The organism is Frigoribacterium sp. CFBP9029 (assembly GCF_034045305.1).
Taxonomy (GTDB): domain Bacteria; phylum Actinomycetota; class Actinomycetes; order Actinomycetales; family Microbacteriaceae; genus Frigoribacterium.
Genome location: NZ_JAXCWB010000008.1, coordinates 1 through 55607, shown reverse-complemented (window position 1 = coordinate 55607; position 55607 = coordinate 1). Strand labels below are relative to the sequence as shown.

At 72.5% G+C, this 55607-nt stretch carries 57 protein-coding genes (1 of these 57 running past the window's edge); 28 read left to right on the top strand and 29 right to left on the bottom strand.

Annotated features, from left to right (window positions below; translation table 11 throughout):
- Positions 1-2215 carry the 5' portion of a S8 family serine peptidase gene (locus SOM11_RS11505; RefSeq protein ID WP_320478083.1) on the bottom strand. It extends 398 nt beyond the left edge of the window, so only the first 2215 of its 2613 coding nucleotides appear in the window; its start codon is at positions 2213-2215; the stop codon falls past the left edge of the window.
- Between the two features lie 175 nt (positions 2216-2390).
- On the opposite strand from SOM11_RS11505, the gene acs reads away from it, so the two are divergent.
- Positions 2391-4448, top strand: a complete 2058-nt coding sequence (gene acs / locus SOM11_RS11500; protein ID WP_320478082.1) for an acetate--CoA ligase — start codon at positions 2391-2393, stop codon at positions 4446-4448.
- A 166-nt stretch (positions 4449-4614) separates the two neighbouring features.
- On the opposite strand, the gene SOM11_RS11495 is transcribed toward acs, so the two are convergent.
- Together SOM11_RS11495 and SOM11_RS11490 are read right to left on the bottom strand one after the other, a co-directional pair.
- Positions 4615-5898, bottom strand: coding sequence for a HAMP domain-containing sensor histidine kinase (locus SOM11_RS11495; RefSeq protein ID WP_320478081.1), 1284 nt, complete (start codon positions 5896-5898; stop codon positions 4615-4617).
- On the bottom strand, positions 5895-6548 hold the full coding sequence (locus SOM11_RS11490) for a response regulator transcription factor (protein ID WP_192061616.1): 654 nt from the start codon (positions 6546-6548) through the stop codon (positions 5895-5897). Before SOM11_RS11490 ends, SOM11_RS11495 begins: the two co-directional genes overlap by 4 nt.
- Positions 6549-6742: 194 nt before the next feature.
- On the opposite strand from SOM11_RS11490, the gene SOM11_RS11485 reads away from it, so the two are divergent.
- The 5 genes from SOM11_RS11485 to SOM11_RS11465 all read left to right on the top strand — a co-directional run bounded on the left by SOM11_RS11485 (position 6743) and on the right by SOM11_RS11465 (position 11368).
- A complete protein-coding gene (locus SOM11_RS11485; RefSeq protein WP_243215974.1) occupies positions 6743-7312 on the top strand; it encodes a hypothetical protein in 570 nt (189 codons plus the stop codon).
- Positions 7309-8409 (top strand): peptidoglycan-binding protein, encoded by a 1101-nt coding sequence (locus SOM11_RS11480; protein WP_320478080.1) that lies wholly within the window; start codon positions 7309-7311, stop codon positions 8407-8409. Before SOM11_RS11485 ends, SOM11_RS11480 begins: the two co-directional genes overlap by 4 nt.
- Positions 8410-8492: 83 nt before the next feature.
- Positions 8493-9155 (top strand): ABC transporter ATP-binding protein, encoded by a 663-nt coding sequence (locus tag SOM11_RS11475; RefSeq protein ID WP_320478149.1) that lies wholly within the window; start codon positions 8493-8495, stop codon positions 9153-9155.
- Entirely contained in the window at positions 9152-10351 is a 1200-nt protein-coding gene (locus SOM11_RS11470) for an ABC transporter permease (RefSeq protein WP_320478079.1), read from the top strand. The genes SOM11_RS11475 and SOM11_RS11470 overlap by 4 nt, the downstream gene beginning before the upstream one ends.
- A 219-nt stretch (positions 10352-10570) precedes the next feature.
- Positions 10571-11368 carry an isocitrate lyase/phosphoenolpyruvate mutase family protein gene (locus SOM11_RS11465; RefSeq protein ID WP_320478078.1) on the top strand — a complete coding sequence of 266 codons (798 nt, stop codon included), beginning with the start codon at positions 10571-10573 and terminating at the stop codon, positions 11366-11368.
- A 164-nt stretch (positions 11369-11532) separates the two neighbouring features.
- Here the strand turns inward: SOM11_RS11465 and SOM11_RS11460 are convergent, their stop codons facing one another.
- From SOM11_RS11460 to SOM11_RS11410, 11 genes are all read right to left on the bottom strand, one after another.
- On the bottom strand, positions 11533-12690 hold the full coding sequence (locus SOM11_RS11460; protein ID WP_320478077.1) for a YihY/virulence factor BrkB family protein: 1158 nt from the start codon (positions 12688-12690) through the stop codon (positions 11533-11535).
- 125 nt (positions 12691-12815) lie between these two features.
- Entirely contained in the window at positions 12816-13205 is a 390-nt protein-coding gene (locus SOM11_RS11455) for a DUF3618 domain-containing protein (RefSeq protein ID WP_320478076.1), read from the bottom strand.
- Positions 13186-13614, bottom strand: coding sequence for a phage holin family protein (locus tag SOM11_RS11450; protein WP_192061622.1), 429 nt, complete (start codon positions 13612-13614; stop codon positions 13186-13188). The genes SOM11_RS11455 and SOM11_RS11450 overlap by 20 nt, the downstream gene beginning before the upstream one ends.
- Positions 13607-14011 carry a YtxH domain-containing protein gene (locus SOM11_RS11445; protein ID WP_192061623.1) on the bottom strand — a complete coding sequence of 135 codons (405 nt, stop codon included), beginning with the start codon at positions 14009-14011 and terminating at the stop codon, positions 13607-13609. Before SOM11_RS11445 ends, SOM11_RS11450 begins: the two co-directional genes overlap by 8 nt.
- Positions 14012-14090: 79 nt before the next feature.
- Positions 14091-15464 (bottom strand): glycosyltransferase 87 family protein, encoded by a 1374-nt coding sequence (locus SOM11_RS11440; protein WP_192061624.1) that lies wholly within the window; start codon positions 15462-15464, stop codon positions 14091-14093.
- 117 nt (positions 15465-15581) lie between these two features.
- The gene (locus SOM11_RS11435; protein ID WP_320478075.1) at positions 15582-16562 is read right to left on the bottom strand and encodes a prenyltransferase; all 981 of its coding nucleotides are present in this window, start codon (positions 16560-16562) and stop codon (positions 15582-15584) included.
- Entirely contained in the window at positions 16559-16915 is a 357-nt protein-coding gene (locus SOM11_RS11430; RefSeq protein ID WP_192061626.1) for a lycopene cyclase domain-containing protein, read from the bottom strand. The genes SOM11_RS11435 and SOM11_RS11430 overlap by 4 nt, the downstream gene beginning before the upstream one ends.
- Positions 16912-17253 (bottom strand): lycopene cyclase domain-containing protein, encoded by a 342-nt coding sequence (locus SOM11_RS11425; protein WP_243215270.1) that lies wholly within the window; start codon positions 17251-17253, stop codon positions 16912-16914. The genes SOM11_RS11430 and SOM11_RS11425 overlap by 4 nt, the downstream gene beginning before the upstream one ends.
- On the bottom strand, positions 17253-18953 hold the full coding sequence (gene crtI / locus SOM11_RS11420; RefSeq protein WP_320478074.1) for a phytoene desaturase family protein: 1701 nt from the start codon (positions 18951-18953) through the stop codon (positions 17253-17255). Before crtI ends, SOM11_RS11425 begins: the two co-directional genes overlap by 1 nt.
- Positions 18950-19843 (bottom strand): phytoene/squalene synthase family protein, encoded by an 894-nt coding sequence (locus SOM11_RS11415; RefSeq protein WP_192061629.1) that lies wholly within the window; start codon positions 19841-19843, stop codon positions 18950-18952. The genes crtI and SOM11_RS11415 overlap by 4 nt, the downstream gene beginning before the upstream one ends.
- Positions 19840-20910, bottom strand: coding sequence for a polyprenyl synthetase family protein (locus SOM11_RS11410; protein WP_243215272.1), 1071 nt, complete (start codon positions 20908-20910; stop codon positions 19840-19842). The genes SOM11_RS11415 and SOM11_RS11410 overlap by 4 nt, the downstream gene beginning before the upstream one ends.
- Positions 20911-20929: 19 nt before the next feature.
- On the opposite strand from SOM11_RS11410, the gene idi reads away from it, so the two are divergent.
- Both idi and SOM11_RS11400 read left to right on the top strand, forming a co-directional pair.
- A complete protein-coding gene (idi, locus tag SOM11_RS11405) occupies positions 20930-21505 on the top strand; it encodes an isopentenyl-diphosphate Delta-isomerase (protein ID WP_243215273.1) in 576 nt (191 codons plus the stop codon).
- A 156-nt stretch (positions 21506-21661) separates the two neighbouring features.
- Positions 21662-21862, top strand: coding sequence for a hypothetical protein (locus SOM11_RS11400; protein ID WP_320478073.1), 201 nt, complete (start codon positions 21662-21664; stop codon positions 21860-21862).
- Positions 21863-21965: 103 nt separating this feature from the next.
- Here the strand turns inward: SOM11_RS11400 and SOM11_RS11395 are convergent, their stop codons facing one another.
- Complete coding sequence (locus SOM11_RS11395) at positions 21966-23078, bottom strand: fatty acid desaturase family protein (protein WP_192061633.1); 1113 nt, start codon at positions 23076-23078, stop codon at positions 21966-21968.
- A gap of 187 nt (positions 23079-23265) precedes the next feature.
- On the opposite strand from SOM11_RS11395, the gene SOM11_RS11390 reads away from it, so the two are divergent.
- A complete protein-coding gene (locus SOM11_RS11390) occupies positions 23266-23943 on the top strand; it encodes an HdeD family acid-resistance protein (RefSeq protein WP_320478072.1) in 678 nt (225 codons plus the stop codon).
- Complete coding sequence (locus tag SOM11_RS11385; protein WP_192061634.1) at positions 23940-24185, top strand: hypothetical protein; 246 nt, start codon at positions 23940-23942, stop codon at positions 24183-24185. Before SOM11_RS11390 ends, SOM11_RS11385 begins: the two co-directional genes overlap by 4 nt.
- 220 nt (positions 24186-24405) lie before the next feature.
- On the opposite strand, the gene purB is transcribed toward SOM11_RS11385, so the two are convergent.
- The 3 genes from purB to SOM11_RS11370 are packed head-to-tail and all read right to left on the bottom strand — an operon-like array spanning position 24406 to position 26701.
- Positions 24406-25788 (bottom strand): adenylosuccinate lyase, encoded by a 1383-nt coding sequence (gene purB / locus SOM11_RS11380; RefSeq protein ID WP_320478071.1) that lies wholly within the window; start codon positions 25786-25788, stop codon positions 24406-24408.
- Complete coding sequence (locus tag SOM11_RS11375) at positions 25785-26243, bottom strand: low molecular weight protein-tyrosine-phosphatase (RefSeq protein ID WP_192061668.1); 459 nt, start codon at positions 26241-26243, stop codon at positions 25785-25787. Before SOM11_RS11375 ends, purB begins: the two co-directional genes overlap by 4 nt.
- A 50-nt stretch (positions 26244-26293) precedes the next feature.
- Positions 26294-26701, bottom strand: a complete 408-nt coding sequence (locus tag SOM11_RS11370) for a phage holin family protein (RefSeq protein ID WP_192061636.1) — start codon at positions 26699-26701, stop codon at positions 26294-26296.
- A gap of 106 nt (positions 26702-26807) precedes the next feature.
- Here SOM11_RS11370 and SOM11_RS11365 point away from each other — a divergent pair, with 106 nt between their 5' ends.
- The 5 genes from SOM11_RS11365 to SOM11_RS11345 all read left to right on the top strand — a co-directional run bounded on the left by SOM11_RS11365 (position 26808) and on the right by SOM11_RS11345 (position 32588).
- Entirely contained in the window at positions 26808-27875 is a 1068-nt protein-coding gene (locus SOM11_RS11365; RefSeq protein WP_192061669.1) for a histidinol-phosphate transaminase, read from the top strand.
- A 30-nt stretch (positions 27876-27905) separates the two neighbouring features.
- Complete coding sequence (locus SOM11_RS11360) at positions 27906-29072, top strand: thiamine pyrophosphate-dependent dehydrogenase E1 component subunit alpha (RefSeq protein ID WP_192061637.1); 1167 nt, start codon at positions 27906-27908, stop codon at positions 29070-29072.
- The gene (locus SOM11_RS11355) at positions 29069-30115 is read left to right on the top strand and encodes an alpha-ketoacid dehydrogenase subunit beta (protein ID WP_192061638.1); all 1047 of its coding nucleotides are present in this window, start codon (positions 29069-29071) and stop codon (positions 30113-30115) included. The genes SOM11_RS11360 and SOM11_RS11355 overlap by 4 nt, the downstream gene beginning before the upstream one ends.
- Before the next feature lie 11 nt (positions 30116-30126).
- Positions 30127-31713, top strand: coding sequence for a dihydrolipoamide acetyltransferase family protein (locus tag SOM11_RS11350; RefSeq protein WP_320478070.1), 1587 nt, complete (start codon positions 30127-30129; stop codon positions 31711-31713).
- Positions 31714-31853: 140 nt separating this feature from the next.
- Positions 31854-32588, top strand: coding sequence for a GntR family transcriptional regulator (locus SOM11_RS11345; protein WP_192061640.1), 735 nt, complete (start codon positions 31854-31856; stop codon positions 32586-32588).
- A gap of 19 nt (positions 32589-32607) precedes the next feature.
- Here SOM11_RS11345 and SOM11_RS11340 read toward each other — a convergent pair whose 3' ends face one another.
- Together SOM11_RS11340 and SOM11_RS11335 are read right to left on the bottom strand one after the other, a co-directional pair.
- On the bottom strand, positions 32608-33081 hold the full coding sequence (locus SOM11_RS11340) for a PTS glucose transporter subunit IIA (RefSeq protein WP_320478069.1): 474 nt from the start codon (positions 33079-33081) through the stop codon (positions 32608-32610).
- Positions 33078-33314, bottom strand: a complete 237-nt coding sequence (locus tag SOM11_RS11335; protein ID WP_320478068.1) for a glucose PTS transporter subunit EIIB — start codon at positions 33312-33314, stop codon at positions 33078-33080. The genes SOM11_RS11340 and SOM11_RS11335 overlap by 4 nt, the downstream gene beginning before the upstream one ends.
- Before the next feature lie 201 nt (positions 33315-33515).
- On the opposite strand from SOM11_RS11335, the gene SOM11_RS11330 reads away from it, so the two are divergent.
- From SOM11_RS11330 to SOM11_RS11280, 11 genes are all read left to right on the top strand, one after another.
- A complete protein-coding gene (locus SOM11_RS11330; protein WP_320478067.1) occupies positions 33516-34781 on the top strand; it encodes a PTS transporter subunit EIIC in 1266 nt (421 codons plus the stop codon).
- Positions 34782-34959: 178 nt separating this feature from the next.
- Positions 34960-35994, top strand: coding sequence for a metal ABC transporter solute-binding protein, Zn/Mn family (locus SOM11_RS11325; RefSeq protein ID WP_320478066.1), 1035 nt, complete (start codon positions 34960-34962; stop codon positions 35992-35994).
- Positions 35995-36065: 71 nt separating this feature from the next.
- Entirely contained in the window at positions 36066-36869 is an 804-nt protein-coding gene (locus tag SOM11_RS11320) for a metal ABC transporter ATP-binding protein (protein WP_192061670.1), read from the top strand.
- Complete coding sequence (locus SOM11_RS11315) at positions 36866-37759, top strand: metal ABC transporter permease (RefSeq protein WP_320478065.1); 894 nt, start codon at positions 36866-36868, stop codon at positions 37757-37759. The genes SOM11_RS11320 and SOM11_RS11315 overlap by 4 nt, the downstream gene beginning before the upstream one ends.
- A 4-nt stretch (positions 37760-37763) precedes the next feature.
- Complete coding sequence (locus SOM11_RS11310; protein ID WP_320478148.1) at positions 37764-38198, top strand: transcriptional repressor; 435 nt, start codon at positions 37764-37766, stop codon at positions 38196-38198.
- A 241-nt stretch (positions 38199-38439) separates the two neighbouring features.
- A complete protein-coding gene (gene rpmB / locus SOM11_RS11305) occupies positions 38440-38676 on the top strand; it encodes a 50S ribosomal protein L28 (protein ID WP_022885355.1) in 237 nt (78 codons plus the stop codon).
- Positions 38676-38843: a 50S ribosomal protein L33 gene (rpmG, locus tag SOM11_RS11300; protein ID WP_043595944.1), complete on the top strand. Its 168-nt coding sequence runs from the start codon at positions 38676-38678 to the stop codon at positions 38841-38843. The genes rpmB and rpmG overlap by 1 nt, the downstream gene beginning before the upstream one ends.
- 2 nt (positions 38844-38845) lie before the next feature.
- Positions 38846-39151, top strand: a complete 306-nt coding sequence (gene rpsN / locus SOM11_RS11295; protein ID WP_192061646.1) for a 30S ribosomal protein S14 — start codon at positions 38846-38848, stop codon at positions 39149-39151.
- 98 nt (positions 39152-39249) lie between these two features.
- Positions 39250-39537 (top strand): HU family DNA-binding protein, encoded by a 288-nt coding sequence (locus SOM11_RS11290; RefSeq protein ID WP_043595940.1) that lies wholly within the window; start codon positions 39250-39252, stop codon positions 39535-39537.
- A gap of 188 nt (positions 39538-39725) precedes the next feature.
- On the top strand, positions 39726-41708 hold the full coding sequence (locus tag SOM11_RS11285) for a cytochrome c oxidase assembly protein (RefSeq protein WP_243215536.1): 1983 nt from the start codon (positions 39726-39728) through the stop codon (positions 41706-41708).
- Between the two features lie 117 nt (positions 41709-41825).
- A complete protein-coding gene (locus SOM11_RS11280) occupies positions 41826-42152 on the top strand; it encodes an excalibur calcium-binding domain-containing protein (RefSeq protein ID WP_320478064.1) in 327 nt (108 codons plus the stop codon).
- Positions 42153-42231: 79 nt separating this feature from the next.
- On the opposite strand, the gene SOM11_RS11275 is transcribed toward SOM11_RS11280, so the two are convergent.
- Positions 42232-43281: an LLM class flavin-dependent oxidoreductase gene (locus SOM11_RS11275; RefSeq protein WP_243215534.1), complete on the bottom strand. Its 1050-nt coding sequence runs from the start codon at positions 43279-43281 to the stop codon at positions 42232-42234.
- Between the two features lie 252 nt (positions 43282-43533).
- Between SOM11_RS11275 and SOM11_RS11270 the strand changes: the two genes are divergently transcribed.
- Together SOM11_RS11270 and SOM11_RS11265 are read left to right on the top strand one after the other, a co-directional pair.
- On the top strand, positions 43534-44010 hold the full coding sequence (locus SOM11_RS11270; protein WP_192061649.1) for a MarR family winged helix-turn-helix transcriptional regulator: 477 nt from the start codon (positions 43534-43536) through the stop codon (positions 44008-44010).
- A 458-nt stretch (positions 44011-44468) separates the two neighbouring features.
- Entirely contained in the window at positions 44469-45218 is a 750-nt protein-coding gene (locus SOM11_RS11265) for a GntR family transcriptional regulator (protein WP_192061650.1), read from the top strand.
- A gap of 98 nt (positions 45219-45316) precedes the next feature.
- Here SOM11_RS11265 and SOM11_RS11260 read toward each other — a convergent pair whose 3' ends face one another.
- The 8 genes from SOM11_RS11260 to SOM11_RS11225 form a co-directional block, all read right to left on the bottom strand.
- Positions 45317-46624, bottom strand: a complete 1308-nt coding sequence (locus SOM11_RS11260) for an alcohol dehydrogenase catalytic domain-containing protein (RefSeq protein ID WP_320478063.1) — start codon at positions 46622-46624, stop codon at positions 45317-45319.
- The gene (locus tag SOM11_RS11255; RefSeq protein ID WP_320478062.1) at positions 46621-47616 is read right to left on the bottom strand and encodes a phosphonatase-like hydrolase; all 996 of its coding nucleotides are present in this window, start codon (positions 47614-47616) and stop codon (positions 46621-46623) included. The genes SOM11_RS11260 and SOM11_RS11255 overlap by 4 nt, the downstream gene beginning before the upstream one ends.
- On the bottom strand, positions 47613-48827 hold the full coding sequence (locus SOM11_RS11250; protein WP_320478061.1) for a TIGR03364 family FAD-dependent oxidoreductase: 1215 nt from the start codon (positions 48825-48827) through the stop codon (positions 47613-47615). The genes SOM11_RS11255 and SOM11_RS11250 overlap by 4 nt, the downstream gene beginning before the upstream one ends.
- Positions 48824-50623 (bottom strand): phosphonate ABC transporter, permease protein PhnE, encoded by a 1800-nt coding sequence (gene phnE, locus SOM11_RS11245; protein ID WP_320478060.1) that lies wholly within the window; start codon positions 50621-50623, stop codon positions 48824-48826. Before phnE ends, SOM11_RS11250 begins: the two co-directional genes overlap by 4 nt.
- Complete coding sequence (phnC, locus tag SOM11_RS11240; RefSeq protein ID WP_320478059.1) at positions 50620-51651, bottom strand: phosphonate ABC transporter ATP-binding protein; 1032 nt, start codon at positions 51649-51651, stop codon at positions 50620-50622. Before phnC ends, phnE begins: the two co-directional genes overlap by 4 nt.
- 100 nt (positions 51652-51751) lie before the next feature.
- Positions 51752-52687, bottom strand: a complete 936-nt coding sequence (locus SOM11_RS11235; protein WP_320478058.1) for a phosphate/phosphite/phosphonate ABC transporter substrate-binding protein — start codon at positions 52685-52687, stop codon at positions 51752-51754.
- A 350-nt stretch (positions 52688-53037) separates the two neighbouring features.
- Positions 53038-54114, bottom strand: a complete 1077-nt coding sequence (locus SOM11_RS11230) for an EamA family transporter (RefSeq protein WP_320478057.1) — start codon at positions 54112-54114, stop codon at positions 53038-53040.
- Between the two features lie 402 nt (positions 54115-54516).
- Positions 54517-55140, bottom strand: a complete 624-nt coding sequence (locus SOM11_RS11225; RefSeq protein WP_320478056.1) for an HD domain-containing protein — start codon at positions 55138-55140, stop codon at positions 54517-54519.
- Between the last annotated feature and the right edge of the window lie 467 nt (positions 55141-55607).

Here is a 55607-nt window from a genome sequence, read left to right as displayed (position 1 = left end):
TCCCGCTGAGGAGCACCTGCACCAGCCCCAGCGCGACGTGGTCGCCCTCGGGGACGCCGGTGAACTCGACGCGCCAGGCTCCCGTGGAGTCGGCGGTGACGGCCGTGGCGGTCACCGCGGAACCGGTGTCGAACGGCTCGGGAGGCGCGGGGTCGCCGCCGGCCTCGGCACGATCGGCCGCGGCGGCCAGGGCCGCGGCCGCAGCGGCGGACGCCTCCGCCCCCGCGACGCCGCCGGGCGGGACCAGGGCGACGGCGACGGCGGCACCCGGTGCCGCGAGACCCGTCACCACGACGCGGGAGCCGACGACGACCTGGCCCGCGGAGGGCGAGTCGATGCGCGGACCGGCCAGAGGGGCGCCGATCTCGACGTCCACCCGGTCGCTGCTGCCCGAGCTCCCGGTCAGCACGATCGTGCCCGGCCCCACCGGGGTGCCCGGGTCGAGTCGGCCGATCGATCCGAGGCGGCCGTCGGCGTCGGCGTCGAAGGCGGTGAGGTCCGCGGCCGGGCTATCGACCCCGCCGACCTCGAGCGTCGGCGTCACCGTCTCGCCGGGCGCGAACCCGGCCCCGAGCAGCCGGAACGGCACACCGGCCTGCACCCGGCCGTCCGCGACGGCAGCGGTCGGGCCGAGGTCGAGGTCGTCGGTCACCGCCGCGAAGGCGTCGACCAGGCCGGCGCCGTAGAGCGCGGTGTCGCCGAGGTCGGTCGCCTGCGAGATCAGCAGCGCCCGCAGTTCTGCGGGCCCCGCGTCGGGGTGGACCGATGCCAGCAGCGCGGCCACGCCGGCCACGTGCGGCGACGCCATCGACGTGCCGCTGTACACGTCGAAGCCGCCCCCGAAGACCGTGCTGACGATGCCCGAACCCGGGGCGGCGATGTCGATCTCGCCCTCGCCGTAGTTCGAGAACGACGACTTCGCGACGCTGCCGTCGGGCTGCTGCGCGACCGAGGCCACGGTGACGACGCCGTCGACGCCGGCGGGCAGGTCGACGCAGCCCTGCGAGACGTCGCGGTCCTCGATGATCCGCGGCCCGGACACGTAGGCGCCCGCGGTGTCGTAGACGCCGTCGTCGGGGCTCGTCGACTCGGTGGTCTTGTTCGCGAGGTCGTAGTCCTCGTTGCCGGCGGCGGCGATGTTCAGCACGCCCTGCTGCTGCGACCAGGCGACGGCCTTCTCGACGGCGTCGAGCGCCGGCTGCTGCTCGGGCTGCCCCTCGCACCAGAACGCCCAGGGGTCGACGTAGTAGCTGCTGTTCGTGACGTCCATACCCTCGGCGGCGGCCCACATGAAGCCGCAGAGCGCGTACTCGGGGTAGATGAAGCCGTCGTGGTTCACCACCTTGACGCTCGCCAGCGTGACGCCCGGCGCGACGCCGGTGATGCCGTCGCCGTCGGCGTCCGCGCCGATCGTGCCGGCGACGTGCGTGCCGTGCGATTCGCTGTCGTCGACGGGCACCCAGGCCGCCTGGTCGCCGTCGGGGATGCCATTGACCGAGCAGCCGACCGATGCCGCGGGGTCGACCTGCGACGCGAGGTCGGGGTGGTCGACGGCGATGCCGCTGTCGAGCACGCCGACCAGCACGTCGGCGTCGCCGGGTTCGATCGAGCGGGCCTCGGGGGCTCCGATCGCGTCCATGTCCCACTGCTGCGAGTCGAGCGGCGCCGCGGTGACGGCGGCCTCGGCGCGGGGCCGGTCGATGGACAGCGTGCCACCCTCCCAGTCGGCCGCGACGGCGCCCTCGGTGACGGCCGCCTGACGCGTGGGCCCGGCCGACCGCACCACCGAGGAGGCGCGGATCGCGTCGAGGAACCCGGTGGCGGTCGACTGCGCGGTCACCACCCCGATCTCGGGGTAGCTCATCAGCACGATTCCGCCGGCTGCCACGACGGCCGCCCGAGCCCCGGTCGTCGCGGCCTCGGTGGGGGCGACGTTGACGACGTAGTTCATGAGCTCGCCGGGGGCGAGCGCCTCCGGGGCGAGCGCCTCCGCAGCAGGCGCCTCCGCAGCAGCCTCCGCAGCAGGCGCCTCAGCGGCAGGCGCCGATGCGTCCGCGGCGGGGGCCGTGTCGACGGCGGGGCCCGGCTCGACGACCGGAGAAGGCGCCGGTGCCGGCTCCGCGGCGGACGCCGCCACCGGGGCGAGCACGAGCGCGCCGGCGAGCGCGAGGGCGGTGCCGAGGCGAACGCGCCCACGACCGGTCGGGTTGGTCACGTCTGCTCCTGTCGTCGCGCCAGGAGTCGTCGCGATCCGGCGCGGGCGCCGACCGACGTCCGGAACGGAGTCCTGCTCAGAGTAAGGCGCGACGCGCGATTCCGCACGACCCGCCGTGTTACGCCGGGTTGCCCGCCGCCCGATGCCGCGCCGGGGCGACTCGTAGCATCGACGGATGGCGACGACCGACACCATCTCGAATCTGCTCGACGAGCGACGGACGTTCCCCGCGCCTCCTGGGCTCGCCGCGACCGCGAACGTCACGGCCGCCGAGCACGCCCGCGCGGCAGCGGACCCGGTCGCCTTCTGGGAGGAGCAGGCGCACCGCCTCGACTGGGAGACCCCGTGGCGCACGGCGCACACCTGGTCGCCGGTCGCCGAGGGCCCCGACGGCGAGCTGACCGTGCCCGAGGCCACCTGGTTCGCGGGCGGCCGTCTGAACGTCGCGGTCAACTGCGTCGACCGGCACGTCGCCGCCGGTCGGGGCGACAAGGTCGCGCTGCACGTCGAGGGCGAGCCGGGCGACCGCCGCGACATCACCTACGCGCAGCTGCAGCGCGAGGTCGTCAAGGCGGCCAACGGACTGCGATCGCTCGGTGTGACGAAGGGCGACCGCGTGGTCGTCTACCTGCCGGTGATCGCCGAGACGATCGTCGTCACCCTCGCCATCGCGCGGATCGGCGCGATCCACTCGCTCGTCTTCGGCGGGTTCTCGGGCGAGGCCCTGAAGTTCCGGGTCGAAGACACCGGCGCGAAGCTGCTCGTCACCACCGACGGCCAGTTCCGCCGAGGAGGCGCGGTGCCGGTCAAGGCGAACGCCGACCACGCGGTCAGCGGCGACAACGGGATCGAGCACGTGCTCGTCGTCCGCCGCACGGGCGATCGGACCCCCGACCTGCCCTGGACGGACGGACGCGACCTCTGGTGGCACGACGTCGTCGACCCTCAGCCCGACACCGACTCCCCCGAGCACTTCGACGCCGAGACGCCGCTGTTCATCATGTACACCAGCGGCACGACGGGTCGGCCGAAAGGGCTCGTGCACACGAGCGGCGGCTACCTCACGGCCGCGAGCTACACGCACTGGGCGGTCTTCGACGCGAAGCCCGACGACGTCCACTGGTGCACGGCCGACCTCGCGTGGGTCACGGCGCACACCTACGAGATCTACGGGCCGCTCTCGAACGGCCTCACGCAGGTGATCTACGAGGGCACTCCCGACACCCCGCACCCCGCCCGGCATCTCGAGATCATCGAGCGGTACGGCGTCACGACCTACTACACGGCGCCGACCCTCGTGCGGACGCTGTCGTCGTGGTTCCCCGACGGACTCCCCGACACGTACGACATCTCGTCGCTGCGCCTCCTCGGCACGGTCGGCGAGGCCATCAACCCCGAGGCGTGGGTGTGGTTCCACGAGCAGTTCGGGCGCGGAGAGTGCCCCATCGTCGACACCTGGTGGCAGTCCGAGACGGGTGCGAGCGTCATGGCGCCTCTGCCCGGGGTCGACACGCTCAAGCCCGGCTCGTCGCTGCGGGCGCTGCCGGGCGTCTCGACGGCGGTCGTCGACGAGGCCGGAGCGCGCGTGCCGAACGGCGCCGGCGGCTACCTCGTCGTGCAGCGGACGCCGCCGTCGCTGGCCCGCACCGTCTGGGGCGACCCCGAGCGGTACCGCGACTCGTACTGGGCGAAGTACTGGCGGCAGGGCTGGTTCTTCTCGGGCGACGGCGCGAAGTACGACGCCGACGGCGACATCTGGGTGCTGGGCCGCGTCGACGACGTGATCAACGTGTCGGGACACCGGCTGTCGACGATCGAGATCGAGTCGTCGCTGGTGGCGCACCCGCTGGTGGCCGAGGCCGCGGTCGTCGGGGTCGCCGACGAGCGCACCGGGCAGGCGATCGCCGCGTTCGTGGTGCCGGCGGCGAGGCCCGCAGGAGGCGCGGTGCCCGACGCCGGGTCCGCTTCCGAACCGCAGGTCTGGGCTCCGCTCGCGGGGTCGCTGTCGAGCGTGCTGCGAGCGCACGTGGCCGACCAGATCGGCCCCATCGCCAAGCCCGCCACCGTGCTCGTCGTGCCCGACCTGCCGAAGACCCGCTCGGGCAAGATCATGCGCCGGCTGCTCGGCGACATCGTCGACGGCCGCCCGCTCGGGGACACGACGAGCCTGCAGGACGACACGGTGCCCGGTCGGGTGGCGGCGATCCTCGCCGAGGCGACCCGCGCCTCCTGACGCCCGCCCGCACCCCAGGAACTCGCTCACACCCCAGCAACTCGCTCACACCCCAGCTCGCGCACGGGGGTCTGAGCGGTTTCCTGGGGTCTCGTCGATCGAGGTGACTCGAATCGGGCCCGGCGGGCATGCTGAGGCACCGTTCGGGTCGCCTCGATGGGGTCCGTCAGCCGACCGCGACCCGCAGGCCACCGCCCTCGCGCGGCGCGACCTCGACCGTCCACCCGTGGGCGCGGGCGATCGAGGCGACGATCGCGAGACCGAGGCCGCTGTGCCGGGCGGGCACCGCGCCTCCGGAGCCTGCAGGCCCCGCGGTAGCCGCGCCTCCTGAGGCCGCAGCCACCGGTGCCGCCGTCGGAGCGACGCGCGTGAACGGCCGCGTCAGCGTGGCGGCGACCTCCGGGTCGACGACCGGCCCCGAGTTCTCGACGACGACGACCGCGTCGACCGCGTCGTCCGAGCCGCTCACGCGCACCCACCCGCCGGGCTCGTTGTACTCGACGGCGTTGGCCACGAGGTTGCGGACCAGCTGCCCCACGAGCACCGCATCGCCCTCGACGGCGCGGAACGAGCCGCGGTCGACGACCACGTGCACCGAGGAGGCGCGGGCCGCGTCGGCGACGCCCGTCACCACCTCGTCGACGACGTCCCCGACGGCGACCGGCTCGAGAGCCCCGGCGGCCAGCCCGCGGTCGGCCGTCGCGAGGGCGAGCAGACTCTCGACGAGGTGCTCGCTGCGGCGGTTGACCTCGAGCAGCTGATCGCGGATCGCGGCGACCTCGTCGGGCGTGGGGTCGTCGAGGCCGATCTGCAGCGCGGCGCGCTGCACGGCCAACGGTGTCCGCAGCTCGTGCGACGCGTAGGCGACGAAGCGGCGCTGGGCCTCGAACGAGGCCTCGAGCCGGTCGAGCAGCCCGTCGATGGTCGACGCGACCCGCGAGAGCTCGTCGCTCGGGCCGGTCAGACCGATGCGCTCGTGCAGGGTGCTCGCGGTGATGCGCTGGGTCGCGGCGACGATGTCGTCGATCGGGCGGAGCAGGCGGCGGCTCACGAACCACCCGGCCCCGGCCGCGATCACGGACGCCGCCGCGACGCCGACGGTCGACCAGATCAGCTGTTGCCGCGCCACGATCGTCCCGACGACGCGAGCCGCGGTCAGGGTGTCGTCGCCCGGCTCCGCGCTGCCGACGGGACGCTCGACGGCGATCGGCGAGCCCGGCGACGACGGCGACCCCGGTGACGACGGGACGCCCTCGAGGCTGAGGGCGACGCCCTGCGACGTCGCGACGCCGACGCCGAGCAGCACGAGCGCGGCGAGGACGGCGAAGACGACCCCGAACGTGGTCGCCGTGCGGAGGCCGATGCTCCGCCGCCTCCGGTTCAACGACCCGAGACCGTCGGCCGCCGGAGTCGTCGGGGCCGCCGGGGGCGCCGGGGGTGCCGGTCTCACAGCCGGTAGCCGCGACCGGGGACGGTGCGGATCGGATCGGGCTCGCCGAGCTTGCGGCGCAGCTTGCTGACGGTGACGCGCACGGCGTTCGTGAAGGGGTCGATGTTGGCGTCCCAGACCTTCTCGAGCAGCTCCTCCGCGCTGACGATGCGCCCGTCGGCCTGCAGCAGGACCTCGAGCACCATGAGCTCCTTCGTGGACAACCCCAGGTCGAGCCCCCTGCGGGTCGCGAGGTGGCGGTTGGTGTCGAGCTCGAGGTCGCCCGATCGGAGCACCGGCGGCGTCGCCGCCCCCGACCGGCGTCCGAGCGCTCGCACCCGCGCCACGAGCTCGGGGTACTCGAACGGCTTCGCCAGGTAGTCGTCCGCTCCGAGCTCGAGCCCGCCGACGCGATCGTGCAGGTCGCCGGCCGCCGTGAGCATGAGGATGCGCGTCGCGTCGCCCCGCTCGGCGACCTGTCGTGCCACCACGTCGCCGTGGAGGCCCGGCAGGTCGCGGTCGAGCACGACCACGTCGTAGTCGTTGACCGCGAGCATCTCGTCGGCCTCGTCTCCGCGGTAGGACACGTCGACGGCCATCGCCTGCCGCGACAGCCCCGCGGCGACCAGGTCGGCCAGCGCCACCTCGTCGTCCACCACCAGGACTCGCATCGATCCCCTCCCGTCGTCCTCCGCCGCCGTCCAGGCGACGAGAATTATTCACATCATATTACGGACATCGCGTTTCGCCGACGTAACCGTCGAGGCCACGGCCCCGAGACACCCCCCTCGGTGAGATGGTCACCGATCTCCGCACGACGACCCGGTACGGAGCCGCCCATCATCACGCCAGAGAAAGGCACCCCATGACCTCCACCTCCCCCGCATCCGCGCCGTTCCGTGACCGCCGGTCCGCGCGTCGACGCACATCCGCCCTCGGCACGCTCTCGGTCTGCGCCGTGCTGCTGCCGGCCCTGCTGGCCGGGTGCAGCACGGACGACGACGCCACCTCCGCCGCCACGTCGGCGGGCGGCGGCACGAGCGCGTCGGCCCAGCTCGGACAGTGCCTCCGCGACGCCGGGTACGACGTCGACGATCCCGACCTCGACGAGGGCATGGTCGTGGCCGTCCCGAACGGGGCGGACGCCGACGAGTACGCGGCCGCGTTCGCCGAGTGCCGTGAGGGCCTGCCCGAGTCCGCGGGCGGCGGGGAGGCCGCCGAGGAGCCCTCCGCGGCCGAACTGGCCGAGTGGCAGGAGTCCCAGCTGAAGGTCGCCGAGTGCGTCCGCCAGGAGGGCTTCGAGGACTTCCCCGACCCGGTCGACGGCGCGTTCCCGCAGACGAGCTGGAGCACCACCAGCAGCACCCCCGAGCAGGACGCCTTCTTCGCCTGCAGCGAGCGGTTCGGCCCCTCCGCCGAGGGGTCGGGCGAATGAGCCCCGCCCGCCAGCCCGACCGCCCCCCTGGCCACCGCCCGGCGCACCGCCGGGCCCTCGTCGGCGTCGTCGCGGGTGCGCTCTGCGTCGCGGCTCTGACGGGCTGCTCGCTCATCGAGGGCGGGGCCGGCGGCAGCGCTCCGTCGGCCTCGGCCGGCGGCGTCCAGCGCCCCACCGCCCCCGTCGTGCTCGGCGACCTCGTCGACGGCAAGCGCGTCCCCGCGACCCTCGGCTACGGCACCCCGGTGCCGCTGACGTCCGCCGGGACGGGCGTCGTCACCGGGCTCCCGGCCTTCGGCGAGGAGATCGGCCGCGACGGCGTCCTCTACTCGGTGGACGAGAGCCCGGTGCGGGCGATGCACGGTGCCGTGCCGCTCTGGCGCCCCCTCGTGCAGGGTCTGCGCGGGGCCGACGTCACCCAGCTGAAAGAGAACCTGCGCGCACTCGGCTACGAGGTCTCGGACGGCGAGTGGTTCGACTCCTCGACGCGCGACGCCGTCACGCGCTGGCAGACGGACCGGGGGCGGACGCGCACCGGCGGCCTCGATGCGTCCGACATCGCCTTCGTCCCCGGCGACATCCGGGTCGCCGACCCGATCGGGCGGGTCGGCGACGAGGCGGGCTCGGCCGTCTACGGCTACACCCCGACCGCACTCGTGGTGACGGCCTCCGTCTCGCCTCCCGATCTCGCCCGGTTCCCCGGCGGCGGGCCCGTGGAGGTCCGCCTGCCCGACGGCACCACGGTGCCCGGCTCGGTCCAGGCCGTGGGCGAACCCTCCGGAGGCGCGGGTGACGACCCGGCGCCGGGTGGCGACGACGAGGTGGTCGTCACCGTCGGGCTCGACGGCGATCCGCCCGAGGGGACGTCGACGTCGACCGCGGTCGACCTGGTGGTGGACGGCGAGCGCCGCGAGGGCGTGCTGAGCGTCCCCGTGACGGCCCTCCTCGCCGGAGACGACGGTTACGTCGTCGAGGTCGTGCGGTCGGGCGGCGAGACCGAGCGCGTCCCCGTGACGACCGGTCTCTTCGCCCAGGGGCGCGCCGAGGTCTCGGGCGACGGGCTCGCCGAGGGCGACGAGGTCGTGGTGCCGTCGTGAGCGGGGTCGAGACCGTGGGCGGTCTCGTCGGGACGACCCGCGCCTCCTCGGAGGCGACGACGACCCCGACGGCCGCCGAGGCCGTGCTCGAGCTGCGCGGCGTGACGAAGGTCTACGGCGGGCTGGCCGCCCTCGGGGGCGTCGACCTGAGTGTGACCCGGGGCGAGTTCCTGGCGGTCGTCGGGCCGAGCGGCTCGGGCAAGTCGACCATGCTGAACGTCATGGGCACGCTCGACCGCCCTACGACCGGATCGGTCCGGGTGGCCGGTCACGAGGTCGGAGGGCTCGGAGACGACGCCCTGTCGAGACTCCGCGCCGAGCACATCGGCTTCGTCTTCCAGCACTTCCACCTCGCCTCGGGTGCGACGGCCACCGAGAACGTGGCCGACGGGCTGCTCTACGCCGGCGTCCCCCGCCGCGAGCGCATCGACCGGGCCCGCGGCGCCCTCGGCCGCGTCGGCCTGGGTCACCGCGTCGATCACCGCCCGCATCAGCTCTCCGGCGGCGAGAAGCAGCGCGTGGCGATCGCCCGGGCCATCGTCGGCGAACCCGCGCTGCTGCTCGCCGACGAACCCACGGGCGCCCTCGACTCGGTGTCGGGCGCAGCCGTCCTGCGTCTGCTCGACGACCTGAACGCCGGCGGGACGACCGTGGTGGTCATCACGCACGACCTGTCGCTGGCGGCCACCCTGCCCCGCCGGGTTCGCATGCGCGACGGTCTGATCGAGGGCGAGGTGCTCCGGTGAGCAGGCGTCGACCCGGTCGGCTCTCGGCGCGCGACCTGGTCGGACTCGGCGTCTTCGGGCTGCGGACCCGACCCGCGCGCGTCGTGCTGTCGGCGCTCGGCATCGCGATCGGCATCGCGGCGATGATCGCCGTCGTCGGGATCTCCTCGTCGAGCCAGGCGGCTCTCGCCCGGGTGCTCGACGGCCTCGGCACGAACCTGCTGCAGGTCACCCCCGGTCGGGACGCCCTCGGCACGGACGTCCCTCTGCCCGAGGCCTCGCGGGACATGCTCGACCGCCGCCCGGACGTCGAGCAGGCGGCCGGTGTCGGCCGGGTGCCCGGTCAGCGGGTCTACCGCAGCGATCGGATCCCCGCGGCGGCCTCGGGCGGCATAACCCTCGACGTGGCCCTCGGCGACCTCGAGGAGGTGCTGCGCAGCGAGATGTCGTCGGGCACCTGGTTCGGCGACGCGTCCGACGATCTGCCCCAGGTCGTGCTGGGGTCGACGGCCGCCGCCACGCTCGGTCTCGACCGGGTGCATCCGGGCAGCCGCGTCTGGATCGACGGCCGCTGGGTGGCGGTGGTCGGCGTGCTCGCGCCGCTGCCCCTCGCCCCCGACCTCGACAGCTCCGCCCTCGTGCCCGAGTCGACGGCCGCCGACGAGTTCGGCTGGGACGGCCGCCCCACCCGGCTGTTCGCCCGCGCCGACCCCGAGCGGGTCGCGGCCGTACGGGACGTCCTCGCCCGGACGGTCAACCCCGCCGAGCCGACGGCGGTCACCGTGAGCCGGCCGTCCGAGGCGCTCGCCGCCCAGCAGGCGTCCGAGGCGTCGTTCACCGGGCTGCTGCTCGGCATCGGCGGGGTGGCGCTGCTCGTCGGCGGCATCGGAGTGGCCAACACCATGGTCATCACGGTGCTCGAGCGCCGGGCGGAGGTCGGGGTGCGGCGAGCGCTCGGCGCACGCCGTCGGCACATCCGCGATCAGTTCCTGGTCGAGTCGCTGCTGCTCTCGCTGCTCGGCGGCGCCGTGGGCGTCGCGCTCGGGGCCGCGGTGACGGCCGTGTTCGCGCTCAGCCAGGGCTGGCCCGTCGTGGTGCCGGCGTGGGCGGCGGTCGGCGGGCTGGTCGCGACGGTCGTGATCGGCGGCGTCAGCGGGCTCTACCCCGCGTCGCGGGCGGCGCGCATCCCGCCCACGTCGGCGCTCGCGGCGGCCTGACCCGCGCTCGCGGCCTCATCGATGTGACCCGGATCGCGCCCCGCAGGCGTGACAGGGCCCCGTTCGCGTCACCTCGATGGCCGTGGGTCGCCGAGACCCCAGGAAACCGCTCCGACCCCAGCGCGCGCACGGGGGCCTGAGCGGACTCCTGGGGTCGGGGCGAGGGCGGCAGCGCGCGCGGGGCTGGTGCCGCACAGCGCGGGCTGGTTGGCTGGGGGCATGTCCATCTCCTCCACGGCCGAGAAGGCCGAACTGCTCCGCTCGCTGCACGTCCCCGGCGATCCGCTGATCGTGACGAACGTGTGGGACAGCATCACGGCCCGCATCGTCGCCGGCGCACCGGGCGTGCGCGCCCTGGCCACCGCCTCCCACTCCATCAGCGAGGCGCACGGCGTCGAGGACGGCGAGGGCCTCGACGTCGACGAGATGCTGGCCGCGGCACGCATCATCATCCGGTCCGTCGACCTGCCCGTGTCCGTCGACTTCGAGAAGGCCTACGCCTCGGACGCCGCCGGCACGCTCGACAACGTCTTCCGCCTCATCGAGGAGGGCGCCGCCGGCCTCAACATCGAAGACAGCATCGGCCAGGCCAAGGCCCCGCTCTACGACATCGACACGCAGGTCTCGAAGGTCGCCGCCGCCCGCCAGGCCGGCGACCGCGCCGGGGTGCCCATCGTCATCAACGCCCGGGTCGACGCCCTGGCCGGCGACCCCGACAGCTTCGACGACGCCGTCACGCGCGCCAACGCGTACCTCGCCGCCGGCGCCGACTGCGCCTTCGTGCTCGGCCTCGGCACCGAAGACCTCGTCAAGGCCGCCCTCGACCGCATCGACGGCAAGATCAGCGTCATCTCGAACCCGTCGGCCGTGCCCCTGGCCCGTCTCGCCGAGCTCGGGGTCTCGCGCGTCAGCTTCGGCCCCACCACCATGGGTCTGACGCTGTCGCACCTGCGCGACGCCGCCGCCACGCTCACCGCCCGCGGCGAGTACCCGGCCGAGCTCGGCTTCTCGTTCTGAGCCGAGCCCCACGCGACACCCCGAAACCCGCGCCGCACCCCGAAGAATCGGGGTGTAGCGCGGGTTTCGGGGTGTAACACGCGGCCAGCCCGGCGCGCGGCCAGCCCGGCGCGCGGCCGGCGTGGCACGCGGCCAACCCGGCACGCGGCCAGCCCGGCGCGCGCTCAGTCGCGGCGCTTGCCCGAGTCGGGCTCGCCGGGCTCCGGGTGCTCGTCCGACGGGGCCGAACCGCCCTCGCCGTCGGCCTCGGGTCGCTCCTCGCCCTGACGCGCCATCTCGGCGGCCGCCGCCTGGCGCAGGCGCATGCCCTCGAGCTCGTCCTTGGCGAGCGCGGCGGCCTTCTTCTCGGTCTGCGCCGTGTCGCGCGGCGGCAGCAGGATCGCGCTCTCGGCCTTCATGCCGGCCTGCAGCTGACGTCCGCGCTCGAGCTCGGCGTCGAACTCCGCGCCGAAGAGCAGCGCGTTGTTGGTGATCCAGAGCCAGAGCAGGAACACGATCACGGCGCCGAGCGAGCCGTAGGTCGCGTTGTAGTTCGAGAAGTTCGCGACGTAGAAGCCGAAGCCGACCGACGCGATCAGCCAGATGACCAGGGCGACGAGCGACCCGATGCTCATCCACTTGAACTTCGGCTGCTTGATGTTCGGGGCCCAGTAGTAGAGCACGGCCACGATCACGATGGCGATCACCGCGAGCACGGGCCACTTGACGATGTTCCAGACGAAGACCGCTGTCGAGCCGAGTCCGACCAGGTCGCCGACCGTCTGGGCGACGGGCCCGCTGAGCACGAGGATCAGCCCGGCCGCGACGATCAGCACGACCGTGAACGCGGTGACGCCGAGCATCGTCGGGCGCAGCTTCCAGATCGGGCGACCCTCGTCGATGCCGTAGATGCGGTTCATGGCGCGCCCGAAGCCGCCGACGAACCCGGAGGCCGACCACAGCGCGCCGAGCACACCGACGATCAGGGCGACGCCGGCCGCCGGCGACCCGGTCAGCTGCTCGATCGGGCCCTCGAGCAGCTTCGCGACGTCGGGCGACCCCAGCTGCCGGATGATGTCGAGCACCGCGTCGGCCGTCGCCCCGGCCTGCCCGACGACCCCGAGCAGCGACACGATCGCCAGCAGGGCCGGGAAGATCGCGAGCACGGCGTAGTAGGTCAGACCCGCGGCGAGGTCGGTGCACTGGTCGCGGGTGAACTCGCGGAGCGTCTTGCCGAGCACGTACCCCCACGAGGGCTTCGACACGTCGGTCAGCTCCTGCGGTTTGCGCTCGTCGTCCGCCGACGGCGCCTGCTGCTCGCGCTCGGTGCTCTTCTGGGCCATGGGGTGTCCTGTCGTGGAGATGCGGGTGGTGAGCCCAGGAGGCGCGGTGCCGGTCGCGAGGACCGCCACCGCGCCGAGGCGGTCGCCGCCGGCCGGCCGATACCGGCCGGTCGGCGCCGAGGCGGTCAGCGCCGGGCGACCTTGACGACGCCGGCGACGATGGCCGCCAGGCCGGCGGCGCCCGCGGCGGCCGCCGCGACGACCGGCTTCGGGTCGTCGGAGTACCGCCGCTTGACGCTCGCCTTGAGGCGGCGGGCGTGCGCCGGCACGCTGAGCTTGTCTTCGATGGCGTCGAGCGTGGCCGCGAACTCCTCGCGGGTGCGCGCGAGGTCGAGCTCGATCTCGGGGATGCTCGCGCCGGGGCGCGGGCCCTTCTCGTCTTCCGGGGCCGTCTCGTCGCGGGAGCCGCCGGACTTCTCGGCCCGCGCCTCCTCGGCCCTCGCCTCGGCGAGCTCGCGCTCGGGGTCGGGCTTCGGCTCGTTCTTCCCGGCCGGGTCAGTGCTGCGGGGAGTCATAGGTTCCCTGGCCCTTCAGAGCGGTGACGTCGGCCTTGACGCTGGCGACCGTCTTCTCGGGGGTCGGCGGCACGCCCTTCTTCAGCGCCTTGACGCCCAGCAGGGCGAGCACGGCGGTGATGATCAGCAGCACGGCGGCGACGATCAGGGCGGCCAACCACGGGGCCACGACGGTCGACAGCCCCAGCACGGCAGCGGTCAGCAGCACCGCGAGCAGGAAGAACCCGAAGAGCGCGGCGCCGACGAGCAGACCCGCACCGACCCCGACCTCTTTCAGCTTCGTCGAGAGCTCGGTCTTGGCGAGTGCGATCTCACCGCGGATGAGGCGCGAGATCAGCTCGGGCAGGCTGCCGAGCAGCGAGCCGAGCGACTTCTTCGTGCTCTCCTGCGGGTTCTTGAGGTCAGTCACCGACGCTCACTCCCGGGAGCTTCGAGGTGCCGTTGTCGCGGTCGCCGGTGTCGGCGTCGCCCTTGTCGGCACCGGTGGCGGATGCGCCCTTCGATCCCACCTCGTCGGCCTTGGCCTTCGCCTGGTCGGCGACCTTGTCGGCCTTCTTCGTGGCGGACTTGACGGTCGACTGGGCGGCGGAGGCGGCGTCGTTCGCGACGTCCTTCAGCTTGGATCCGACGACGGGGGCGTTGTCCTTGACGAAGTCCTCCGCCTGGTGGACGGTCTTCTGCACCGAGGGGTTCTCCCACAGATCGCCGGCGCGGTCCTTGATCTTGATGTAGGCGCCACGGCCCGCGCGGGCTCCGAGGACGTACCCGACAGCCGCTCCTGCGACGAAGAGGATCTTGCCTTTCATGAGTGCTCCTAGTTGCTCGTTGTCGTGCTCTGGACTCTCCACGCTGCCACAGCACGGCCCGGGAGGCCCAGATTGACCTCTATCGGGCGGATCTCAGCCCGATGCCGACGGCCTCGGGCGTCAGAGGGCGCCCGGTGACGCCGACGGCCGCCAGCGCGGCGGCCACGACCCGCAGCACGCACCAGCCGAAGAGCACCACGATCAGCACGTTGCGGGCCGCGAGCACCACCACCGCGAACGGATTCAGATCGAGGAGGGGCAGGTACAGGATCGGGAACACGAGCGTCGTCAGCCCGGCCGACCAGCCGATGAGCAGGGCCGGCACCCGGAACTGCTCGGGCCGGAGCGCCAGCCCGACCGCGACGACGGGCGCGATCCACAGCACGTACTGCGGCGAGCCGACCTTGTTGAGGGCGACGAACGTGGTCGTCAGCGCGAGGGCGCCGAGCAGCACGACGCCGGTCTCATCGACGGCCCGGGCACCGCGACGGGCACCGGGCAGACCCAGGGCGGCGACGGCGACGAGCACGGCCAGCGCGAACAGCACCCCGAACATCAGACCGGTGCTGCCGTTGATCAGCACCGAGGCGCCGGGCCCCATGACCTCGTTCGTCGCGAGCCCCACGTTCTCGTAGACGGAGGCGCCGGGCACCCCGAGCATCGCCATCCAGAGCCAGGGGGTAGCCATCGGCGCCTCGACCTGCAGGCCGCGGCTCGACTGCATCGTGACGAAGCTGTCGAGGTGCGAGGCGCCGCCGCCCACGACGACGAGCCCCACGATGGCCGCGCTCGTCGCGACGCCCGCCCCGACGATGGAGCCCCGACGGCGCGACACCGCGACGGCGGCGGCGACGACCGCGGCGGGCCAGACCTTGATCCAGGTCGCGAGGGCGAGCAGCGCGCCGGCGACCCTCGGCCGGGTGGCGAGCATCAGCAGCCCGGCCACGACGAGCGGGGCGCTGAACCCCTCGAGCCGCAGGAACGCCACGGGGCTCAGCAGGAACAGGATGAGCAGCCACCACCAGGCGGCCGTGGCGTCGACGGTGCGTCGCCCGCGGTCGGTGAGCAGCCAGAGCGCCCCGGCGTTGACGGCGGTCAGCAGCAGCAGCCAGACGAACTGGTAGAGCGACTCGCCCAGGATGTTCGACAGCACGATCGGCCCGAGCGCACCCGCGGGGTAGACCCAGTCGAAGTCGAGCACCGGCCAACGGCCGTCGGCGAGCGCGCCGCTCGCCCACGAACGGTAGAGCGGGAGGTCGCCGGTGACGTCGCCGGTGAGCATCATCGGCGTCAGGGCGAGCATCACGGTGAGGTGCAGGCTGACGAACGCCCACCAGATCGCGTGCGGGTGCCGGCGGATGACCGCCCAGCGCTCGGCGACGCGGTGCCCCGTGTCGTTCCAGGCACGGGCCCGGCGGAGGGCGGCGGCGGATCGACTGAGGCGAGGACTCACGACGCGACCATAGGGGGCGTACCTATCACGGAGGTGAACATCGGGAGGCGCGTCGGTCCGTCCGCCGCCTCGGGCCACGGCCGTCTCGCGCCAGGGCCGTCTCGGGCCGGGGCCGTCTCAGGCCAGGGCGACCCACCAGATGAGCAGCATCGTCGTGACGAAGCCCGACAGGAAGTTCAGCGTCAGGAACCGCTTCCAGCCGCGGTTGACGCCCTCCGCGTCGGCGTCGGCGACGTTCCACCACGGGGCGCAGCTGATCGCGTAGACCACGGGGATGATCGCCGCGATCGGGCCGGGGAACTCGGTGAGGGTCATCAGCACCCCGGCGAGGAGGTACGCCACGACCGAGAACCGGACGGTCGCCTTCGCCCCGATCACCGTCGCGATCGACGCGATGCCGCCCTCGCGGTCGGCGAGGACGTCCTGGACGGCGCCGAACGCGTGACTGGCCATCCCCCAGAGGAAGAACGCGCCCAGCAGCGCGACGAGCTGCGGCGTGACGGTCGCGCCGGCGAGCGCTAGCCCGTAGACGGCGGGGCTGACGAAGTGGGTGCTCGACGTGATCGAGTCGACGAACGGGCGCTCCTTGAAGCGGAGCCCGGGCGCCGAGTAGGCGATGACGGCGAAGACGCTGATCGCCAGCACGAGCCAGCTGAGCGGGCTTCCGACGATCACCAGGAAGATCAGGAACGGCACGTTGGTGACGAGGGCGGCCCACAGCGTCGTGCGGTGCAGACCGCGGTCGAGCAGCGCGCCCTCGACCCCGCCCTTGCGCGGGTTGCGGAGGTCGCTCTCGTAGTCGAAGACGTCGTTGATGCCGTACATCGCGAGGTTGTAGGGCACCAGGAAGTACACGATGCCGACGATCGCGATCAGCCAGGGCACGGCGCCGAAGTCGAAGGCGTCAGTCGCACCCGACGACAGGACGATGGCGACGGTGCTCGCACCGTCGGAGCCGATCGGCATCGACGAACCGCCGAATGCGTACATCGGATCCGAGCTCGCCGACGTCAGGATGAACGCCGCCGCGAACGGGAACGCCGTGTTGATCCAGCTGAGGGGCCGCGACGACCAGAACAGGGCGGTCAACGTCTTCATGAGCGCGCCTCCTTCGGGGCCCGGCGTCCGCCGAGCAGGGTCCACACCGACGGCAGCAGCACGAGCGCGGCCACCGAGTAGGCGAAGTCCTCGAGGGGGGCGATGCCGATCTTCACGCCGCTGATGCGGTCGGGCGCGTAGTCGACCAGGCCGACCCCGATCATGATGTTGTCGAAGACGGCGGTCATCAGCAGCAGCACGACCGTCGAGAGGCCGGCCGCGCGCACGCGGGCGACACGGGCGGCCGAGGAGGCGCGCTCGGCCCGACCGCGCCACCAGGCAGCCAGCACGGCGGCCCCCGCCACCACGGCCACGAGCGCGAGGAACACGGCGTTGATCGCCCAGTACGTCATGAGGCGCCGCCCTCTCGACCGGAGGCGCGACGATCGACGATCAGCCGCGTGCCGGCGAGGAGGTTCATCGTCAGGTAGCAGAGCAGCGTCAGGAAGAAGACCTCTTCGAGCGGCAGCTCGGGGGCGATCTGGATGCCGGTCATGAACGACGTCTCGCCTCGGAAGAACACCCCGGTGTCGATGCCGACGATGTCCCAGATCAGGAAGAACACGACGCCGACCAGCAGCGTCACGAACGCCCGCGGGGCGTCACGCCAGAAGAACAGCGTGAACCGGCGGTCGAGCATCGCCATGCCGAAGATCGAGATGCAGAGGGCGACGAGGTAGAGCAGGCCCATCAGGCGGCGGACTCGGACCGGGGAGGCGCGCTCGAGGTCGACTCGCCCGGCTCGGGCAGCGGCTCGGTGCTGCGGTCGCCGCGCAGGTTCTTCAGCAGGATCTCGGCGCTGATCAGGCACATCGGCAGACCGATGCCGGGTCGCACCGAGCCGCCGACGTAGAAGAGGTTCTCGACGTGCTCGGACGTGTTGCCGGCGCGGAACATCGCGCTCTGGTCGAGGGTGTGTGCCGGGCCGAGCATGCTGCCGCTCCAGGCGTTGACGTCGTCGACGAAGTCGCGGGGGCCGCGGGTGCGCCGCAGGACGACGCGGTCGGCGAGGTCGGAGACGCCCGTCCAGCTCGCGATCTGCTCGATCACGAGGTCGGCGAGCCGCTCGATCAGCGTGTCGCCGTCTCCGTCGACGTCGCCGCGACCGAGCGCCGGGTCGGCGGGCAGCGGGACGAGCACGAAGAGATTCGTGTGACCCTCGGGCGCGGTCGACGGGTCGACGGTGCTCGGCTTGCAGACGTAGAGCGAGGGCGGGTCGGGGATGCGCTTGTCGGCCCCGAAGATGCGGTCGAAGTTCTCGTGCCAGTCGTTCGCGAACAGCAGCGTGTGGTGCTCGAGCTCGGGGATCTCGCCCTCGACGCCGAGGTACATCAGCAGGGCGCTCGGCCCCGGGTCGCGCTTCGTCCAGTAGTCGTCGTCGAAGGTGCGGAGCGACGGGGGCAGCATCGTGGTCTCGATGTGGTGCAGATCGGCGGCCCCGACCACCACGTCGGCCTCGAGGCGCTGCGCCTCGCCGTCGGCGTCGACGTACTCGACCCCGGTGACGACGCCCCGCGAGCGCACCCGACCGGCACGACCCTCGCCGACGACGGGCTCGGCGGTCGTCACGCGCGTGACCGACGCCTCGGTCTCGATGCGCACCCCCGCCTCGCGGGCCACGCGCTCGATCGCGTCGATGACGGTGATCAGGCCGCCGCGCGGGTAGAGCACGCCGTCGTCGAGGTCGAGCGTGCTCATCAGGTGGTACATGCTCGGCGTCTTGAACGGCGAGGATCCGAGGAACACCGCGGGGTAGCCGAGGATCTGCCGCAGTCGCGGCTCCTTCACCGTGCGCGACGCGAACGTGTCGAGGTCTTGGAGCAGGAGGCGCGCGAGCTTCGGCAGACGGACGACGACGTCTCCGCGCAGCAGGGGCCCGACGCTCTCGAAGCTCGTGTAGAGGAACCTCTGCTTGGCCATCTCGTACGTGTCGCGGGCCGACCGCAGGTAGCTGCGCATGCGGTCGCCGCTGCCGGGCTCGATCGACTCGAACAGCGCGACGTTCTCTTCGAGACCGCGGGGGACGTCGATGGGCGCGTCGGACCCGCCGTCGGCCGACGGCTCGAAGTAGACGCGGTAGCCGGGGTCGAGCTCGACGAGGTCGAGCTGCTCGGCCGACGACGTGCCCATCAGCCGGAAGAAGTGGTCGAACACCTCGGGCATCAGGTACCAGCTGGGGCCGAGGTCGAAGCGGAACCCGTCGTGGCTCCACGAGCCGGCGCGACCGCCGACGGCGTCGTTCTTCTCGAGCAGCACGACGTCGTGGCCCTCGCGGGCGAGCAGCGCCGCCGAGGCCAGACCGCTGATGCCGCCGCCGATCACGACGGCGCGCGAGCCGTGCCGCTCGACGGTGGTGTCTCCGGTGGCGCGGTCGAGCCAGGGTGTGCTCACGAGGTCCTCTCGGCGGGGCGGTCGGGGATGCGGGTGGTGCGGCCGGCGGCGGACGCGAGGGCGATGCGGACCTTCACCGGGTCGGGCACGCGCACACGGGCGCGGATGAGCGAGGAGGCGGGGGTCGCCTCGAGACGGCGGTTCAACTCGGCGAACAGGCCGTGCGCCAGGGCGACCGCGCGTCGCGACGTCGCGGGCAGCACCGGGATGATGTCGCCGGCGACCCGCAGGTCGTCGTCGATGTCGGCCACGAGGCGGGCCTTGGTGGCCTCGTCGAACGAGCCGACGTCGACCCCGGGGAAGTAGCTGCGGCCGAGCTGCTCGAAGTCGGCCGCGAGGTCGCGCAGGAAGTTCACCTTCTGGAAGGCCGCGCCGAGGCGCCGGGCGCCCTCGTCGAGCTCGGCGACGGTCGACGACGGGAACGCGTGCCCGAGGAGGAACGCACGGAGGCACATGAGACCGACGACCTCGGCCGAGCCGTGGACGTAGCGGTCGAACGACTCGGCGTCGTGCTCGCGGGCGCTGAGGTCGGCGCGCATCGAGGCGAAGAAGGGGCGGGTCAGCTCGCTGCCGAAGCCGGCGGTGCGAGCGGTGCGGGCGAAGGCGTGCACGACGAGGTTCGCGCTGAAGCCCGTCTCGATCGCCCGCTCGGTCTCGGCCTCGAACTCGTCGAGGCACCGCGCGGACGACTCGGGGTCGAGGCCCGCCTCGGCGGCCGGCCCGTCGACGATCTCGTCGGCGACCCGCACCAGCGCGTAGACGTTCTCGACGTGCTGACGGACGTCGGCCCCGAGGAGGCGCGAGGCCAGCCCGAACGACGTCGAGTACCGACGGATCACCCCCGACGCCGTCTGGTCGGCGACGGTGTCGTACAGCGCGAGGCCGGTCATCGGACCCTCTCGAGGACGGTCGAGACGAGCGGGCTGAGGGCGTCTCGGAGGGCGTCGCCGATCGCGGGGCCCTCGAGCACGGCCAGGGCCCGTGCCGCGTGCTGCTCGACGAGCGTCTCGGCGAACGACCGGGCACCGCACGCCTCGAGCCTGCTCCGCACGTGCGCGGCCTCGTCGGGGGTCAGATCGGCCTTGCCGACGAAGGGCTGGATCGCGAACCACTGGTCGGTCGTCGCGGCATGCGCGATCAGCACGGTGCGCTTGCCCTCGCGGAGGTCGCCGAGCGTCGTCTTGCCCGTGCTCTCTTCGGTGCCGAAGACGCCGAGCAGGTCGTCGACCAGCTGATAGGCGACCCCGACCTCGCGGCCGAACTCGCCGACCGCGTCGACGACGTCGTCGCCGGCCCCGGCCAGGACGGCGCCGGCCTGCAGCGGGGCCTCGAACGAGTAGACCGCGGTCTTCGCGCGCTCCATGTTCAGGATCTCGTCGACCGTCGGCACGTCGTCCGACAGCGAGAGCTCGACGTCGACCATCTCGCCGCCGGCGCTGACGAAGATGGCCTCGTCGAGGATGTCGAGGAGGCGCGCCTGGACCCCGCTCTCGCACCGCACCTGCATGAGGAGGCGGCTCGCACCGGTCAGCGCGAGGTCGCCTGCGATGACGGCGGCCGACATGCCCCGGTGCTCGGCTGCGGGCGTCGAGAGACCGGCGGTCGTCGCGGTGTCGCGGTAGCTGCCCGAGACGTTCGGGATGCCGCGCCGTGAGAAGTCGCGGTCGATGACGTCGTCGTGCACGATGAGGGCGGTGTGCAGCAGCTCGAAGGCCGCCCCGACACCCGCCACGGCGTCTTCGTCGCCACCGCCCAGGGCGTCGTACGCCGTGAAGACCATGCGCGGGCGGAACCGCTTGCCGCCGGCGCTGTTGCGCTCGAGCACGGACCAGAGATCGACGTAGCGCGAGCCGACCGACTCGGCCCGGCGTTTGGCCAGGCTGAAGAAGCCGTCGAGGACGGCGTCGACACGCTCATGCCGCTCCCGCGTCCGTTCGCGAAGAAGTTCACCGTCCACGCCAGGCAGACTACCTCTCATGACATCCGAGAAACCCTCCTCAGCGGTCGAGCCCCACGAGATCGCTCCGGGGCCGCAGGCCGAGCTGGTCGTGCTGCTCGACGAGTCGGGCGAACCGGTCGGGACGACCGAGAAGGCGACCGTCCACACCGCCACCACGCCCCTGCACCTCGCCTTCAGCTGCCACGTCGTCGACGACCTCGGTCGTGTGCTCGTGACCCGGCGCGCCCTGTCGAAGAAGACCTGGCCCGGTGTCTGGACGAACTCGTACTGCGGCCACCCGGCCCCCGGCGAGACGCCGGCCGACGCCGTCCGCCGCCGCGCCTCGCAGGAGCTGGGCATCGAGGTCAGCGACGTCGAGGTCATCCTCCCCGACTTCCGCTACATCGCCACCGACGCCTCGGGCGTCGTCGAGAACGAGATCTGCCCCGTGTTCACCGCCCGGGTGGTCGGCACGCCCGACCCGTCGCCCGACGAGGTCGCCGAGTGGGCCTGGGTCGATCCGGCCGAGCTCCGCCGCGCCGTGGCCGCCGCGCCCTTCGCCTTCAGCCCGTGGCTCGGGTGGCAGCTGGAGGCGTGGCCCGCGACCGCGTGACGCCCGCCGGGTCGGCGACCCGCGCCTCCTCGGCTGGTCCGCTCCTAGCAGCGTCGCCGCGCCCTGGCAACCCCCTTCACCGCGTTCGGCGCCGTCTCTAGGTTGGGAGCGTCCCCGCGCGACCGCCGGGGCTCATTCGCGGAGGGCGGACCGATCGTGACGAGCACCTATCGGAGCGACCCGGCCACCGAACCCGTCCGGATCGTCGGCTACTCGAAGCCCCGCACCCGCACGTCCGACGACGTGACCGACCACCGTCGGCAGAACGTCGCGGCCGGCCGACCCCGACCGGACGCCGACTCCCGCGTGCGGTACGTGGACTTCCTCGTCACGCGACGCGACGGCCGGACGGCCTGAACGACGGACCGCCCCGCCGCTCGACGGATCGAGGGGCGGGGCGGTCTGCGGTCGACCTGCTCGCGATCGGCGCGCTGGGCGACCGGTGCTGCGAGCGAGCGACTCAGCGGGGGCGCAGCTGCTGGGCGGCCGGGCAGTCGAACGGATCGCGGGCGGCGAGCCCGACCCGGTTCAGGTACCGGACGACGATCCCGTACGACTTCGTGATCGTGGTCTCGGTGTACGGGATGTCGTAGGAGGCGCAGTGCTGCTTCACGAGGCGGCTCGCGGCCCGCAGATGCGGGCGCGCCATGCTCGGGAACAGGTGGTGCTCGACCTGGTAGTTCAGCCCGCCCATGAACGCGGTCGAGAAGCGGCCCGTGATGTTGCGCGACGTCAGCACCTGCTTGCTGAGGAAGTCGACCTTGGCGCCCTCGGGGATGATCGGCATGCCCTTGTGGTTCGGGGCGAACGACGAGCCCATGTAGAGACCGAACACGGCCATCTGCACGCCGATGAACGCGAACGCCATGCCGAGCGGCAGGAACCAGAACACGACGCCGAAGTACAGGGCCAGACGCACGGCGATGAGCGTGATCTCGAGCGCACGGCCCTCGACCTTCTGACGCCCCAGCAGCGTGCGGAACGACGTCACGTGCAGGTTGACGCCCTCGCCGAGCAGCAGCGGGAAGAAGAAGTAGCCCTGGCGGCGCGTGATGAAGCCGAGCACGCCCCGCTGCTTCGCGGCGTCCTCTTCGAGGAACGAGATCGTGTCGAAGGCGATGTCGGGGTCTTTGCCCTTGGTGTTCGGGTTCGCGTGGTGACGCGTGTGCTTCGTCATCCACCACGCGTAGCTGATGCCGACGACCCCGGCGGCCAGCACGCGGCCGACCTTGTCGTTCGTCGTGCCCGACGCGAAGACCTGACGGTGCGACGCCTCGTGGGTGAGGAACGCGAACTGCGTGAGGATGACCCCGAGCGCCGCGGCGATCAGCAGCTGGAACCAGCTCGACCCGAGCAGGACGAAGCCGGTGGCGGCACCGCCGAGGCTCAGCACGAGCACGACGAAGACGGTGATGTAGAAGCCGGTGCGACGCTTGAGGAGACCCGCGTCGCGCACGCTCTTCAGCAGCTCGGAGTAGGTGCTCGTCGGCTTGCTGACCCGGCCGGGGACGGTGGCCCGGAAACCGGAGTCGGCGAAGCGGTCGGTGGTCGGGGATGGTGCAACGGACGTCATCGGGCTCCGGCGGTGGTCGACTTCCCAGCCGCGTGTCGTGAGCGATGCGCCCTTGGATGTAGCGACCGTAAGGGAGCCCCCTGGGTAACCGTCGTGAGAAGGGGTGAGCGACGGGTGATCGTCCCGGAGGCCTGTCAGGGGAGGGGCGGTAAACTCCTCGGGTTCCCCGACGCCCGAAAGAGGTCCCGTGTCTGCCCATCCCGACGCTGCCCGCAGCGCGCGCTACTGGCCGGTCCCGCTGCTCCGCGCGGTGCCCGCCCTGGCGATGGGCGTGATCATCACGTTCTCACCCGACCATTCGGCCCGCATCGGGCTCATCGTCTTCGGGGCGGCGACCCTGGTCGCCGGGCTCGTCCTCGCGCTCGGCGCGGCGACCCGCCTGTCGTCCGACCCGTCGAGCCGGACGATGCAGCTGGTGCAGGGCGTCGTGGGTCTCCTGGCCGGCATCGCGGCGCTCGTCTTCTCGTCGGGCGGGCTGACCGTGCTCGTCGCCGTCGTCCTGGCCTGGGCCTTCGTGACCGGGGCACTCGAGCTCGTCACGGGTCTGCGGCGTCGCGGCCGCTCGCCGCTCGCCCGTGACTGGACGACCGTCGGGGCGCTGACGCTCGCGCTCGCCCTGGCCTTCGTGCTCGTGCCGCCCGATTACGCCCGCGAGCTCGGCGGCATCGAGCGGATCGAGGGCGTGCTGACCTCGTCGACCGTGCTGGTCGGCCTGCTGGGCGCGTACGGTGCCCTCGTCGGCGTGTTCCTCGTGATCGCGGGCCTGTCGCTCAAGTGGCAGACCACGACACCCGACCCGGCGGGGATCCCCGCCCACCCCGCTTCAGACGCCGACACCAGTTCAGACGGAGTACCCCAGAGATGACCCAACCCAGCTGGCGCGACCGCGTCCGCCCCGCCGAGTTCCTCGGCCTCAGCGCGGTGTTCGCCGTGTTCATCGGCGTCGTCGTGCTGCTCACCACCCGCGAACTCGACCTCGCGCTGATCTTCCTCTGCATCGGCTTCATCGTCGCCCTCGTCGTGATCGCCATGCTCGCCCTCGCGGCGAAGCCCAACGACGACGAGCAGCACGAGCTCGACGACGCCGACAAGCCGCGCGGGCACTGACCGGCGCCGGCGGGACCCGCCGACCCGCGCCTCCTCGGCTCCGCCCCGCGCAGTTCTGGGCGGTGCGGTGCGCTGCAGTTCTGCGCGGTGCAGTTCGGTGCACTGCGGTTCTGCGCGCTGCCGGCGGGTTCGGCGGGTTCCCGTCACTCGCGGCGGGTCAGCGCTGACCCGCCCCCGATGACACGAACCCGCCGAAGCGCGCCGGCGCACGAGTGGCGGGCTACGCCAGGCGGTCGACCAGCTGCGACGCGATGCCCGTGTACGTCGGCGGTGTCAGCGCGGTGAGCCGGCGCTTCGCGTCGTCGCCGATGTCGAGCCCCTCGACGAACGCGATGAGCTCGGCCTGCCCGACCCGCTTGCCCCGGGTGAGCTCCTTCAGCATCGCGTAGGGATCGGCGATCGACGAGCGGCCGGCGACGACCTCGGCGCGGATCACCGTCTGGATCGCCTCGCCGAGCACCTCCCAGTTCGAGTCGAGGTCGGCTTCGAGGGCGACCGTGCCGACGGCGATCTCGCCGAGCCCGCGGCGCAGGTTGTCGAGCGCGAGCATCGAGTGACCGAACGCGACGCCGATGTTGCGCTGCGTCGACGAGTCGGTCAGGTCGCGCTGCTGGCGTGAGGTGACGAGCGTCGAGGCGAGCGAGTCGAGCAGGGCGCACGAGAGCTCGAGGTTCGCCTCGGCGTTCTCGAACCGGATGGGGTTGATCTTGTGCGGCATCGTCGACGAGCCCGTCGCGCCGACCTGCGGGATCTGCGTGAAGTACCCCATCGAGATGTACGACCAGACGTCGGTCGCGAGGTTGTGCAGCACCCGGTTCGCGTGGGCGACGCGCGAGTACAGCTCGGCCTGCCAGTCGTGCGACTCGATCTGCGTGGTGAGCGGGTTCCAGACGAGGCCGAGGCTGTCCTCGACGAAGGCCCGCGAGATCTCGGGCCAGTCGGCCGACGGGTCGGCGACGACGTGCGCCGAGAACGTGCCCGTCGCGCCGCTGAACTTGCCGAGGTACTCGGTCGCGACGATCTGCGCGCGGAGGCGCTGCAGGCGGTGCACGAAGACCGCGAACTCCTTGCCGACCGTGGTCGGGGTCGCGGGCTGGCCGTGCGTGTGGGCGAGCATCGGCACGTCGCGGGCGTCGGTCGACCAGCGCGTCAGGGCGTCGATCACGGCGTCGAAGGCGGGCAGCCAGACCTCGGCGACGGCGGCCTTGACGGTGACGGCGTACGAGAGGTTGTTGATGTCCTCGCTGGTGCAGGCGAAGTGGGTCAGCTCGGCGATCGAGTCGAGGCCGAGGTCGGTCAGGCGCGCCCGCACGTAGTACTCGACGGCCTTGACGTCGTGGCGGGTGGTGGCCTCGAGACCGGCGAGCTCGTCGATGGCGTCTTGACCGAAGTCGGCGACGATCGCCCGGAGCGCCCGCTTCTGCGACTCGTCGAGCGGGCTCGAGCCGAAGGCCCCGCGCTCGGTCTGCGCGATCAGCCACTCGACCTCGACGTGCACGCGGGCACGGTTGAGACCGGCCTCGCTGAGGTGGTCGCCGAGCGAGCCGACGGAGGCGCGGTACCGGCCGTCGAGGGGGCTGAGGGGCTGAGGGGGCAACGTCATGAGGGTCCCTTGCGGAGTGCTGGTTCGATCTGGCGGAAGAGTGCGGCGCACGACTGCTCGACCAGGTCGAGGACCGTGTCGAACATCGCGGCGTCTGAGTAGTACGGATCGGGGACGTCGGTGCCCGTCACACCCGCACGCGCGGCCGCGGCGGGATCGAACGTCAGCAGCAGCTGCACCTTCGACCGGTCGGCGTCGTTCGTCGCCCACGAGCGGAGGATGCGCTCCTGCCCCCGGTCGAACGCGACGACGAGGTCGTGCCGCGCGAAGTCGTCGGTGGCGAACTGCTTCGCCCGGTGACGCGAGCCATCGTATCCGCGGGCCGCGAGGGCGGTCTCCGTGCGCGGGTCGGCGCCTTCGCCGACGTGCCAGTCGCCGGTGCCGGCGGACGAGATGACGAGGTCGTCGCCGTGCCCGGCCGCGTCGGCGAGCGACCGCAGCACCGTCTCGGCCATGGGCGAGCGGCAGATGTTGCCGGTGCAGACGAAGCAGACGCTGAAGCGGTTCACCGCCGGCGGTCGCCGGACTCGACGATCGGGCGGACGACGATGCCGATCAGCCAGGCCAGGATCGCGAGCACGAGGGCGCCGAGCACGCCCCACCAGAAGCCCTCGATCTCGAGGCCGAAGCCGATCAGGCCCGAGATCCAGGCGACGATGCCGAGCAGCAGCCCGTTGACGATCAGCGACACGAGCCCGAGGGTGAGGACGTAGAGGGGGAACGCGACGACCCGGATCGCCGTGCCGACGACGCCGTTGACCACGCCGAAGATCAGCGCGACGAGCAGGTACGTCAGCACCGTCTCGGTGGTGCCGCCCACGCCGTAGGGGTCGACGTCGACACCCGACACGATCAGGGTGGTCAGCCAGAGGGCCACGGCGTTGATGAGCAGCCTCACGATGAATCGGGTCATCCCCCCATCATGCCGAACGGGCGCCCTCGCGCGGTAGTGCGGCGTCCCACCGAGGAGGCGCGGTGCCGCGTCATCCGTCGGTGGCAGCCCCTAGGGTGGCCGGGTGATGACTCCCGTTCGACTTCGCCCCGAGATCGCCGCCCTGCCGCCGTACCGACAGGGCAAGCAGGCGTCGCCCGACGCCTTCAAGCTGTCGTCGAACGAGAACCCGTTCGAGCCGCTGCCGGCCGTCGTCGAGGCCCTCCGCGGCGCCGTCACGGTCAACCGCTACCCCGACGCGACGGCCGCGGCGCTCCGCGGCGCCCTGGCCGAGAAGTTCGGCGTCACCATCGACGAGGTGCACGTCGGCGCGGGGTCCGTCTCGCTGCTGCTGCAGTTCATCCAGGCCGCCGCCGCCCCCGGCGACGAGGTCGTCTACGCCTGGCGCTCGTTCGAGGCCTACCCGGGGCTCGTCACCGTGGCCGGTGCGACCAGCGTGCAGGTGCCCACCCGCGCCGACGGCAGCCACGACCTCGAAGCCATGGCCGCGGCCGTCACCGACCGCACGCGCCTGGTCGTCGTCTGCTCGCCGAACAACCCGTCGGGCACCACGGTCACCACCCACGAGTTCGAGACCTTCATGTCGGCCGTCCCCGACGACCTCCTGGTGATCCTCGACGAGGCCTACGCCGAGTTCGTCACCGACCCCGACGCGGTCGACGGCGAGTCGCTGACCGAGCGCCACCCGAACCTCGTCGTGCTCCGCACCTTCTCGAAGGCGTACGGGCTGGCGGCACTGCGCGTCGGGTACGCGATCGGCGCCTCCTCGGTGCTCGACGCCGCTCGGGCCACCGCCATCCCGCTGTCGGTCACCGAGCAGGGGCAGGCGGCCGCGCTCGCGTCGCTCGCCCACGAGTCCGAGCTGATGACCCGCGTCGACCGGATCGCCATGCTGCGCGACCAGGTGCGACAGGCGCTGATCGACCAGGGCTGGGACGTCCCGGCAGCCCAGGGCAACTTCGTCTGGCTGCCCACGGGCGAGCAGACCGCCACCGCCGCGGGCGTCTTCGCCGACCACGGGATCATCGTCCGGCCGTTCGCGCCCGAGGGCATCCGCATCACGATCGGCGAGCCGTCGTCGGTCGACAGACTGCTGCACGCGGCCCAGCAGGTGCGCCTGAACACATCACTCTGACGGCATGTAGCCGCCGGTAGAATGGTCGTCATGTCTTCCATCGATGCGGAACACGGCGTCACGACGGTCCAGCTGCTCAGCCCGACGGGCGAGCTCGTCGAATCCGACGCCGGTGCCGAGTTCCAGCCCTACATCGACGCCCTCGGCGACGACCGGTTGCGCGCCATGCACCGCGACATGGTCCTCACCCGTCGCTTCGACCGCGAGGCCGCCGCGCTCGCCCGTCAGGGGCAGCTCGCCCTGTGGGTGCCGAGCCACGGTCAGGAGGGGGCCCAGGTCGGCGTCGCGCACGCGTCGAGGCCGCACGACCACCTCTTCCCCTCGTACCGCGAGCACGCCGTCGCCCTGGCCAAGGGAGTCGACCCGGTCGACATCCTCCGCCTGCTGCGCGGCCACACCCACGGTGGCTGGAACCCGGCCGAACGCGGCAACTTCCACGTCTACACGCTCGTGATCGGGTCGCAGACCCTGCACGCCACGGGCTACGCGATGGGCCTCACGATCGACGGCAAGACGGGCAGCGGCGACCCCGAGGTCGACGAGGCCGTCATCACCTTCTTCGGCGACGGCGCCACCAGTCAGGGCGACGTCAGCGAGGCGCTGGTCTTCGCGGCGAGCTTCCAGACCCCCGAGCTGTTCTTCCTGCAGAACAACCAGTGGGCGATCAGCGTGCCCGTCGCCACCCAGTCGCGCACCCCGCTGGTCAACCGCGCCATCGGCTTCGGCGTGCCCGGCACCCGCATCGACGGCAACGACGTGCTCGCCAGCTACGCGGTCAGCCGCCGCGACCTCGACGCCGCCCGCAGCGGCGGCGGTCCGCGCTTCATCGAGGCGATGACGTACCGCATCGGCGCGCACACGTCGTCCGACGACCCGACCAAGTACCGCACCGACGACGAGCTGCAGAGCTGGATCGCCCGCGACCCGATCGACCGCTTCGAGGCGTTCCTCCGCTCGCGCGGCGAGGGCGACGCGTTCTTCGCCGGGCTCGAGGCCGAGGGCGACGACCTCGGTGCCGACATCCGTCGCCGCACGCTCGAGCTGCCGAAGCCCGAGGCGTCGTCGATGTTCGAGCACGTCTACTCCGAACCGCACCCCGTCATGCGCGAACAGCGCGAATGGCTGGCCTCGTACGAGAACAGCTTCGGCCCGACCGCCGACCCGACCACGGCCGACACCGACGGAGGACGCGCATGACCGACACCGCCCCGAACCCGACCACGACGGCCGACGCGACGGCCGCCGGCGAGCCGACCCGCGCCTCCCTCGAGACCATGCCGCTCGGCCGCGCCATCAACGCCGGTCTCCGCAAGGCCCTGGCCGACGACCCCCGCGTGCTGCTGATGGGTGAGGACATCGGCACGCTCGGCGGCGTGTTCCGCGTGACCGAGGGGCTGCAGGCCGAGTTCGGCGCGAACCGCGTCATCGATACGCCCCTCGCCGAGTCGGGCATCGTCGGCACAGCCATCGGACTCGCGATGGGCGGGTTCCGACCCGTCGTCGAGATCCAGTTCGACGGCTTCATCTACCCGGGCTTCGACCAGATCACGTCGCAGCTGGCCAAGATGACGGCACGCCACGAGGGCACCCTGCAGATGCCCGTCGTCATCCGGGTGCCGTACGGCGGGCACATCGGCGCGGTCGAGCACCACCAGGAGAGCCCCGAGGCGTACTTCGCCCACACGGCCGGCCTGCGGGTCGTCAGCCCGAGCACCCCGCACGACGCGTACTGGATGATCCAGGAGGCCATCGCGTCGAACGACCCGGTCATGTTCTTCGAGCCCAAGAGCCGCTACTGGCCCAAGGGCGAGGTCGACCGCACCGACCCGCACGCGCCGCTGCACGCCAGCCGCGTCGTCCGCACCGGCACCGAGGTCACGCTGCTCGGCCACGGCGCCATGGTCAGCACTCTGCTGCAGGCCGCCGAGATCGCCGCCGCCGAGGGCATCAGCGTCGAGGTCGTCGACCTGCGCTCGCTGTCGCCGGTCGACTACGGCCCCATCCTCGAGTCGGTCCGGAAGACCGGCCGACTCGTCGTCGCCCAAGAAGCCCCCGGCTTCGTCAGCGTCGGCTCCGAGATCGCCGCGACGGTCGCCGAGAAGGCGTTCTACTCGCTCGAGGCCCCCGTGCTGCGGGTCAGCGGCTTCGACACCCCGTTCCCTCCGGCGAAGCTCGAGACGCTGTATCTGCCTGACGCCGATCGCGTCCTCGAAGCCGTCGACCGCGCCCTCGCGTACTGAGAGAGATCTTCATGACCAGCGAATTCGCTCTGCCCGACGTCGGCGAGGGCCTCACCGAGGCCGAGATCGTCGAATGGCGGGTCGCCCCGGGCGACACCGTCCAGATCAACCAGGTGCTCGTCGAGATCGAGACGGCCAAGTCGCTCGTCGAGCTGCCGTCGCCCTTCGCGGGCGTCGTCGAGAGCGTGCTGGTCGCCTCGGGCGAGACGGTCGACGTCGGCACGCCGATCATCCGCATCGGCGACGGAGGCGCGCCCCGCACCCCGGGCGACCGCGCCGCCGAAGCCGAGGCGTCCGAATCGGGTGGACTCGCCCGCACCGCCCAGGTCGTCTCGCAGAACGAGCAGGCGCTGTCCGAGCAGCGGGCCAGGGGTCTCGACACCGCGTCGATCCCGGTCGTGACTACCCGCGCCTCCTCGGGGGCGGACGACGCTGCCGCCGCGGCACCTGCGGCTGCTCCCATCGCCACCGCGCCCGCCGCACCGGCTGCGCCCGCCGCACCGGCTCCGTCGGCGGAGGACGTCGCGGCCGGCGGCGGCACCGGCTCGGTCGCCTCGGCACCCGCCGACTCGGACGACAGCGGCTCGGGGGCCGTGCTCGTGGGCTACGGGGCCGCGGGCGGATCGGGCTCGACCCGACGCCGCAAGCCCGCCCAGACCGAGGTCGACGCCCGTCAGCTGCGCGTCGCCGAGCAGGCCCGCCGCCGCCCGACCACGTCGGTGCCGGCCGCGCAGGCCCTGCCGATCATCGCGAAGCCGCCGATCCGCAAGCTCGCCAAGGACCTCGAGGTCGACCTGTCGATCGTCCAGCCCACCGGTCTCGCCGGCGAGGTCACCCGCGACGACGTGATCCGCCACGCGCAGCAGGCCAGCGTGTTCCGCAACATCGAGACGCCCGAGTGGGGCGAGGAGCGCATCGAGCGGATCCCCGTCAAGGGCGTCCGCAAGGCGATCGCCCGGGCGATGACCTCGTCGGCGTTCACCGCGCCGCACGTCAGCCTGTTCGTCGACGTCGACGCGACCCGCACGATGGAGTTCGTGAAGCGCCTCAAGGCGTCGCCGCAGTTCGCCGGCGTCAAGGTCTCGCCCCTGCTGATCATGGCGAAGGCGATCATCTGGGCCGTGCGTCGCAACCCGATGGTGAACAGCGCGTGGACCGATAAGGAGATCCTCGTGCGGCACTTCGTCAACCTCGGCATCGCCGCGGCGACCCCGCGCGGGCTGATCGTGCCGAACGTGAAAGAGGCGCAGTCGATGAGCCTCCTCCAGCTCGCGCAGGCGCTCGAGCAGCTCACCCTCACGGCACGCGACGGCAAGACGACGCCGACCGACATGCAAGACGGAACCATCACCATCACGAACATCGGCGTCTTCGGCATGGACACCGGCACGCCGATCCTCAACCCGGGCGAGGTCGCCATCGTCGCCCTGGGCACGATCAAGCAGAAGCCGTGGGTCGTCGACGGCGAGGTCCGCAGCCGCATGGTGACGACGATCGGCGCCAGCTTCGACCACCGCGTGGTCGACGGCGACGTCGCGAGCCGCTTCGTGGCAGACGTCGCGAGCGTGCTCGAAGAGCCGGCGCTGCTGCTCGACTGAGCCGGCTCTGCCATCCAGGAGGCGCGGTGCGGGGAGTCCCGCACCGCGCCTCCTCGGCGTCCTGTCGTAGGGTCGTGTCGACGACACGTCATGACCGGACGGGACCACCGCCGGTCGACTCGAGGAGGGGCCGGTCCGCCATGCCGCAGCACATCGTCGACGGGTCGGTGCCGAAGCACGAGCAGCTCCGCGGCATCCTGCAGGAGATGGCGGCGACCGAGCTGCCCGCCGGCGCCGCCGTGCCGAGCGAGCGCCAGCTGATGGCCGACTACGGCGTCAGCCGCATCACAGTGCGGGAGGCGGTCGGCCAGCTGGTCAACGAGGGCTGGCTCACCCGGGTGCGCGGCAAGGGCACCTTCGTGGCCCACCGCGTGGTGCAGTCGACCCTGCACCTGGCCTCGTTCACCAGCGAGATGACGTCGCTCGGGCATGTTCCGAGCACGGTCGTGCTGGTGCGCGACGAGGCCGTGCCTCCTGCCGACACCGCCGCGGCGCTCGAGATCGCACCCGGCGAGACCGCGTTCCGGGTGAAGCGCCTGCGCCTCGCCGACGGCGAACCGGTCAGCATCGACGACGCGTGGTTCCCGGCCGCGCGCTTCGCCGGGCTGTTCGACCACGACCTGACCCTGTCGCTCTACCGCCTCTTCGGCGACGAATACGACCTGCCCGTCACCCGCGCCCGGCAGACGGTCTCTGCGGAGGGCGCCTCGGCCGAGACGGCGACGCTGCTCGGCACGCGCGACGGCGCGCCCGTGCTGTTCTTCGACCGCGTGTCGTACTCGGGCGACGTGCCGGTCGAGCACTCGGCGACCTGGTACCGCTCCGACCGCTACCGCGTGTCGATGCAGGTGTCGTCGACGGAGCCGCAGGGCTGACCCGAGCCCGGCGCCGCGGTCAGACGGTGAAGAGGGCGTCGCCCGGCGCGACCGACGTGCCCACCGCCTCCTGCGACACGGTGTCGGGTGCGCTGTCGAGCACGACGACGGGGCAGACCGCCGAGTAGCCCGCCTCGGCGACGACGGCCGGGTCGAAGGTCACGACGAGCTCGCCCGCGGCGACGTTCGCGCCCTCGGCGACGGCCAGCTCGAAGCCCGAGCCGCCGAGCTTCACGGTGTCGATGCCGACGTGCACGAGCACGCCGACGCCCGAGTCGTGCACGACGACGAACGCGTGCGGGTGCAGCTTGACGACCTCGCCGGCGATCGGCGAGAACACGGCCACGAGACCGGCACCGGCACCCCGCCCCGCAGGAGGCGCGCTCGGCTCGATCGCGACGCCCGCCCCCACCAGCTGGCCGGCGAACACCGCGTCGGGCACGTCGGCGAGCGCCACGACCCGCCCGGCGACCGGGGCCGTGACGACCGTCACGCGTCGAGGAGGTCGTTGATGTCTTCGGCGAGGGTGTCGGCGATGGTGCCCACGATCACCTGGACGCTGCCGCCGGCGTGGACGACGGCGGTCGCACCGGCCGCCTTGAGGGCGGCGTCGTCGACCAGCGAGACGTCTTTGACGTCGGTGCGCAGGCGGGTGATGCAGCCTTCGATCTCGTCGATGTTGTCGGCGCCGCCGAGTCCGTCGATCATGGCCTGTGCTTTCGACATGAGCTGTTCTCCTCCATCGCGGGTGACATGACCCGGTTCTGCTGACACGGAACGCGGGTTCCCAGTTGACACCATCCGCCGGTCTGAGGAAACTACCACTCACTGGTCATGACCGGACAGGACCGGACAGGCCTCAGATCGACCGGCACCGTGCCCACGACGATGCCCCGGCCGACTGCTCATCGACGAGAGGATCCGCGCATGACGACGTCCGAGACCGAGGCCGCACCGGCCGCAGCGCCGAAGAGGGGTGCCGGCGCGTTCGCCGTGCTGCAGCGCCTCGGGCGCAGCCTCATGCTGCCCATCGCGGTGCTCCCCGCCGCGGGGCTGCTCCTCCGGCTGGGCCAGCCCGACCTGCTCGGGGGCATCCCCGGGTTCGAGACCGGAGGTTCGGTCATCAGCGCGGCGGGCAACGCGGTCTTCACCTGGCTGCCGCTGATCTTCGCGGTGGGCATCGCGATCGGCTGGGCGAAGAAGTCCGACGGCTCGACGGCCCTGGCCGCCGTGGTCGGCTACATGGTCATCGACGGCGTGTTCGAGGCCATGTCCCCTCTCGTGCTGGCGGGCGAGACGACGGCGACCGGCGATCCGGCGGTCATCGACTACGGCGTGCTCGGCGGCATCGTCATGGGTCTGCTGTCCGCGGTGCTCTGGCAGCGCTTCTACCGGACGAAGCTGCCCGAGTTCCTCGGCTTCTTCTCCGGCCGTCGACTGGTGCCGATCCTCACGGCCGGCACGGGTCTGGTCGTCGGCGTCGTCATGTCGTTCGTCTACCCGATCTTCAACGCGGCGCTCACCTGGGTGGGCACGGCCGTGGCGTCCAACGACGTGGTCGGCGGCGGTGTCTACGGGGTCGTCAACCGCCTCCTGATCCCCACGGGTCTGCACCACATCCTGAACAACATCGTGTGGTTCCTGGTGGGCGACTACTCGGGCGCCGACGGCACGGTCTACCGCGGCGACCTGACCCGGTTCTTCCAGGGCGACCCGAGCGCCGGCGTCTTCATGACCGGGTTCTTCCCGATCTTCATGTTCGCCCTGCCCGCCGCGGCCCTCGCGATCTGGCGTCACGCCCGCCCCGAGAAGAAGAAGCTGATCGGCGGCATCATGCTGTCGACCGCGCTGACGGCCTTCCTGACGGGCATCACCGAGCCACTCGAGTTCTCGTTCATGTTCGTCGCCTGGCCGCTCTACGTGGTGCACGCTGTGCTGACGGGCACCTCGATGATGCTGGTCAACGCGCTCGACATCCACACCGGGTTCTCGTTCTCGGCGGGTCTGATCGACTACGTGCTGAACTTCTCGATCTCGCAGAACTCGATCTGGCTGATCCCGATCGGGCTCGGCTACGCCGTCGTCTACTACGTCATCTTCAGCTTCGTGATCAAGAAGTGGAACCTCAAGACACCGGGTCGCGAAGACGACGACGCGAGCGCCGAGTCGGTCGAGGCCGCCACGAAGGCGTAGCCGCGCTCGCACTCCGGGGCACCAGACCCCAGCGGATCGCCGAGGCCCTCGTGCGCACACGGGGGTCTCAGCGCGTTCCCGGGGTCTCGGCGGTTCCGAGGAGGCGCGTCGCGGGTCGGCAGCCGAGCCGCGCCTCCTCGTCTTGACAATCATTATCAGTAGCAATAGCGTCGACGACATGAACCTCCGCCGCACCCTGCCCCTGCTCGCCCTGCCCGCCGCGGCGGCCCTCGTGCTGAGCGGCTGCTCGTCGTCGGGGTCGGCGGGCGCGGCGGGTGACGACGGTTCAGGAGGCGCGATCTCGGTCGTCGCATCGACCAACGTCTACGGCGACATCGCTCAGACCGTCGGCGGCGACGCGGTCGACGTCACCAGCATCATCAGCGACCCCTCTCAGGACCCTCACTCGTACGAGGCCGACGCCCGCACCCAGCTCGCGGTCTCGCGGGCCGACGTCGTGATCGAGAACGGCGGCGGCTACGACGCTTTCGTCGACACGATGCTCAGCGCGAGCGACTCGTCGGCCGCGGTCGTGAACGCCGTCGACGTCTCGGGCCTCGACCCCGACGCCGAGGGGCACACGGACGACGAGCACGCCGACGACGAGCACGCCGACGAGGCCGAGCCCTCCGCCGACGCCACGAGCGACGACCACGCCGACGAGCACGAGCACGACCACGAGCACGGCGCGTTCAACGAGCACGTCTTCTACAGCCTGCACAGCATGGGCGCCCTCGCCGACGAGATCGCGCACCAGCTGGGCGAGATCGACCCCGACCAGGCCGACACCTTCACCGCGAACGCCGACGCGTTCGGCGACCGCGTGGCCGACCTGGAGGCGCAGGCCGCCGAGATCAAGACGGCGCACGACGGCGAGTCGGTCGCCTACACCGAGCCGGTGCCCGGCTACCTCTTCGACGAGATGGGTCTCGTGAACGTGACCCCCGCCTCCTTCTCCGAGGCCATCGAAGAGGGCGACGACGTGTCGCCCGCGGTGCTCAACGAGACGCTCAAGACCTTCGCCGACGGCCGCGTCGACCTGCTCGCCTACAACGAGCAGACCTCGAGCCCCGAGACCGAGGCCGTCGAGAAGGCCGCCACCGACGCCGGCGTCGCCATCGTGCCGGTCACGGAGCTCCTCCCGGAGGGGGATGATTACATCTCGTGGCAGCAGAGCAACATCGACGCGATCAAGGCGGCACTCGACCGGTGACCCAGCGGCACCCCGACGACTCCGTCGCCGTCGCGACCCGCGCCTCCTCGGCCGGGCGCGACGGCGACGCCGTGCTGCGCCTGCGCGACGCCGGCGTCGGCTTCGGCGACCGGACCCTCTGGTCGGGGCTCGACCTCGACGTCGCCCCCGGCGAGTTCATCGCCGTGCTCGGCCCGAACGGCGCCGGCAAGACCACCATGCTGCGGACCATCCTCGGTCAGCAGGAGCTCACCGCCGGCACCATCGAGTTCCTCGGCAGGCCGGTCGCCCGCGGGCACCGCCGCATCGGGTACGTGCCGCAGCAGCGCCTGATGGAGACCGGTACGCCGCTCCGCACCCGCGACATGATCGCCCTCGGCGTCACCGGCCACCGCTGGGGCCTGCGCCGCGAGAGCGCCGCCGAACGGGCCGCCATCGACGCCCTCGTCGACGAGGTGGGCGCGACCTCGTTCGCCGACGCCCCCGTCGCCTCGCTCTCGGGCGGCGAGCAGCAGCGCGCCCGCGTCGGCCAGGCACTCGCCGCCGACCCCGCCCTGCTGCTCTGCGACGAGCCGCTGATCTCGCTCGACCTGCGGCACCAGCGCGGCGTCACCGAGCTGCTCGACCGTCAGCGCCGGGCCCGCAACACGGCCGTCGTCTTCGTCACGCACGACGTCAACCCGATCCTCGACGTCGTCGACCGGGTGCTCTACCTGGCCGGGGGCTCGTTCCGCATCGGCACCCCCGACGAGGTGCTGCAGGCGCCCGTGCTGAGCGAGCTGTACGGCACCCCGGTCGACGTCATCCGCACGATGGGGCGCATCGTCATCGTCGGCAGCCACGGGCACGACGACCACCACCTCGAGCCGCTCGACGACGACGGAGGGCCGCGATGACCGACCTGTGGGCCCAGCTGTTCTCGTTCCAGGACTTCGGCGAGCTCGTCGCCCTCGTCAAGAACTCGATCATCGCCGGCGCCGTGCTCGGCCTGGTCGGCGGGCTGATCGGCCCGTTCGTCCTCACACGCAACATGCCGTTCGCCGTTCACGGCATCAGCGAGCTGTCGTTCGCCGGCGCGTCGGCCGCCCTTCTCTTCGGCGCCAACGTCGTCGCGGGGTCGCTCGTCGGCAGCGTCGTGGCGGCCCTGCTGATCGGGGTGCTCGGGTCGCGGGCGCGCGAACGCAACTCGATCATCGCGGTGCTCATGCCGTTCGGCCTCGGCATCGGCATCCTCTGCCTCGCCCTCTACCAGGGCCGGTCCGCCAACCGGTTCGGCCTGCTGACCGGTCAGATCGTCGCCGTCGACAACCCCCAGCTCGGCTGGCTGATGACCATCTCGGCCGTCGTGATCGTCACGCTGCTGATCGTCTGGCGCCCGCTCACCTTCGCCAGCGTCGACCCCGACGTGGCCGCCGCCGCCGGCATCCCGGTGCGGACCCTCGGCATCGTCTTCATGCTCGTGCTCGGCCTCGCCGTCGCCGTGTCGGTGCAGATCGTCGGCGCCCTGCTGGTGCTCTCGCTGCTCGTCACCCCCGCCGCCGCGGCCCTCCGGCTCACGGTGAACCCGCGGCTGGTGCCGCTCTTGAGCATCGCCTTCGCCGTCACCTCGGTGGTCGGCGGGATCCTGCTCGCACTCGGCGGCGGACTGCCGATCAGCCCCTACGTCACGACCATCTCGTTCGCCATCTGGCTCGTCTGTCGTGTGATCGGCCGTCGTCGCGACGCCCGCACGCTCAGGCCGCGCCGACCCGCACGGGTAGCCTTGGCCGCGAAGCAGGAGGTCTGAGATGGTGGTCCGACGCAACACCTGGCAGCGCGAGGCCGTGCGCGAGGCGCTCGACAGCAGCGAGGGCTTCGTCAGCGCCCAGTCGCTGCACACCCAGCTGCGCGAGGCGGGCTCGCCCATCGGGCTGGCGACCGTCTACCGGGCGCTGTCCGACCTCGCCTCCGACGGATCGGCCGACTCGCTGCAGCAGGAGGGCGAGAGCCTCTACCGCGCCTGCACCCCCGGCACGCACCACCACCACCTCATCTGCCGCGTCTGCGGAACCACGGTCGAGATCGAGGCCGACGCGGTCGAGACCTGGGCCCGCCAGGTCGCCGCTCAGCACGGCTTCACCGAGGCGCAGCACATCGTCGACGTCTTCGGGCTCTGCGCGGCGTGCTCGGCCGAGGCCGCCGCGGGGCGCGACCCCGCGGTCACCCGCGGCTCCTCCGAGGGCTGACCCGCGCCTCCTCGGCTGCCGCCGTCGATGCCGAGGAGGCGCGGCTTGCGTGATCCCGGGCGTGTCGCGTACTCTTGCTCTTTGGTTGGGCGCTCTCTGCGCCCATGTGCACCGAATCCCCCGCCACACCGGCTCCGTCATGCGGATCCATGGGGGCCGACGCGCGCCGACAAGTGACCTTGGGTAGGGGCCGCCGTTCGCAGAACGGGGTGCTCCCTACGGTATCTACGGAGGAATGACCATGGCAGCAACATGCCAGGTGACCGGAGCCATCCCCGGCTTCGGACACAACATCTCGCACTCGCACCGACGCACCAAGCGTCGTTTCGATCCCAACATCCAGAAGAAGACGTACTACGTGCCGTCGCTTCGTCGTAACGTGACCCTGCAGCTCAGCGCCAAGGGGATCAAGGTCATCGACGCTCGTGGCATCGAGTCGGTCGTGAAGGACCTTCTCGCTCGTGGGGAGAAGATCTAATGGCTCGTCAGCAGGACGTCCGTCCCATCATCAAGCTCCGCTCGACGGCGGGCACCGGTTTCACGTACGTGACCAAGAAGAACCGTCGTAACAACCCCGATCGCCTCGTGCTGAAGAAGTACGACCCCGTGATCCGCAAGCACGTCGAATTCCGCGAGGAGCGCTAGAGATGGCCAAGAAGAGCAAGATCGCCAAGAACAACCAGCGCGCCGTCATCGTCGCCCGTTACGCCGAGAAGCGTCTCGAGCTCAAGAAGGCGCTCATCGACCCGAACGGCACCGACGAGAGCCGCGAGGCCGCCCGCCTCGGTCTGCAGAAGCTGCCCCGCGACGCGTCGCCGGTCCGCCTCCGCAACCGCGACTCGGTCGACGGCCGCCCCCGCGGTCACCTCAAGGCCTTCGGCATCAGCCGTGTCCGCTTCCGCGACATGGCTCACCGCGGTGAGCTTCCGGGCATCACGAAGTCTTCCTGGTAGGTTTTACGCGGTTCCACAGGGCCCTCGGGCCTGTTACCGCACGGACGCGGTGAACGCCGCGTCTCGTCTTACGAACGAAGTCCGAGGAGGACAAACACATGGCTGACAAGTCACTGAACCGCACCGAGCTCGTCGCAGCTGTCGCTTCCGAGTCCGGCCAGAGCCAGGCCGCCGTCAGCGGCGTCGTCGACGCGTTCTTCTCCGTCGTCTCGAAGTCCGTCGCGGACGGCACGAAGGTCACCATCCCCGGGTGGATCGCCTTCGAGAAGACGCACCGCGCCGCTCGCACCGGCCGCAACCCGCAGACGGGTGAGGCCCTCGAGATCGCCGCGAGCGACAGCGTCAAGGTCAGCGCCGGCAGCAAGCTCAAGGCCGCCGTCAAGTAGTCCTCCGCTTCTCACGAAGCCCCAGGGGGTGTCGACTTCGGTCGGCACCCCCTTTCGTGCGCCGGGCCGGGCGTCGTCCCCAGGGGGCCGACCCGCGCCTCCTCGGCCGACCTGTGCGGAACTCACCGGTCTCTCGGGGCCGAACGATCCGTCTCCGCACCCCGAGCACCCGACCTAGGCTGGAACCCGTGCCGAAACTCACCCGCATCACCGGGCCCGCACTCCTCGTGCTGGTGGCGTTCGCGGCGCTGCTCGTCGCCCTGAAGCTGGGCGGCGCGGCCGACGCCCCGCTCGTCGTCGACCCGGGCGAGGTCGTCCGCTACGGCCTGCCCATGGCCAAGATGCTGAACAACATCGGCGCGGCTGCGACCATCGGCACCCTCGCCCTGACCTGCTTCGCACTGGCCCGCGCTCGCCCCGAGTACGACAAGGCGCTCGACATCGCCGCCGGCGCCGCCGGGTTCTGGGCCGTCGCCTCGGCCGCCACGACCTTCTTCACGTTCCTCAGCGTCGCCAACGTCGCCGTGACCTTCGACGACCAGTTCGGCCGCCAGCTCGCGTTCTTCCTCACCGACACCGAACTCGGCAACGCCTGGCTGATCACCACGCTGATCGCCGCCGCCGTCACGGTGATGTGCTTCGTCGTCCGCAACATCTGGGCGCTGATCGGCGTCACGCTGCTCGCCATGGGCGGGCTCATCCCCATCGCCCAGCAGGGGCACGCCGCCGGGTCGAGCGGTCACGACGCCGCCGTCACGAACCTCGCACTGCACCTCGTCGGCGCCTCCGTCTGGCTCGGCGGCCTCGTGCTGCTGGCCCTGCTGCGCGGCACGCTCGACGACACCCGGCTCGCGATCGTGCTGTCGCGCTACTCGACGCTCGCGATCATCTGCTTCGTCGTGGTCGCCGTGTCGGGCGTCGGCAGTGCCGCCCTGCGACTCGGCAGCTGGTCGTCGTTGACCACGGGCTACGGCGTGCTCGTGCTGATCAAGACCTTCGCGCTCGTGGCGCTCGGGCTGTTCGGCGTCGTGCAGCGGAGGTTCCTGGTCGCACGCATGGGCACGCACCCGAAGGCCACCACCCGCCTCTTCTGGTACTTCGTCTCGGCCGAGCTCGCGTTCATGGGCATCGCCTCGGGCGTGGCCGCCGCCCTCGGTCGCACCGCGACGCCCGTCGAGCAGGTCGCCGCGAGCGACCTCGCCGACCCGACACCGGCCGAGATCCTCACCGAAGAGCTGCTGCCGCCCGAGCTGACCCCGATGCGCTGGCTCACGGAGTGGAACCCCGACATGCTCTGGGCCCTGCTCTGCGCCTTCGGCGTCTTCTTCTACCTCGCCGCCGTCGCGCGCCTGCGCCGTCGCGGCGACCGCTGGTCGGCCGGGCGCACGGTCTCGTGGATCGCCGGCATGGTCGTGCTGTTCTACATCACCTGCGGCGCCCCGAACGTCTACGAGGAGTACCTGTTCAGCGCGCACATGCTCGCGCACATGGCGCTCGGCATGGTCGTGCCGGTGCTGCTCGTGCCGGGCGCACCCGTGACGCTCGCCCTGCGCGCCATCCACAAGCGGACCGACGGCACCCGTGGGCCGCGCGAGTGGATCATGATCCTCGTGCACTCGCGGTACGCGCACGTGATCAGCAACCCGATCGTGTCGGCCGTGCTCTTCGCCGGGTCGCTGTTCGTGTTCTACTACACGTCGCTCTTCAGCTGGGCGACCACGACGCACCTCGGGCACTACTGGATGATCGTGCACTTCCTGATCGTCGGGTACCTGTTCGTGCAGTCGATGATCGGCATCGACCCCGTCAAGGGCCGCCTGCCCTACCCGATGCGCCTGCTCGTGCTGCTCGCGACGATGGCGTTCCACGCGTTCTTCGGGCTCAGCATCATGACGAGCACGGGGCTGTTCCTGGCCGACTGGTACGGGGCCATGGGCCGCACCTGGGGCGCCACCCCGATGGCCGACCAGTACGCCGCGGGCGGCATCGCATGGAGCGTCGGCGAGATCCCGACCGTGTCGCTCGCCATCGCCGTCGCCATCATGTGGAGCCGCAGCGACAGCCGCGAGGCCAAGCGCAAGGACCGCAAGGCCGACCGCGACGACGACGCCGAGCTGAAGGCGTACAACGAGCAGCTCGGGGCGCTGGCGCGGAGCGACCGGGGGCGCTGAGCCGGGCGCGGGGCGCTGAGTCGACCGCGGGCGCATCGCACCCGTTCGGGGGCTGGCCGACGTCGAACGCATGAGGCAACCTCAGAATGTGCTGCCCGAGCACGCCGAGAGGAACCCATGCCGTCGACCACCTTCGCCCGCACCCGAGTCGCGTTCGTCGCCTTCGCCGTCACCGCGGGGCTGACCCTCGGCGGCGGGCTGACCCTCGGAGTCGGGGCGCCCGCCTACGCCGCCCCCAAGGTCTACGCCAACTGCACCGCCGTGAACAAGGCGTTCTCGGGTGGGATCGCCAAGCCCGGCATCAAGGTCAACCTCGTCACGAAGGCGAACAAGACGGTCGAGAAGCGCGCTCTCAAGGGCTCCGTCAAGTTCGACAAGGCGCTCTACGCCGCCAACGCGAAGCACGACCGCGACAAGGACGGCATCGCCTGCGAGAAGAGCTGACGCACCGGTCGTGAGACAGCGAGGAGGCGCGGTCCGGGATGTCCCGACCCGCGCCTCCTCGGCGTCATGAGTCTGCGACTCAGGCCATCAGCTCGCGCACGCGCGGCACGACCTCGGTGCCGTACAGCTCGATGCTGCGCATCATGTGCTCGTGCGGCAGTCGACCCATGCTGTAGCGGAGGTCGAAGCGCGACGCCCCGAGCAGCGTGAGGTTCTGCGCGATCTTCTGCGCGACGGTCTCGGGCGAGCCGACGTACAGGGCGCCGGTGGCGTTCGCGCTCTGCTCGTACTGCGGGCGCGAGTAGGGCGGCCAGCCGCGCTCGCGACCGAGCTGGTTGGTCTGCTCCTCCTGGTAGGGGTAGAGGATCTCGAGCGCCTCGGCGTCGGTGTCGGCGATGAAGCCGGGCGAGTGCATCGCGATCGGCTGCGACGGCTTGCCGAACTCGGTCAGCGCGCGACGGTACAGATCGGCGTACGGCGCGAACTGGGCCGGCTGCCCGCCGATGATGGCGAGGAACAACGGCAGCCCGTAGTGCGCGGCGCGGATGACCGACTGCGGCGATCCGCCGACGCCGACCCAGGTCGGGATCGTGCCCGACTCGGGGCGCGGGTAGACCCACTGGTCGCTCAGCGAACCGCGGACGCTGCCCTGCCAGGTGACGGGCTCGTCTTTCAGCAGCTCGGCGAACAGCTCGATCTTCTCTTCGAAGAGCTTCTCGTAGTCCTGCAGGTCGAGACCGAAGAGCGGGAACGACTCGGTGAACGACCCGCGCCCGAGGATCACCTCGGCACGCCCGTTCGACACCGCGTCGACTGTGGCGAAGCGCTCGTAGACCCGCACCGGGTCGTCGGAGCTGAGCACGGTGACGGCCGAGCCGAGGCGGATGCGCTCGGTGCGGGCGGCGATCGCGGCGAGCACGACCTCGGGCGCCGACACGGCGAAGTCGATGCGGTGGTGCTCGCCCACGCCGATGAAGTCGAGCCCGACGCGGTCGGCGAGCACGGCCTGGTCGACCAGATCGCGGATCGCCTGGGCGTGGGTCTTGAGCGTCCCGGCGCCGTCGACGCCCGCGGGGCGCTCGGTGACGTCGCCGAAGGTGTCGAGGCCGAACTCGAGGGGGTGTGACATGAGGCTCCTGACCGTGCTGCTATCTATACGTTTGCATGAATACTACGCCCCGTGGAGGCGCGCGTCCAGCAGGCGGGCACGGTCGCGTCTTCAGGCGCGCAGCGGACGAGGCCACCCGGACGGGGTCTGGACACCTCGGCCCCCGACCAGCAGCATTATCCTGGGCACACTGCCTCACCGGTCGCGCCGTCGGCGCCACCGCCACCCGACTCGCGGGCCCGTGGCCCCGAGCCCGATGAGAGAACCACCACGATGTGCCCCGTCCTCCCCGCGACGCCCGAGAACGCCCCGGAGTCCGTCGAGAGACTGGCGATGACCCTGCACCGCCTCGACGAGGCGCACCGACGCTACCGGGTGCACTCCGCCCGCGTCGTCGGGCTGGCCCCGATGGAGGTCTCGGCGCTGCTCGCCGTCGGCGACACCCCCGGCATCACGCCGACGGCCCTCGCCCGCGACCTGGTCATCACCTCGGGGTCGACGACGGCCGTCATCGACCGGCTCGAGAAGGCCGGCCACGTCGTCAGGACGAAGCACCCCGACGACCGCCGCAGTCTGCACCTGCACCTCACCGCCGCCGGCACGGACGCGATGACGAACCTGCGCGAGGCGTACCGCTACGTGCTCTCGACGACCGGCACCGACGAGACCATCCTGAGCGCGATCCCGCAGCTGCACGAGATCACGGAGGCCCTGAACGCCGCCGTGAACGAGTCGCCCGACGGCGCCTGACGCGCGCCGCTGCGCGCCGCGCGCGCCGTGCGTGCATCGATGTGACGCGAAAGGGCCCCTCGCGCGGCCCGAGGGCGCCTTTCGGGTCGCCTCGACGCTGCGGCAGGAGGCGCGGGGCGGGAGGCGCCGCCGGCGCTGCATCGAAGTGACCCGAAGGGACCTCTCCCGCACCCCGAGGGCCCGCTTCGGGTCGCCTCCACGCAAGCGGCAGGAGGCGCGGGGCGGGCGCGCCGGAGGGGCTACGTCGAGGTGACCCGAAAGGGCCCCTCGCGCGGCCCGAGGGCGCCTTTCGGGTCGCCTCGACGCTGCGGCAGGAGGCGCGGGGCGGGAGGCGCCGGAGGCCGCTGCATCGAAGTGACCCGTTGAGGGCCCTCCTGCACCCCGAGGGCGCCTTTCGGGTCACCTCGATGCGCGCGGGCGGCGCGGCGAGGGCGGCGCGCGCTCGCTAGGCTCCGATCGTGGCAATCACCCTCTACGAGCAGATCGCCGACGACCTCCGCCGACGCATCGTCCGCGGCGACCTCGCGGTCGGCGACGACGTCCCGAGCGAGGGCGAACTCGCCGAGCAGTGGCGCACCTCCCGGGGTCCGATCCGCAACGCCCTCGCGGCCCTCCGCAGCGAGGGCCTCGTCGAGACCCGGCGCGGTCGACCGGCTCGCGTGGTCGCCCGCAAGACGCATCACCCCGTCGACGTGTCGATCCCGTTCACGAAGTGGGTCCGCGACGTCGGCGGCGAGCCCGGGGCCCGCACCCAGGAGGTCTCGCTGCGCCGGGCGGGCGACGAAAAGGCCCGCGCCCTCGGCGTCGAGCCCGGCGACCTGGTCGTCGACGTCGTGCGTCTGCGGACGGTCGACGGCCGCCCGACCATGCTCGAACGCCTGACCTTCATCGAGGAGGTCGGCCGCGTGCTCTTCGACGTCGACCTCGACACCGTCTCGATCACCGAGTACCTCGACTCGCGGGGGTTCGGCTACGACGACGTCGACCACGAGATCGACGCGGTGGCGGCCGACGAACTCGACGCGCGCCTCCTCGGCGTCGAACCGGGCACGCCGATCCTCCGCCTGCACCGCGTGACCCGCGGGCGCGACGGCCGGACGTTCGAGGCCTCCGACGACCGCTACCGCAGCGACATCGTCCGCTTCACCGTGGCCGCCTCGGGCCGGGCCCGCGAGGGCGACCACTTCATCCGCACGATCGGGGCGTGAGCCGCCGCCTGTCCGGCAGCCGCCGTCGGCGCGCAGGCCCAGGAGGCGCGGGTCGGCTCAGCCCTCGAAGTCGCCGCTGATCGCACCGTCACCGCTCGTCACGGACGGACGGCGACCCGCACCGCTCCCGCCGACGCGGCCCGCCCGAGGCCCGTGTCGAGATCGGCGAGAGCCACCTCGTCGCCGACGAGGTCGGCCAGGGGCCAGGCGAGGTGCCTCCGCTCGACGAAACGGGCCGCCTCGACGAGGTGCCGCGGCGCGTAGTTGTGGACCCCGCGCACGGTGACGAGCCGACGGACGACGCTCTCCGCGTCGACCGGCACCGCCGGAGCCGGCGACACGCTGCCGACCAGGACGGCCACGCCTCCCACCCCGAGCCTGGTCAGGGCCGACGCGACGGCGTGCGGCGAACCGGACGCCTCCACGGCCACCAGAGGCGCGCCTCCTGCAGCCTCGAGGGCGCGGTCGACGCTGCCGTCGGCGTCGGCGGCGACTCCGGGATCGCCCGTCGCGACCGCCCCGAACCGGACCGCGAGAGCACGACGACCCGGGTCGGGGTCCACCACGACGACCCGGGCGCCGGCGTCGGTCGCCAGCGCCGCGACCGTGAGCCCGATCAGGCCCGCACCGAGCACGAGCACCACGACCGGTGCCGCAGGCGCAGCCGCCTGGCCCGCCGCACCGTCCGATGAGGCAGAGCCCGTCGAGCCCGCCGCACCGGCCGATGAGGCAGAGCCCGTCGAGCCCGTCGCACCGGCCGCACCGGCCGCACCGGATGCACCCGCCACCCGCCCGTCGAGCGGCACGATCGCCGACGCCGCGTCGAGCGCCGCCACCGCGGTCGCCGTGCCGCACGAGACCGGCGCGAGCAGCCGCGCGTCGAGGTCGTCGGAGACCGGCACCACCGACGTCCCCGCCCGCACGTGCACGTGGGTGGCGAAGCCTCCGCTCAGCTCCCACCCGGTCTCGAGCCGCTCGTGCCCGTACTTCCGCACCCGCTCGCATTTCTGCGGCAGACCACGGGCACAGGTCGCACAGCGACCGCAGCTCGCCGTCAGCGACCAGACCACGCGCCTCCCCGGTGCGAGCGGCGTGCCGTCGACGGCGACCGCGCCCTGGCCGACCGCGACGATCCGCCCGACCTGCTCGTGCCCGAGCACGAGCGGGACCGGCGCGGCCCGGTCACCGCGGGTCGTGTGCACGTCCGAGCCGCAGATCGTCGCGAGCTCGACCTCGACCAGCAGGTCTCCGGGGGCCAGGCGGACACTCGGCACGGCGACCGCGTCGTGCGGGCGGCCGGGTTGCGTCCAGACCATCGCCGTCGGGGCGGGGTCGAGCCTCAGCTCGACGGGGCCGGCCGCGCGGGCGGCGGAGTCGTCGACGGGCCGAGGCGCGAGCGCGGTCACGCGACCGGGGCGACCGGTGCGGCCGACGCGACCGGCGCGACCGGCGCGACCGGGGCGACCGATGCGACGGGTTCGACGGGCGCTGTCCCGGCCGGCGCGACGGGTGCGACCGGCTCAGCCGACGCCGCCCCCATCGCGGCACCCGCGACTCCCGAGGCACCCGCGGCACCCGCGACTCCCGCCCCACCCGCGACTCCCGCCCCACCCGCGACCCCCGCGAACGCGGGCAGCCCCACGAGATCGCGCACACTGTCGAGCACGACGTCGGCACCCGCGGCGAGCAGCTGCTCGAGGGTGTGCGCGCCCGTCGTCACGCCGACGACGAGCCCGGCCCCGGCGGCCCGACCCGAGAGCACGTCGCTGACCGTGTCGCCGACCACGACGACCGACGCGACCGACGACGTCCCGGTGCGCAGCAGCGCCGCGAGCACGAGGTCGGGGGCGGGGCGTCCGCGGCCCGCGTCGACCGGCGAGAGGGCGGCGTCGACCTTCCAGGCGAGGGCGTCGAGCAGGCGGTCACGGGTGTCGGGCGAGAACCCGGTGGTCAGCACGACCGCGATTCCGGAGGCGCGGAGCGCGTCGATCAGATCACCCGCCCCCTCGATCGGGTCGACCCCGTTCTCGTCGACGAGCTCGCCGTACGCGATCTCGAACTGCTCGTTGGCCCGCTGGGCGACCCGCTCGTCGCCCCCGGCGAGGTGCCGGAAGACCTCGATCTTCGACTGCCCCATCGTGTCGCGGACGTACTGCAGGGCCTCGTCGCGGGTGAGCGCCGGCCCGAGGTCGACCCGGTCGGCGACCCGGGCGAAGGCCTGCTCGACGACGCCGTCGTCGACGACGGTGGTGCCGGCCATGTCGAGCACGACCAGCTCGACGGGGGCGGAGGCGGTCGCGGCGGCAAGGGCCGGGGCCGGGGCGGTCGCGGCGGCGGGACCCGTCGAGGGAACAGGGGCGGTAGCGGCGGCGGCGGGGTGCGTGGTGTCGAGGGTCATGACGGTGTGCTCTCCAGGAGGAATGGCGGGTGGGCGGTGTGCGGGGCGCGCAGCGGCGCGGCGGGCAGGGCGGCGTCGCGACCGCCGTCGAGGTGACCGCCGACGACGTGCTCGGCGAGACCGAGACCGGTCGTCATGCCGATGCCGGTGGCGACGACGGTGACGAGCACGTCCGGTTCGACCTCGTCGACGACGAACTCGTCGCGACCCGAGGCGTAGACGCCCTGCCACCGCTCGGTGACCACGGGCTCCGCGCCGAACAGCGCCCGGAACTCGTCGAGGAACGCCGAGGAGGCGCGCTCGTCCTGGAAGGGCGAGATCGCCTCGCCCCTCCGGTGACTGTCGCCGACGATGATCGAGCCGTCGGGCAGCTGCGTGTACATCTGGTTCAGATCGAGGGCCGCGAGGTCGGGCCGCTCGGCGTGCAGGCGGGCGCGCACCAGGTCGGCGGCGCTCGTTCCGGCGAAGGCGCTGTAGCGGATCAGCGACCACCCGGTGAGCAGCGGCGCCCCGAGCGGCTTCGCCAGGTCGGCGCGGACCCGCAGCATGTCGAGACCGCAGCGCTGCAGATCGGCCCGTTCGGCCAGGACGGGCAGCAGCTGGTCGAGGTCGTGGTTCGTGGCGACGACCACGGTGCCCGCGTCGATCGGCCCCCGGCTCGTCTCGACGCGACCGGTCGTCACGGACCCGACGGAGGTGCGGGTCGAGAAGAGGACCCCTCGCGACTCGAGATGCCTGCGGATCGCATCCGCCGCCTCCCGCGGGTCCACCTGCAGGTCGTAGGGCAGCAGGGCGCCGCCCACGGTCACGCCGGGCGCGACCGGGGTGCGCGACGCGAGCCCGCCCGCGTCGAGGAGCTCGATCTCGGGGCGGTCGCCGAGCACCCGCTCGGTGCGGGCCGCGGCCAGCTCGCCGAGCAGGGCGAGCTCGTCGTCGTGACGAGCGGCGACGAGCGTGCCGCTCTCGGCGAGCCAGAAGCCGGCGTCGCGGGCGAGCCGCAGCCACAGCCCCCGGGCGGCGAGCGCGTGCCGCCGGGCCTCGCCGCTCTGCGGGGTGAGGCAGAGGTGGCCGAAGTTGCGGACGGTCGACCCGCCGATGACGGCGGACCGGTCGACGACCAGCACGGACCGCCCGCGGTCGACCGCGGCCAGGGCGGCACCGAGACCCACGATGCCCGAGCCGACCACGACGACGTCGTAGCGCGCGGTCATCGGAACACCCGGCGCATCCACATCGCGAGACCCTCGACGGCGAGCACCGTCACGAGGATCATCAGCACGATCGCCGTGACCGTCCCGTAGTTCGAGCCCTGGCTGGCGTTCAGCAGGTAGTACCCGACTCCCCCGGCCCCGACGATGCCGAGCAGCGTGGCCGCCCGGATGTTGGTGTCGAGCATGTAGAAGGTGTGGCCGATCAGCGCCCGGGTGCCCTGGGGCAGGGTCGCGCCCGCGTAGACCTGGAGGCGCGTGGCCCCGGTCGCGGCCAGGGCGCGCTCCGGCCCCGACGAGACCTCCTCGAACGAGTCGGCGAGCAGCTTGCCGAGCAGTCCGACGCCGCCGAGCGCGAGGGCGAGCGTGCCCGCCTGGGTCCCCAGACCGGTGACGACGATCAGCACGATGGCGAGGATCACCTCGGGCACGCCGCGGATCCCGACGAGCAGCAGACGCATGCCGCCGCGCATCCCCCGGCTCGGCGCGACGTTGCGGGCCGCGAGCGACCCGATCACGATCGAGGCGACCAGGGTCAGCAGCGTCGCGGCCAGGGCGATCGCCACGGTCTCGCCCATCGCGTCGACCATCGTCGACATCTCGTAGCTGCCGAACGACGGCGGCCAGAACTGCACGGCCACGGCGGGCACGCCGCTCCAGACGGTCACGAGCTCGGACCAGGCGATGTCGCAGACGACGATGCTCGCCACGACGACGGCGGCGGCGACCGCGGCCCACGTGGTGGTCCGCACCCGGGCGCGATCCCACGGGCGGCGCAGCATCGTCGCGACGGTCGCGGGGGCGGGTGCTCCGGAGGCGCGGGTCGCGTCGTCCGCGGACGTCGCGGTGGTCGACGCCCGGCCGACCGCCTCGGGTGCGGGGGCGGCGGATGTCGCCGCGCCGCGCCTCCTCGTGGCCCGTCGCACGACCCGGTCGCCGAGACCGCGACCCGTCGGAGCTGTGCCCAGCATGACCGCGCGGACGCTGCTCGAGACGATCTCCATCACGACGCAGAGCACGAAGATGACGACGGCGTAGCCGAGCCCCAGCCCGTAGTCGAGCGACTTGAAGGCGAACGACATCTCCATGCCGAGACCGACCACCCCGACGTAGCCGAGGATGACGCTGCCGCGCAGGTTGATGTCGTTGCGGTGCAGCACGGTCGCGACCCACGAGGGCAGCACCTGCGGCAGCACTCCCGCCGTGAACTGCTGCAGACGCGTGCCTCCGGCGGCGCGGACGGCCGTGCGGGGCCCCTCGTCGATCTGCTCGATCGCGTCGGCGAAGAGCTTCGAGATCATGCCCACCGAGTGCAGGCCGATGGCGAGGATGCCGGGCAGCGTGCCGAGCGAGAACAGCAGCACGAAGACCATCGCGAGCACGACGTCGGGCACGGCGCGCGCCAGCACGGTGACGAACCGGGCGGCGGCGCGCCAGACCGGGCCGGGCGACGTGTTCGACGCGGCCAGCACGGCGACCGGCACCGACAGCACGGCGGCGAGGAGCGTGCCGCAGATGACGAGACCGAGGGTCAGCGCGGTCAGCTGCAGCAGCTCGCCGAGGGGCGGGAACTCGATCGCGCCGACCCTGCCGAAGAACCGCTCGGCGTTCGACCAGCTCTGCAGCATGCGGGCGGGGTCGATGTCGACGCTGCGGAGAGCGACGACGCTCGCGATCAGGAGCGCGACGAGCGTGAGACCGGCGGCGACGCGTTCGGGCGAGACCCGACGACGAGGAGGCGCGGCGACGGGGGCGACGACGGCCTCGGTCGTGCGCGGGCGCTCGGTGACGATGCTCATCGGAGGGCGCCGTCGGGGGCGTGCGCCGCGCGTCCTGCGAGGTCCTCGGAGGCGTGCGCCGCGCCTCCTGCGAGTCCGGACGTGCCGGGCGTGCCGGGCGTGGCGAGCTCGAGCTCGATGGCCTCGAACTGGTCGGTGCTCGTCGCGACGCGGCCGTAGATCTCCATGACCTGCGCCTTCGAGAGACCCTCCGTGGGGGTGTCGAGCACGACCCGGCCGTGGCGGAGACCGACGATCCGGTCGGCCCACGAGAGCGCGAGGTCGACCTGATGCAGGCTGCAGATCACGGTGAGGCCCTCGTCGGCGGCGATCTCGCGGATCAGCGCCATCACCTGGTCGCTCGACTCGGGGTCGAGCGAGGCGACCGGCTCGTCGGCGAGCAGCACCTGCGGGCGCTGCATCAGCGCGCGGGCGATGGCGACGCGCTGCTGCTGCCCGCCCGAGAGCGTGTCGGCGCGCTGGTAGGCGCGCTCGAGCAGACCGACGCGCTCGAGACGGGCGAGCGCCTCCGCCTTGGCCGCACGACCGTACGACCAGAGCCCGAGACGCGGCCCGCGCACCGTCGCGAGCGACCCGGTCAGCACGTTCTCGAGCACGGTGAGCGACGGCACCAGCTCGAACTGCTGGAAGATGAACCCGACCTCGCTGCGCAGCTCGCGCAGGGCGCGGCCCGTCAACGCCGTGACCTCACGACCCAGCACCGTGACGCGGCCGTCGGTGGGCCGCTCGAGGCCGTCGACGTGACGCAGCAGCGTCGACTTGCCCGAGCCCGACAGACCCAGCAGCACGACGACCTCGCCGCGGCGGACGGTCAGGGAGGCGCCGTCGAGCGCGGTCGTCGCGCCGAAGCGCTTGGTGATGCCCTCGAGGCGGACGACGGTGTCGGCGGGGCCGGTGGGGCCGGTGGTCGCCGTCGTGGTCGCCGTCGTGGTCGCCGTCGTGGTCGCCGTCGCCGTCGTGGTCGCCGTCGTGTCGGTGGTCGCCGTCGCGGCGCGGGTCGCGGTGGTGGTGTCGTCGTGCGGGTTCATGCGGGTGTCCGTTCTGCTCGGACCCCGGGGATCCGCCGAGGCCCCCACGCGCGCGCGAGGGTCTGAGCGGATTCCCGGGGTCTGGGGGGGTGCTACGTCGTCAGGCCTGGCACTGCGTGGCGTTCGTCTTCTCGCAGATGTCGCGGATCTCGTCGTAGTACGCGTCGTCCACCGGCGTCGTCTCGAAGAAGACGCTGCGGAAGCCGTCGCTGTCGGCGCCGTCGATGCCGGCCTCGACCATGTCGTCGGCGCTGACGTTCGCGAGGATCTCCTCCAGCTGCGCCTTCAGGTCGTCGGGCAGGCTGTCCGACTCGACGATCGGGGCGCCGGGCACCATCTGCTCGTCGATGACCTCGACGGCGTCGCTCTTGGCGACCTCGCTGTCCTCCGCGAAGCCCGCGTCGCACTCCGAGCCCTCACCGGTCTTCTGCACGCTGACGTCGTGCTTGCCCGCGAACACGGGGGTGATGTCCTTCTCGGGGTCGATGCCGGCCTCGAGCAGCGCGTAGCTCGGGAACAGGTAGCCCGACGTCGACGACGGGTCGACGAAGCAGACCTTCTTGCCCTTCATGTCGGCGATCGACGTGATGTCGCTGCCCTTCGGCACGATGGCCTGCGAGTAGTAGCCGGGCTCCTGCCCCTCGGCCGTCGTGATCGACGAGATCGGCGTCAGCTCGGCGCCGTTGTTCGTGGCGGTCACGTAGGTGAAGCCGGAGAACGACGCGACGTCGATCTGACCGGCGATGCTCGCCTCGATCAGCGCCGCGTAGTCGGTCGACTCGTGGTACTCGACGGTCTTGCCGGTCTCCTGCGCGATGTAGTCCATCAGCGGCTGGTAGTTCGTCTCGGTGTCGACCGAGTCGGGCACGACGCCGAAGACGAGGGTGCTCGAGTCGACCGCGAAGCCGGCGGCGTCGGACGAGCCCCCGCCCTCGCCTTCGGCCGAGGAGGCGGCGTTCGAGCAGCCGGCGAGAGCGGTGGCGAGCAGGGCGACGCCGACGAGGGCGATCGCGGCACGGGGACGGCGGAGGGTCATGACGGCCTTTCGGGTGGGAGCAGGACGTGACGATGGTGACACGCGACCGACCGACATAGGAACCTAACTCGTGGTCCGTTCAGGCAGAGTTCACGTGTTGTATGCCCACCCGCGCCTCCTGGGCCCCTGGGCCCCTGGGCCCCTGGGCCCCTGGGCCCCTGGGCCTGGCGTCGAGGTGACCCGAAAGGGGCCCTCGGGGCGCCGGAGGGCACCGAACCGGTCACCTCGATGCGGGGGCTGCGGGGGCTCCTGACCCGCGCCTCCTGGGCCTGGCGTCGAGGTGACTCGAAAGGGGCCCTCTAGGCGCCGGAGGGCACCGAACGGGTCGCCTCGATGCGAGGGGTGCGGGGCTAGGCGGCGAGGAGGGCTATGCCGCCGAGCACGACGACCGACGCGACGAGGCGCTTCGCGACCGAGCCCTCGCGCAGCACGAGCGCCCCGAAGACCGCGACCATGACCACGCTCGTCTCGCGGGCCGGTGCCACGAGCGCGACCGGCGTCGTCTGGATCGCGACCAGCACGAGGATGTACGACAGCGGCGACAGCACGCCGAACGCGAGCACCCGCGGCCAGTGCGCCCAACCGACCCCGAGCAGCTCGCCCCGCCGACGCCCGAGGGCGACGGTGTAGAAGACGACCTCGGCGAGGGTCACTCCGACCATGAACGAGACGGGCGTGAGGCTCCAGGTGCGCAGGGCGTGGGCGTCCCAGATCGTGTAGGAGGCGATGGCCAGGCCGGTCAGCAGCCCCCAGGCGATCCCGGGGTCGAGGCGGCGACGGGGGCGACTTCCGCGGAGGTGCGGGGCGGCGGGCGGGTCGACCCGCGCCTCCTGGGGGCCGGCGGGGTCGGGGGCGGGGTCGGGGTCGAGGGCGGGGTCGAGGGCGGGGTCGGGGTCGAGGGCGGGGTCGGGGTCGAGGGCGGGGTCGGGGTCGAGGGCGGGGTCGAGGGCGGGGCCGGGCGCGGGGCCGGGTTCGGGCGCGGGGCCGGGGTCGGCTGCGGCCGGCGGGGTGCGGTCGATCAGGCCGGTCGCGACGACGCCGGCGACGACCACGGCGATGCCGACGACCGCGACGGGCGAGAGCCGCTCGCCGAGCAGCAGCACCGCGAGCAGCGCGCTGACCGCCGGTCCGGTGCCGCGGGCCGTCGCGTACACCGTCGAGAGGGAGCCCGCCGCGTAGCCGCGCTGCAGCACGGTCATGTAGAAGACGTGCAGCACGGCCGAGACTCCTGCGCCGAGCGCGAGACCCGCGAGACCCCCGCCGAGCCCGCCGGTGAATGGGACGACGGGCAGCCAGAGCACCGCGCTGGCGACGGCGCCCCACCAGAGGAAGGGCGTGCCGATGCGGCTGACGCCGTGGGCGACGATGTTCCACGAGGCGTGGCAGACGGCGGCGGCGAGGACGAGGAGGAGCGCGGCGGAAGACATGGCGGCACCCTTCTACCGTGTCGAGGTGACGCGCCGGGGTCGGGAGGCGCGGGCGGCGCTGCGTCGAGGTGACGCGAACGGGGGCCTGCTGCGGCTCGAGGGGCCGTTTCGGGTCACCTCGACGCACGGGGCAGGAGGCGCGGGTCGGCGCGACGGGCGGGGCGGGCATCGAAGTGACGCGTTCGGGGTCGGGAGGCGCGGGCGGCACCGCATCGAGGTGACGCGAACGGGGGCCTGCGGCGGCTCAAGGGCCCGTTTCGGGTCACCTCGACGCACGGGGCAGGAGGCGCGGGTCGGCGCGACGGGCAGGGTGGCATCGAGGTGACGCGAACGGGGGCCTGCTGCGGCTCGAGGGGCCGTTTCGAGTCACCTCGACGCGCGGGGCAGGAGGCGCGGGTCGGGTCAGAGCGCGGAGGGCACCGCGTCGAGGGGGTTGGCCCGGGCCCGCGCGGGGAGGCCCGCCCGGACGGAGCGCCCGGCCTCCGACGACGGCTTGCGGTGCGCCTGCTCGGCGGCGAGCACGGCGAAGGCGTCGCCGAAGGCTCCGCGCGGCAGCCGCTCGACCACGGCGCGCACGAACCCGGGCGCCCAGTCGTCGGGCGCGGCCCCGCTCACATCCAGACTCGTCGCGCGCTCGAGCAGATGCCCCTCGACGTCGAGCTCGGCCGCCACCGACGGCCACATGTGGCGCTCGATCACCTCGGCCACGCGCCTCCCCCGGTCGTCGCTCCAGCCCGCACCTGCCGCGAAGACCCGGGCGACGTCGGCTCCGGCCCGTTCGAACGGCACCGTGTGGCTGTCGAACGAGGGAGCCAGCCCGAGGTCGTGCAGCATCGCCGCCACCCAGAGCAGCTCGACGTCGACCTCGAGCCCCTCGGAGGCGCCGAGCTCGACCGCGAAGGCGAACGACCGCAGGCTGTGGTCGGCGAGCGCCGGCGACGCGTGCGCCCGCACGACGGCGAGCGCCCTCTCGGCGACGGGGGTCGGCGGGGTGAGCAGGCGGTCGAGGCGCGAGGAGTCCGTCATGGGAGTGAATCTACGAGTCGAGGCGTCCGGCCACCAGTGGCAGTGTCGCCACCGGGGCCCGAGAGCTGCCGGCCGCGCTGCGTCGCCCCCCGCTTCGTCGCTCCCCACTGCATCGATGTGACGCGAACAGGGCCGTCCCGCGGCTCGAGGGCCCCTTTCGAGTCACCTCGATGCGCAGAGTGGGAGGCGCGGGGTGGGAGGCGCGGGCGGGGCAGGAGGCGCGGGCCGGCGGGCCGCTCTGCATCGAAGTGACGCGAAAGCGGACCTTGCGCGGTTCGAGGGGTCCTTTCGGGTCACCTCGATGCGCCGGGCGGAGGCGCGGGTGGGCAGCTCTGCGTCGAGGTGACGCGAAAGGGGTCCTTCCGCGGCTCGCGGGGTCCTTTCGGGTCACCTCGATGCGCGGGGCGCGGGTGCGGCGCGGCGCGGGGCGGCGCGGCCGCAGCGCGGCGCGGCCGCAGCGCGGCGCG

What these genes read in the sequence shown, in the direction of transcription:
- acs (WP_320478082.1), top strand. Translation starts at nt 2,391, where the DNA reads ATGGCGACGACCGACACCATCTCGAATCTGCTCGACGAGCGACGGACG.
- SOM11_RS11490 (WP_192061616.1), bottom strand. Translation starts at nt 6,548, where the DNA reads ATGCGAGTCCTGGTGGTGGACGACGAGGTGGCGCTGGCCGACCTGGTC.
- SOM11_RS11485 (WP_243215974.1), top strand. Translation starts at nt 6,743, where the DNA reads ATGACCTCCACCTCCCCCGCATCCGCGCCGTTCCGTGACCGCCGGTCC.
- SOM11_RS11480 (WP_320478080.1), top strand. Translation starts at nt 7,309, where the DNA reads ATGAGCCCCGCCCGCCAGCCCGACCGCCCCCCTGGCCACCGCCCGGCG.
- SOM11_RS11465 (WP_320478078.1), top strand. Translation starts at nt 10,571, where the DNA reads ATGTCCATCTCCTCCACGGCCGAGAAGGCCGAACTGCTCCGCTCGCTG.
- SOM11_RS11460 (WP_320478077.1), bottom strand. Translation starts at nt 12,690, where the DNA reads ATGGCCCAGAAGAGCACCGAGCGCGAGCAGCAGGCGCCGTCGGCGGAC.
- SOM11_RS11455 (WP_320478076.1), bottom strand. Translation starts at nt 13,205, where the DNA reads ATGACTCCCCGCAGCACTGACCCGGCCGGGAAGAACGAGCCGAAGCCC.
- SOM11_RS11445 (WP_192061623.1), bottom strand. Translation starts at nt 14,011, where the DNA reads ATGAAAGGCAAGATCCTCTTCGTCGCAGGAGCGGCTGTCGGGTACGTC.
- SOM11_RS11435 (WP_320478075.1), bottom strand. Translation starts at nt 16,562, where the DNA reads ATGAAGACGTTGACCGCCCTGTTCTGGTCGTCGCGGCCCCTCAGCTGG.
- SOM11_RS11430 (WP_192061626.1), bottom strand. Translation starts at nt 16,915, where the DNA reads ATGACGTACTGGGCGATCAACGCCGTGTTCCTCGCGCTCGTGGCCGTG.
- SOM11_RS11425 (WP_243215270.1), bottom strand. Translation starts at nt 17,253, where the DNA reads ATGGGCCTGCTCTACCTCGTCGCCCTCTGCATCTCGATCTTCGGCATG.
- SOM11_RS11415 (WP_192061629.1), bottom strand. Translation starts at nt 19,843, where the DNA reads ATGACCGGCCTCGCGCTGTACGACACCGTCGCCGACCAGACGGCGTCG.
- idi (WP_243215273.1), top strand. Translation starts at nt 20,930, where the DNA reads ATGACATCCGAGAAACCCTCCTCAGCGGTCGAGCCCCACGAGATCGCT.
- SOM11_RS11395 (WP_192061633.1), bottom strand. Translation starts at nt 23,078, where the DNA reads ATGACGTCCGTTGCACCATCCCCGACCACCGACCGCTTCGCCGACTCC.
- SOM11_RS11385 (WP_192061634.1), top strand. Translation starts at nt 23,940, where the DNA reads ATGACCCAACCCAGCTGGCGCGACCGCGTCCGCCCCGCCGAGTTCCTC.
- purB (WP_320478071.1), bottom strand. Translation starts at nt 25,788, where the DNA reads ATGACGTTGCCCCCTCAGCCCCTCAGCCCCCTCGACGGCCGGTACCGC.
- SOM11_RS11375 (WP_192061668.1), bottom strand. Translation starts at nt 26,243, where the DNA reads ATGGCCGAGACGGTGCTGCGGTCGCTCGCCGACGCGGCCGGGCACGGC.
- SOM11_RS11370 (WP_192061636.1), bottom strand. Translation starts at nt 26,701, where the DNA reads ATGACCCGATTCATCGTGAGGCTGCTCATCAACGCCGTGGCCCTCTGG.
- SOM11_RS11365 (WP_192061669.1), top strand. Translation starts at nt 26,808, where the DNA reads ATGACTCCCGTTCGACTTCGCCCCGAGATCGCCGCCCTGCCGCCGTAC.
- SOM11_RS11360 (WP_192061637.1), top strand. Translation starts at nt 27,906, where the DNA reads ATGTCTTCCATCGATGCGGAACACGGCGTCACGACGGTCCAGCTGCTC.
- SOM11_RS11355 (WP_192061638.1), top strand. Translation starts at nt 29,069, where the DNA reads ATGACCGACACCGCCCCGAACCCGACCACGACGGCCGACGCGACGGCC.
- SOM11_RS11350 (WP_320478070.1), top strand. Translation starts at nt 30,127, where the DNA reads ATGACCAGCGAATTCGCTCTGCCCGACGTCGGCGAGGGCCTCACCGAG.
- SOM11_RS11345 (WP_192061640.1), top strand. Translation starts at nt 31,854, where the DNA reads ATGCCGCAGCACATCGTCGACGGGTCGGTGCCGAAGCACGAGCAGCTC.
- SOM11_RS11335 (WP_320478068.1), bottom strand. Translation starts at nt 33,314, where the DNA reads ATGTCGAAAGCACAGGCCATGATCGACGGACTCGGCGGCGCCGACAAC.
- SOM11_RS11330 (WP_320478067.1), top strand. Translation starts at nt 33,516, where the DNA reads ATGACGACGTCCGAGACCGAGGCCGCACCGGCCGCAGCGCCGAAGAGG.
- SOM11_RS11325 (WP_320478066.1), top strand. Translation starts at nt 34,960, where the DNA reads ATGAACCTCCGCCGCACCCTGCCCCTGCTCGCCCTGCCCGCCGCGGCG.
- SOM11_RS11315 (WP_320478065.1), top strand. Translation starts at nt 36,866, where the DNA reads ATGACCGACCTGTGGGCCCAGCTGTTCTCGTTCCAGGACTTCGGCGAG.
- rpmB (WP_022885355.1), top strand. Translation starts at nt 38,440, where the DNA reads ATGGCAGCAACATGCCAGGTGACCGGAGCCATCCCCGGCTTCGGACAC.
- rpmG (WP_043595944.1), top strand. Translation starts at nt 38,676, where the DNA reads ATGGCTCGTCAGCAGGACGTCCGTCCCATCATCAAGCTCCGCTCGACG.
- rpsN (WP_192061646.1), top strand. Translation starts at nt 38,846, where the DNA reads ATGGCCAAGAAGAGCAAGATCGCCAAGAACAACCAGCGCGCCGTCATC.
- SOM11_RS11290 (WP_043595940.1), top strand. Translation starts at nt 39,250, where the DNA reads ATGGCTGACAAGTCACTGAACCGCACCGAGCTCGTCGCAGCTGTCGCT.
- SOM11_RS11280 (WP_320478064.1), top strand. Translation starts at nt 41,826, where the DNA reads ATGCCGTCGACCACCTTCGCCCGCACCCGAGTCGCGTTCGTCGCCTTC.
- SOM11_RS11275 (WP_243215534.1), bottom strand. Translation starts at nt 43,281, where the DNA reads ATGTCACACCCCCTCGAGTTCGGCCTCGACACCTTCGGCGACGTCACC.
- SOM11_RS11270 (WP_192061649.1), top strand. Translation starts at nt 43,534, where the DNA reads ATGTGCCCCGTCCTCCCCGCGACGCCCGAGAACGCCCCGGAGTCCGTC.
- SOM11_RS11255 (WP_320478062.1), bottom strand. Translation starts at nt 47,616, where the DNA reads ATGACCCTCGACACCACGCACCCCGCCGCCGCCGCTACCGCCCCTGTT.
- SOM11_RS11250 (WP_320478061.1), bottom strand. Translation starts at nt 48,827, where the DNA reads ATGACCGCGCGCTACGACGTCGTCGTGGTCGGCTCGGGCATCGTGGGT.
- phnE (WP_320478060.1), bottom strand. Translation starts at nt 50,623, where the DNA reads ATGAGCATCGTCACCGAGCGCCCGCGCACGACCGAGGCCGTCGTCGCC.
- phnC (WP_320478059.1), bottom strand. Translation starts at nt 51,651, where the DNA reads ATGAACCCGCACGACGACACCACCACCGCGACCCGCGCCGCGACGGCG.
- SOM11_RS11235 (WP_320478058.1), bottom strand. Translation starts at nt 52,687, where the DNA reads ATGACCCTCCGCCGTCCCCGTGCCGCGATCGCCCTCGTCGGCGTCGCC.
- SOM11_RS11230 (WP_320478057.1), bottom strand. Translation starts at nt 54,114, where the DNA reads ATGTCTTCCGCCGCGCTCCTCCTCGTCCTCGCCGCCGCCGTCTGCCAC.
- SOM11_RS11225 (WP_320478056.1), bottom strand. Translation starts at nt 55,140, where the DNA reads ATGACGGACTCCTCGCGCCTCGACCGCCTGCTCACCCCGCCGACCCCC.